General features: G+C 41.0%; 53 protein-coding genes (2 of these 53 cut by a window edge). 29 read left to right on the top strand and 24 right to left on the bottom strand.

The features are described 5' to 3' along the window. Positions 1-695: the 3' portion of a cation:proton antiporter gene (locus tag U3A58_RS08450; protein WP_323822978.1), read on the top strand. The gene continues 202 nt to the left of window position 1, outside the view; only the last 695 of its 897 coding nucleotides appear in the window; its start codon lies off the left edge, out of view; it ends in the stop codon at positions 693-695. Between the two features lie 101 nt (positions 696-796). Continuing rightward, complete coding sequence (hemH, locus tag U3A58_RS08445) at positions 797-1,825, top strand: ferrochelatase (protein WP_323822977.1); 1,029 nt, start codon at positions 797-799, stop codon at positions 1,823-1,825. 162 nt (positions 1,826-1,987) lie between these two features. On the opposite strand, the gene vapC is transcribed toward hemH, so the two are convergent. Continuing rightward, positions 1,988-2,380, bottom strand: coding sequence for a type II toxin-antitoxin system VapC family toxin (gene vapC, locus U3A58_RS08440; protein ID WP_323822976.1), 393 nt, complete (start codon positions 2,378-2,380; stop codon positions 1,988-1,990). Further along, positions 2,377-2,571, bottom strand: coding sequence for a type II toxin-antitoxin system VapB family antitoxin (locus U3A58_RS08435; RefSeq protein WP_146916524.1), 195 nt, complete (start codon positions 2,569-2,571; stop codon positions 2,377-2,379). Before U3A58_RS08435 ends, vapC begins: the two co-directional genes overlap by 4 nt. 321 nt (positions 2,572-2,892) lie before the next feature. On the opposite strand from U3A58_RS08435, the gene U3A58_RS08430 reads away from it, so the two are divergent. Continuing rightward, on the top strand, positions 2,893-4,056 hold the full coding sequence (locus U3A58_RS08430) for an AIR synthase related protein (RefSeq protein WP_323822975.1): 1,164 nt from the start codon (positions 2,893-2,895) through the stop codon (positions 4,054-4,056). 5 nt (positions 4,057-4,061) lie between these two features. Beyond that, positions 4,062-5,411 carry a neutral/alkaline non-lysosomal ceramidase N-terminal domain-containing protein gene (locus U3A58_RS08425; RefSeq protein WP_323822974.1) on the top strand — a complete coding sequence of 450 codons (1,350 nt, stop codon included), beginning with the start codon at positions 4,062-4,064 and terminating at the stop codon, positions 5,409-5,411. Here U3A58_RS08425 and U3A58_RS08420 read toward each other — a convergent pair. Continuing rightward, positions 5,392-6,006, bottom strand: coding sequence for a class I SAM-dependent methyltransferase (locus tag U3A58_RS08420; RefSeq protein WP_323822973.1), 615 nt, complete (start codon positions 6,004-6,006; stop codon positions 5,392-5,394). The two genes, U3A58_RS08425 and U3A58_RS08420, sit on opposite strands and share 20 nt — an antisense overlap. A gap of 185 nt (positions 6,007-6,191) precedes the next feature. Between U3A58_RS08420 and U3A58_RS08415 the strand changes: the two genes are divergently transcribed. Next, a complete protein-coding gene (locus U3A58_RS08415; protein ID WP_323822972.1) occupies positions 6,192-7,550 on the top strand; it encodes an acyl-CoA dehydrogenase family protein in 1,359 nt (452 codons plus the stop codon). Here U3A58_RS08415 and U3A58_RS08410 read toward each other — a convergent pair. Further along, positions 7,547-8,386 carry a hypothetical protein gene (locus U3A58_RS08410; RefSeq protein ID WP_323822971.1) on the bottom strand — a complete coding sequence of 280 codons (840 nt, stop codon included), beginning with the start codon at positions 8,384-8,386 and terminating at the stop codon, positions 7,547-7,549. The genes U3A58_RS08415 and U3A58_RS08410 overlap by 4 nt on opposite strands. A gap of 262 nt (positions 8,387-8,648) precedes the next feature. On the opposite strand from U3A58_RS08410, the gene U3A58_RS08405 reads away from it, so the two are divergent. The 6 genes from U3A58_RS08405 (at position 8,649) to U3A58_RS08380 (ending at position 16,217) form a co-directional block, all read left to right on the top strand. Further along, on the top strand, positions 8,649-9,287 hold the full coding sequence (locus U3A58_RS08405; protein ID WP_323822970.1) for a GDSL-type esterase/lipase family protein: 639 nt from the start codon (positions 8,649-8,651) through the stop codon (positions 9,285-9,287). 261 nt (positions 9,288-9,548) lie between these two features. Next, a complete protein-coding gene (locus U3A58_RS08400) occupies positions 9,549-9,701 on the top strand; it encodes a hypothetical protein (protein ID WP_323822969.1) in 153 nt (50 codons plus the stop codon). Beyond that, positions 9,698-10,828 (top strand): AAA family ATPase, encoded by a 1,131-nt coding sequence (locus tag U3A58_RS08395; protein WP_323822968.1) that lies wholly within the window; start codon positions 9,698-9,700, stop codon positions 10,826-10,828. The genes U3A58_RS08400 and U3A58_RS08395 overlap by 4 nt, the downstream gene beginning before the upstream one ends. Before the next feature lie 326 nt (positions 10,829-11,154). After that, the gene (locus tag U3A58_RS08390; protein WP_323822967.1) at positions 11,155-14,460 is read left to right on the top strand and encodes a type ISP restriction/modification enzyme; all 3,306 of its coding nucleotides are present in this window, start codon (positions 11,155-11,157) and stop codon (positions 14,458-14,460) included. Between the two features lie 53 nt (positions 14,461-14,513). Beyond that, the gene (locus tag U3A58_RS08385) at positions 14,514-15,107 is read left to right on the top strand and encodes a hypothetical protein (RefSeq protein ID WP_323822966.1); all 594 of its coding nucleotides are present in this window, start codon (positions 14,514-14,516) and stop codon (positions 15,105-15,107) included. Positions 15,108-15,317: 210 nt separating this feature from the next. Next, complete coding sequence (locus U3A58_RS08380; RefSeq protein ID WP_323822965.1) at positions 15,318-16,217, top strand: hypothetical protein; 900 nt, start codon at positions 15,318-15,320, stop codon at positions 16,215-16,217. A 416-nt stretch (positions 16,218-16,633) separates the two neighbouring features. On the opposite strand, the gene U3A58_RS08375 is transcribed toward U3A58_RS08380, so the two are convergent. The 10 genes from U3A58_RS08375 to U3A58_RS08330 form a co-directional block, all read right to left on the bottom strand. Continuing rightward, entirely contained in the window at positions 16,634-17,200 is a 567-nt protein-coding gene (locus U3A58_RS08375; protein ID WP_323822964.1) for a hypothetical protein, read from the bottom strand. A 734-nt stretch (positions 17,201-17,934) separates the two neighbouring features. Continuing rightward, a complete protein-coding gene (locus U3A58_RS08370; protein ID WP_323822963.1) occupies positions 17,935-18,684 on the bottom strand; it encodes a serine hydrolase domain-containing protein in 750 nt (249 codons plus the stop codon). A gap of 582 nt (positions 18,685-19,266) precedes the next feature. Then, positions 19,267-20,139, bottom strand: coding sequence for an ATP synthase F1 subunit gamma (gene atpG, locus U3A58_RS08365; protein WP_323822962.1), 873 nt, complete (start codon positions 20,137-20,139; stop codon positions 19,267-19,269). Positions 20,140-20,202: 63 nt separating this feature from the next. Next, on the bottom strand, positions 20,203-21,780 hold the full coding sequence (gene atpA, locus U3A58_RS08360) for a F0F1 ATP synthase subunit alpha (RefSeq protein WP_323822961.1): 1,578 nt from the start codon (positions 21,778-21,780) through the stop codon (positions 20,203-20,205). Between the two features lie 25 nt (positions 21,781-21,805). Further along, the gene (gene atpH / locus U3A58_RS08355) at positions 21,806-22,366 is read right to left on the bottom strand and encodes an ATP synthase F1 subunit delta (protein ID WP_323822960.1); all 561 of its coding nucleotides are present in this window, start codon (positions 22,364-22,366) and stop codon (positions 21,806-21,808) included. A 9-nt stretch (positions 22,367-22,375) separates the two neighbouring features. Further along, positions 22,376-22,870: a F0F1 ATP synthase subunit B gene (locus U3A58_RS08350; RefSeq protein WP_323822959.1), complete on the bottom strand. Its 495-nt coding sequence runs from the start codon at positions 22,868-22,870 to the stop codon at positions 22,376-22,378. 79 nt (positions 22,871-22,949) lie between these two features. Further along, positions 22,950-23,207 carry an ATP synthase F0 subunit C gene (gene atpE, locus U3A58_RS08345; protein ID WP_057939158.1) on the bottom strand — a complete coding sequence of 86 codons (258 nt, stop codon included), beginning with the start codon at positions 23,205-23,207 and terminating at the stop codon, positions 22,950-22,952. A 39-nt stretch (positions 23,208-23,246) separates the two neighbouring features. Further along, on the bottom strand, positions 23,247-24,272 hold the full coding sequence (gene atpB / locus U3A58_RS08340; protein ID WP_323822958.1) for a F0F1 ATP synthase subunit A: 1,026 nt from the start codon (positions 24,270-24,272) through the stop codon (positions 23,247-23,249). Positions 24,273-24,291: 19 nt separating this feature from the next. Beyond that, positions 24,292-24,675, bottom strand: coding sequence for a hypothetical protein (locus U3A58_RS08335; RefSeq protein ID WP_323822957.1), 384 nt, complete (start codon positions 24,673-24,675; stop codon positions 24,292-24,294). A 47-nt stretch (positions 24,676-24,722) separates the two neighbouring features. Continuing rightward, entirely contained in the window at positions 24,723-24,950 is a 228-nt protein-coding gene (locus U3A58_RS08330) for an AtpZ/AtpI family protein (RefSeq protein WP_323822956.1), read from the bottom strand. A 144-nt stretch (positions 24,951-25,094) separates the two neighbouring features. On the opposite strand from U3A58_RS08330, the gene porW reads away from it, so the two are divergent. The 3 genes from porW to uvrC all read left to right on the top strand — a co-directional run bounded on the left by porW (position 25,095) and on the right by uvrC (position 31,894). After that, entirely contained in the window at positions 25,095-27,716 is a 2,622-nt protein-coding gene (gene porW / locus U3A58_RS21930) for a type IX secretion system periplasmic lipoprotein PorW/SprE (RefSeq protein ID WP_323822955.1), read from the top strand. Positions 27,717-27,719: 3 nt separating this feature from the next. Continuing rightward, on the top strand, positions 27,720-30,026 hold the full coding sequence (locus U3A58_RS08320; RefSeq protein WP_323822954.1) for a penicillin-binding protein 1A: 2,307 nt from the start codon (positions 27,720-27,722) through the stop codon (positions 30,024-30,026). A 62-nt stretch (positions 30,027-30,088) separates the two neighbouring features. Then, the gene (gene uvrC, locus U3A58_RS08315; protein WP_323822953.1) at positions 30,089-31,894 is read left to right on the top strand and encodes an excinuclease ABC subunit UvrC; all 1,806 of its coding nucleotides are present in this window, start codon (positions 30,089-30,091) and stop codon (positions 31,892-31,894) included. A 16-nt stretch (positions 31,895-31,910) separates the two neighbouring features. Here uvrC and porN read toward each other — a convergent pair whose 3' ends face one another. The 8 genes from porN to U3A58_RS08275 all read right to left on the bottom strand — a co-directional run bounded on the left by porN (position 31,911) and on the right by U3A58_RS08275 (position 41,232). Further along, positions 31,911-32,729 carry a type IX secretion system ring subunit PorN/GldN gene (porN, locus tag U3A58_RS08310; RefSeq protein ID WP_323822952.1) on the bottom strand — a complete coding sequence of 273 codons (819 nt, stop codon included), beginning with the start codon at positions 32,727-32,729 and terminating at the stop codon, positions 31,911-31,913. Between the two features lie 33 nt (positions 32,730-32,762). Next, positions 32,763-34,376 (bottom strand): type IX secretion system motor protein PorM/GldM, encoded by a 1,614-nt coding sequence (gene porM / locus U3A58_RS08305; protein ID WP_323822951.1) that lies wholly within the window; start codon positions 34,374-34,376, stop codon positions 32,763-32,765. A 40-nt stretch (positions 34,377-34,416) separates the two neighbouring features. Then, on the bottom strand, positions 34,417-35,220 hold the full coding sequence (gene porL, locus U3A58_RS08300; RefSeq protein WP_323822950.1) for a type IX secretion system motor protein PorL/GldL: 804 nt from the start codon (positions 35,218-35,220) through the stop codon (positions 34,417-34,419). Between the two features lie 58 nt (positions 35,221-35,278). Beyond that, positions 35,279-36,373 (bottom strand): T9SS ring complex lipoprotein PorK/GldK, encoded by a 1,095-nt coding sequence (gene porK / locus U3A58_RS08295; RefSeq protein WP_323822949.1) that lies wholly within the window; start codon positions 36,371-36,373, stop codon positions 35,279-35,281. 168 nt (positions 36,374-36,541) lie between these two features. After that, on the bottom strand, positions 36,542-37,522 hold the full coding sequence (locus U3A58_RS08290; protein WP_323822948.1) for a PorP/SprF family type IX secretion system membrane protein: 981 nt from the start codon (positions 37,520-37,522) through the stop codon (positions 36,542-36,544). Between the two features lie 76 nt (positions 37,523-37,598). Beyond that, positions 37,599-38,372 (bottom strand): uroporphyrinogen-III synthase, encoded by a 774-nt coding sequence (locus U3A58_RS08285; protein ID WP_323822947.1) that lies wholly within the window; start codon positions 38,370-38,372, stop codon positions 37,599-37,601. A gap of 32 nt (positions 38,373-38,404) precedes the next feature. Continuing rightward, entirely contained in the window at positions 38,405-39,526 is a 1,122-nt protein-coding gene (locus tag U3A58_RS08280) for a DUF4271 domain-containing protein (RefSeq protein ID WP_323822946.1), read from the bottom strand. A 2-nt stretch (positions 39,527-39,528) separates the two neighbouring features. Next, positions 39,529-41,232 carry a BamA/TamA family outer membrane protein gene (locus U3A58_RS08275; RefSeq protein WP_323822945.1) on the bottom strand — a complete coding sequence of 568 codons (1,704 nt, stop codon included), beginning with the start codon at positions 41,230-41,232 and terminating at the stop codon, positions 39,529-39,531. 46 nt (positions 41,233-41,278) lie between these two features. On the opposite strand from U3A58_RS08275, the gene hemW reads away from it, so the two are divergent. The 7 genes from hemW to U3A58_RS08240 all read left to right on the top strand — a co-directional run bounded on the left by hemW (position 41,279) and on the right by U3A58_RS08240 (position 49,178). Continuing rightward, complete coding sequence (gene hemW, locus U3A58_RS08270) at positions 41,279-42,400, top strand: radical SAM family heme chaperone HemW (protein ID WP_323822944.1); 1,122 nt, start codon at positions 41,279-41,281, stop codon at positions 42,398-42,400. Between the two features lie 10 nt (positions 42,401-42,410). After that, positions 42,411-42,722, top strand: coding sequence for a DciA family protein (locus U3A58_RS08265; RefSeq protein ID WP_323822943.1), 312 nt, complete (start codon positions 42,411-42,413; stop codon positions 42,720-42,722). Between the two features lie 121 nt (positions 42,723-42,843). Beyond that, the gene (locus tag U3A58_RS08260; RefSeq protein ID WP_323822942.1) at positions 42,844-44,922 is read left to right on the top strand and encodes a SpoIIE family protein phosphatase; all 2,079 of its coding nucleotides are present in this window, start codon (positions 42,844-42,846) and stop codon (positions 44,920-44,922) included. Positions 44,923-44,925: 3 nt separating this feature from the next. After that, the gene (locus tag U3A58_RS08255) at positions 44,926-45,258 is read left to right on the top strand and encodes an STAS domain-containing protein (protein ID WP_323822941.1); all 333 of its coding nucleotides are present in this window, start codon (positions 44,926-44,928) and stop codon (positions 45,256-45,258) included. A 13-nt stretch (positions 45,259-45,271) separates the two neighbouring features. Further along, a complete protein-coding gene (locus U3A58_RS08250) occupies positions 45,272-45,673 on the top strand; it encodes an ATP-binding protein (protein WP_323822940.1) in 402 nt (133 codons plus the stop codon). Between the two features lie 87 nt (positions 45,674-45,760). After that, on the top strand, positions 45,761-47,761 hold the full coding sequence (locus U3A58_RS21925; protein ID WP_323822939.1) for a peptidylprolyl isomerase: 2,001 nt from the start codon (positions 45,761-45,763) through the stop codon (positions 47,759-47,761). A gap of 52 nt (positions 47,762-47,813) precedes the next feature. Continuing rightward, entirely contained in the window at positions 47,814-49,178 is a 1,365-nt protein-coding gene (locus U3A58_RS08240; protein WP_323822938.1) for a peptidylprolyl isomerase, read from the top strand. A gap of 107 nt (positions 49,179-49,285) precedes the next feature. Here U3A58_RS08240 and U3A58_RS08235 read toward each other — a convergent pair whose 3' ends face one another. Together U3A58_RS08235 and U3A58_RS08230 are read right to left on the bottom strand one after the other, a co-directional pair. Then, entirely contained in the window at positions 49,286-49,603 is a 318-nt protein-coding gene (locus U3A58_RS08235) for a hypothetical protein (RefSeq protein WP_323822937.1), read from the bottom strand. Between the two features lie 91 nt (positions 49,604-49,694). Continuing rightward, positions 49,695-51,485 carry an ABC transporter ATP-binding protein gene (locus U3A58_RS08230; protein WP_323822936.1) on the bottom strand — a complete coding sequence of 597 codons (1,791 nt, stop codon included), beginning with the start codon at positions 51,483-51,485 and terminating at the stop codon, positions 49,695-49,697. A gap of 145 nt (positions 51,486-51,630) precedes the next feature. Between U3A58_RS08230 and U3A58_RS08225 the strand changes: the two genes are divergently transcribed. The 8 genes from U3A58_RS08225 to U3A58_RS08190 all read left to right on the top strand — a co-directional run. Further along, a complete protein-coding gene (locus U3A58_RS08225) occupies positions 51,631-52,731 on the top strand; it encodes a Glu/Leu/Phe/Val dehydrogenase dimerization domain-containing protein (RefSeq protein ID WP_323822935.1) in 1,101 nt (366 codons plus the stop codon). Between the two features lie 115 nt (positions 52,732-52,846). After that, positions 52,847-54,031 (top strand): transcription antitermination factor NusB, encoded by a 1,185-nt coding sequence (gene nusB, locus U3A58_RS08220; protein WP_323822934.1) that lies wholly within the window; start codon positions 52,847-52,849, stop codon positions 54,029-54,031. Positions 54,032-54,038: 7 nt separating this feature from the next. Then, positions 54,039-54,341 carry a YtxH domain-containing protein gene (locus U3A58_RS08215; protein WP_323822933.1) on the top strand — a complete coding sequence of 101 codons (303 nt, stop codon included), beginning with the start codon at positions 54,039-54,041 and terminating at the stop codon, positions 54,339-54,341. A 5-nt stretch (positions 54,342-54,346) separates the two neighbouring features. Next, on the top strand, positions 54,347-54,889 hold the full coding sequence (locus U3A58_RS08210; RefSeq protein ID WP_323822932.1) for a DUF1573 domain-containing protein: 543 nt from the start codon (positions 54,347-54,349) through the stop codon (positions 54,887-54,889). 2 nt (positions 54,890-54,891) lie between these two features. Beyond that, entirely contained in the window at positions 54,892-55,209 is a 318-nt protein-coding gene (gene yajC / locus U3A58_RS08205) for a preprotein translocase subunit YajC (RefSeq protein ID WP_323822931.1), read from the top strand. Positions 55,210-55,217: 8 nt separating this feature from the next. Next, entirely contained in the window at positions 55,218-56,180 is a 963-nt protein-coding gene (locus U3A58_RS08200; protein ID WP_323822930.1) for a CdaR family protein, read from the top strand. Further along, complete coding sequence (gene coaE, locus U3A58_RS08195; RefSeq protein ID WP_323822929.1) at positions 56,173-56,778, top strand: dephospho-CoA kinase; 606 nt, start codon at positions 56,173-56,175, stop codon at positions 56,776-56,778. The genes U3A58_RS08200 and coaE overlap by 8 nt, the downstream gene beginning before the upstream one ends. Positions 56,779-56,855: 77 nt before the next feature. Then, a protein-coding gene (locus U3A58_RS08190; RefSeq protein WP_323822928.1) for a bestrophin family protein crosses the window boundary here: on the top strand, positions 56,856-57,671 show its 5' portion. It continues 66 nt past the right edge of the window; 816 of the gene's 882 nt are visible here — the first part of the coding sequence; the start codon lies at positions 56,856-56,858; its stop codon lies off the right edge, out of view.

Below are 57,671 nucleotides of genomic sequence, written 5' to 3'. Positions count from 1 at the left end.
TGATCGTTGATGTACTTGGATGGCTTATATTCTCAGTGATTTTATCGCTATCAGAGTCTGGAAGTGAAGGCTTTGGGGTTTGGCCCACGATCGGTCTAACCTTACTATTCACGCTAGTTATGTTGACTATTGGGAAAGGATTGATCAATAGAGTACTGCCATGGATCAACAAAAAATTAGCATGGCCAGGAGGCTTACTTTCGCTTTCGCTAGCCTTGTGTTTTCTAGCTGCTTCTTTCACTGAATTCATTGGAATCCACGCCATATTTGGTGCTTTCATCATCGGAGTAGCGCTTGGAGATTCGGAGTATTTGACAGAAAAAGCTAAGGAAATTTTACACCAGTTTATCAATAATATTTTCGCTCCTATCTTCTTTGTTTCGATTGGACTGAAGGTCAATTTTATCACAGGATTTGACCCAGGAATCGTCGGAGTTGTCATTATTGTTGGGTTAGTGACCAAATATTATGGGGCCTATTTTGGAGGTAGACTTGCCGGAGTTCCACGTAAAGAATCTATCGTTGCCGGCTTTGGAATGAGTACACGTGGAAGTATGGATATCGTACTGGGATTGATCGCTTTAGAGAATGGATTGGTGACTGAACCCCTCTTTATAGGTTTAGTAATTTTGGCGATAATCGCCAGCATGAGTGCGGGTCCTTTGATAGGCTGGGCGAGAAATCTGAAAATCTAACTGTATTTTTCAATCGTTGATTCTCAAGATCAATTGGCGAATTCTAACAATCGGACGTATTTTTGGGTTCTCATTCAAATATTCTCTCAATAAGAGCACACATGACTAAAACCGGAAAAACCGGCGTTTTGCTGGTGAACCTGGGAACTCCAGACAGTACCGCTACCGGCGACGTAAGAAAATACCTTCGCGAATTTCTAATGGATGCACGTGTGATCGATATCCCATTTATCTCAAGGTGGATGCTGATCAACCTCATTATAGCACCTTTTCGAGCACCCAAATCAGCTCACGAATACCGCAAACTTTGGACAGATAGAGGCTCTCCCTTACTTTTTCATACAGAGGATCTTAGAGACCGATTGATAGAAAAACTTGATTCTAAGCAGTACAAAGTGGCTATAGCGATGCGCTATCAAACGCCTTCCATAGAAGCTGGATTGCAGGAATTGCGAAAAGCACATGTCACCAAAATCATCGTACTTCCACTCTTTCCGCAATATGCTTCTGCCTCCACAGGCTCCGTACAGGACAAAGTGATGGAAATTGCCAGAGGCTGGCAAATCATTCCTGACATTTCATTTATCAGTAATTTCATAGAGCAACCTCTATTTCTAGAGGCTTGGGCGGAGCGAGGAAGAGCAATGCTGGAAGGAAAAGAATACGATAAAATCCTCTTCTCTTACCACGGACTTCCTGAGCGACACATACTCAAAGGTTCCGTGGATGGCTATTGCCAGCTTGGTGCTTGCTGTAATAAATATGGCGCAAAAAACCATTATTGCTATCGTGCTCAATGCTTCAAAACGACTCGATTGATAGCCGAGAAACTAGGAATCCCAGAAGAAAAAACTGTGAATTGCTTTCAATCCAGATTAGGTAAAGATCCTTGGGTGAAGCCCTATACGGATGATGTAATTGATGAGTTGAATAAGCAAGGAGTGAAGAAAGTCTTGGCATTCTCCCCGGCTTTTGTGGCTGATTGCCTTGAAACTACCGTGGAAGTAGCCGGAGAATACAGAGACAAATTCCTCGAAGGGGGCGGTGAAGAATGGGACTTGGTTCCTAGCTTGAATTCTGAAAATACCTGGGTGGAATGCGTGAAAGAGATGGTACTGGAACATTCTTGAGTTACTACTCAGGAAATGCTTTAACTGCAGTAAAAGCAGTGATTTCGCGATGATTTAATTTGACCGTTCGTGAAAATCCATTTCCACTTTATAATTAAAAAACAGAATAAGTCGATGGCTGGAAAGTCTTCGGCTTTTTTTGTGACACTTTCAGGAATTCATTTAAATCACAGACTTCAACCCCAAATGAATCACAATTGGATCAAAGTCTTTATCACTGTGAAGAAGATACACTTCATTTTTGATGCAAAACGTAGCTATAACAACATCAATTGTTTTGCGGATCGTGATTCCTTTTTTCCTTAAAAACCTGAAATTCTGAGCTGATGCAACTGCTAATTCTTTTCCACCAAGGCTAAAAAAGTGTAAATCCTCGAAAAAACTTAGAGCATCTGAAAAGCTCTTGTCTGAATTAAAACCTTGAAGAACTTCAGTCATTATCAAATCACCTGTGCAGACTATTTCCTGACCAAGTGCTTCATGCAAAAAATCAGTTTGCAAATTCTTCCTTCCATTAAAATAATCTATCCAAACAGAAGAATCTACCAGAATCATGAATCTGTCCTCATTTTTTCCAAATCACCTTCCCATTTTAATTTACCTCGATATTCTTTAATCCGCTTTTGTTTTTTCAAGGTTAGAATCAATCTCAAACCCTCCTCTACTGTAGCTTTCTTTGTAGTCAATCCAGAAGCTTTCATTGCTTCCTCCATTAGGTTTTCATCAATTTCAATATTCGTCCTCATGATGTGTATAGTTTTACACAATATACACATTTTACAATTTCACAAAAACACCATACATATTTCTTCCGACAAACCAACTCTAAATTGGAAATCAGGTTTCTCACCATATTCCTAATGAAGATTACAATAATTTAGGACTAAGTGATGAGGGCTGTCCGACGCTAGGCGGATTTGAACCACGTTAAGTGTGCTTGCTCTAAGTAATCATCCAAACATTTAATCTGTGCTCTTTTTGCGAACTTTGTGGTTATTGATTTCACCACCGCCAACTTTACACCTCTTATTCATCCATTTTGCGGAGAACCTATTAACTTTGCCTTCATGAACGAGCGATACATGCAGCGCGGAGTTTCCGCCTCCAAAGAAGATGTGCATCAGGCCATTTCAAAACTTGATAAGGGTCTATATCCTAAGGCATTTTGTAAGATCGTGGAAGACACACTTGGAAACGATCCTGACTTCTGCAATATCATGCATGCTGATGGGGCCGGAACCAAATCTTCCTTGGCATATTCCTACTGGAGAGAGACTGGCGATGTGAGCGTGTGGAAAGGTATCGCCCAAGATGCGATCATCATGAACACCGATGATTTGCTTTGTGTGGGTGCTATCAACAATATCCTCGTTTCCTCTACGATTGGCCGAAATAAAAACCTAATTCCTGGAGAAGTGATTTCCGCGATCATCGAAGGCACCGAAGAGGTTCTTCAAATGCTTCGTGACAATGGTGTCAACGCTGTTCTCACCGGTGGAGAAACCGCCGATGTGGGAGACTTAGTTCGTACGATCATCGTGGATAGCACGGTTACCTGCAGAATGCGTCGTGATGAAGTAATCTCCAATGACCAGATTCAAGGCGGTGATGTGATCGTAGGTTTGGCTTCTTTTGGTCAGGCAAAATATGAAACAGCATACAACGGTGGCATGGGAAGTAACGGACTTACTTCTGCCCGTCACGATGTGTTCAACAAAGTATTGAAAACAAAATACCCTGAGAGCTTTGATTCGGCAGTTCCAGAAGATCTGGTTTACTCAGGAAAATATAATCTAACAGACCCTGCTCCAGGAGCTCCTGTGAATATTGGCAAGCTAGTCCTTTCACCGACCAGAACTTATGCGCCTATTATGGTGGATGTGTTGAATTACATGAGACCTAGAATCCATGGTTTGGTGCATTGTAGCGGTGGAGCGCAGACAAAGGTGCTTCACTTTGTGGACGATGTGCATGTGATCAAAGACAATCTTTTTGAGACTCCTCCCCTTTTCCAAATCATCCAAGAAGAAAGTGGAACGGACTGGAAAGAGATGTACAAAGTCTTCAACATGGGCCACAGAATGGAAGTCTATCTTGACGAGCGCTACGCGGAGGAGATCATCGACATCGCAGAATCTTATGGTGTAGAAGCACAGATCATAGGTCGGGTAGAGCCTTACCAAGGCAAAAAAGTAACAATCAACAGCCCGCACGGTACTTTTGAATACTAAGCAGAATGAGCGCTAAGAGCATCTTTTTAAAAACAACGAAAGTCCTATGTTGGACTTTCGTTGTTTTGGTGGCAATTGCCTTGATCGTATTAACCAAAGTAGATCGCTCACCGATTCAGGATCAGGATTTTTATACGGAAACTTTCGAGAGATTAGATCAAACTACTCTTTCAAATTCTCAGAGTGACACTTGGATAGCTGGCTGGTCTAGCGTCAACATGACACCAGCTGAACCCGCAGCTCTGGTTGGCTATGCACCTAGAGGAAAATATGAGTTTGTGCAAGACAGTAGCTATGTCAAAGCATTGGCTCTTTCCAATGGAAAAACCCGGATTGCCTGGCTCAATTATGAATTGCTGATCGTACACCCTTCTCTTGCGGAGCAACTACAGGCAGCAATAAAAGAAGCAAAACTGCCAGTGGATCAGGTGATTTTTACTGCTACGCATACGCACTCTGGAATGGGCGGCTACATGCCTGGTCTGATGGGAGAAATTGCTTTTGGCGGATACGACCAGAGCATAGTGGACTTGATGGTTACTAGCAGTATTTCTGCTTTAGAAAATGCCATTGCTACCCAAGACACTGTTTCTATTATCTATCGCAAATCTGATGCAGGGGATTTGGTTGCCAATAGATTTGTCAAAGACGGTCCTACAGATCCTTATGTCCGCCAACTTATTTTCACCAAAAAGTCTGGCAAAAAAGCCACTTTCCTTACCTACTCGGCCCATGCTACCACGATGAGAACCAAGTTTATGGGACTATCTGGGGACTATCCTTATTACTTGACAAGGGACTTGGAAGCTGGCGAGTTTGAATTTGCCATGTATGCTGCTGGCACTGTAGGAAGCCAGAGGCCATTAAGACCAGGAAACACACCAGAAATGGTCGAGTTGTATGCTCATAAACTGGATTCGACTTTGAATCTTCGGATGACTTATCTTGATTCAGTTAAAAATCACCGGATCAGAACAGGCTACTTGCCGATTTCATTGCGAGCTCCGCAACTTAGGATTACAGATAACATTCGACTACGTCCCTGGCTGTTCAATTACTTGCTTGGCGAGACCAATGCTCATCTTGACATTACCCAAATAGGCAACACACTGATGATCGCATCAAGCGGAGAACTGTCAGGAGTGTTTTATGAAAAGTGGGAGAGATTGGCGCAAAGCAAAGGTTTAAATCTCATAATCACTACGTTTAATGGTGGTTACATTGGCTATATCACACCTGATGAGCTGTATGATGAAAACTTCCACGAAGTCCGGGAAATGAACTGGTATGGGCCCGGAAACGGAAAATACTTTAACGAGATGATTATGACAATTATTAATAAGTCAACGCCTTAGTTTTTACCCATAACTGAGCTTTTACCCAGCCTTCAAGGAATTCCTTTTCCGAATTTTTCTTCCAATCCTCTCCAAACAAAATCTCCTCATAATCAGGAATAGTTGCCCGCTTATGCTTCGTGACTATCCTAAAGAAGGTAATCATGCTCCTATTCAAAAATCTTTGATAGCTGTTTTTGGGAGCAAAAAAATCAGCTAGGTAAATCTTCCCTTCTGGCTTAACACTTTTTCTAATTTCACCCAAAAGACTGACGATCTCCTCATCCTGCATTGTATCCAGCACAAAATGAAGCCAGACTTCATCAAATACCTTTCTCTTTTCGGCTTGGAAAAAGTCCAAATTAAAGTTCAAACTGCTTTTTGCCAGATTTACTTTAGCCTTGCTGAGCATCGCTTGGGAGATTTCCCAGTATTCACCTGATAGCTGAGCTTGGAATTGTTGGTAGTCAAGACCATCCCCACCACCGATAATTAAGATTCTTTTTCTCGATAGATTTTCTGCAAAACTGGTTTTTGCCAGCATCAATTGCTCGCCAAAAACCAGTTTGGTCAGGAGATTGTAAAATGGAGCGAGGAAACTGTAATGATCTTTCACTAGTTTAAAGGAATGTAATAATATGGTAACCAGCAATTATGCCGGTGGCCTTATTTCTTTGCTGACCTGGTTGGAAGACCGAAGACGGGTGACCGATGTAGCGCCAATTTAAGTGTTTACCACATGTTAAGACCTTTTTAACCTTAACTGATACTGATTTAGAATAAACTCCAAAATAACCTAAAATGAAAAATGTTTTTAAAACCCTAGGTGGATTACGCAAACTTTTGTCAAGCGTCGATCTGGACCAAATCTCGAAACTTTCACAAAAAGTAGATATATCTAAAATGGTTGGCTTGGTCTCACAAATGAGCGAAGAAGATCTATCAAAAATGATGGGAATGATGAAAGGTGGCAGCAAACCTAAGACCATCCCTCCCATCAATGGAGACTTTTACGAGTTGGGCCAAACCCTACAGCCCCATGAGCGGGAAATCCAACTGCGGGTTCGGGAATTTATGGAGAGGGAAATTAAGCCCATCGCCAATGACTATTGGAATCGAGGGGAATTTCCCATGCAGATCATTCCGAAAATGGCCGAATTGGACATCGCCGGACTCACCTATCAGGGCTACGGCTGCCCGGGTCACTCTGCTTTGCTGGAAGGATTTATAGCTATGGAAATGGCAAGAGTAGATACGTCAATCTCTACATTTTTCGGGGTGCAAAGTGGGCTGGCAATGGGATCAATTTATCTATGCGGATCAGAGGCGCAAAAAAAGGAATGGTTGCCAGCTATGCAAAAACTCGAAAAAATCGGTGCATTTGGCTTGACGGAACCTGAAGTGGGATCTGGCGTAGCAGGAGGATTGACCACCACCTGCAAGCGAGAAGGCGATGCCTGGGTTCTCAATGGGCAGAAAAAATGGATAGGAAATGCCACCTTCTCAGACATGACGATCATCTGGGCGCGAGACTTGGAAGATCAGCAGGTCAAGGGATTTATCGTAAGAAAAGGCAATCCGGGATTTCTCGCAGAAAAACTAGAAGATAAGATGGCGCTGCGAACGGTGCAGAATGCTTTGATCACGCTGACGAATTGTGAAGTCCCAGAGACAGATCGACTTCAGGAAGCCAATTCTTTTAAGGATACTGCAAAAGTACTTCGCATGACTCGTGCGGGAGTAGCTTGGCAAGCAGTGGGTTGTTCACGTGGGGCGTATGAATTGGCTTTGGCTTATACCAATGAGCGCAAGCAATTCGGAAGACCAATTGCATCTTTCCAGCTTGTTCAGGATCTTTTGGTCACTATGCTCGGTGATTTGACAGCCATGCAAACGATGGTTTTCCGCCTTTCGGAAATGCAGGATGCTGATATTCTAAAAGACGAGCACGCCTCTTTGGCTAAGGTGTTCTGCACACTGAGAATGCGCTCAATTGTAGATCATTCCCGGGAGCTCTTTGGAGGAAATGGCATTCTGCTGCGTCATGACATTGCGAGATTTGTGGCTGATGCCGAGGCAGTTTATAGCTATGAAGGCACCAAGGAAATCAACTCTCTGATCGTAGGTCGTGCGATTACAGGACATAGTGCTTTTGTCTAAAGCAAAACCAAAATCGCTGGCAGCAGAAATGCAACTTCCATCCGCATTCTGATTTGTTCTGGATTTAAGCCTGAACTGAAAAAGCTCAGATAATGTAAAAACAACATAATCACTAATAAACTCGGGAAGATTCTGTACAAAGAATTCACCAGTAGTAATCCCAGTAAAGCAACGAGAATTAATCCGATTGCCAATTGGCGAATTCTAGGATTGAGTTTCTCCTGAGGGATAATAGTGGCGATGGACGAAAACCCTGCTTCGCTGTCCGATTCGGTATCCAAACTGGAAAGCATGATTAAATTCAAATAGGCCAAGCCCATATATAAAATGGTCAGGCCAAAAGCTGTCCAAGTATAGTCGATTTCAGGCGTTTCGTACCAAGGCAGCCATGCAATCCCCACCACGTAGAATACCGCTGAGCTGAGTTCTTTCAGGCGAACCTGCTTTGTTGCCAATTTTCTGACCCCAAGCATAATTGCCAAAATCAATACCCCAAGTCCAGCTCCAACATACAACTCCTGGGAAAACCCAAAGAATTGTACTGCCCAAACCAATCCCAAACATCCTACTATCCCAAGAGTGACTAGCAAGGGTTTTTGATAAATCAGGTGAAAATGATGCCTGTCTTTTCCATGATCTGGATCCAACTTTCTGGCGTCCATCAAATGGTCTGCGGTATAAATACACCAAACAGCCATCCCCAATAAGACATACTCCTGCCAGTCCTGCTCAACTTGCAGTACTCGCGCAAAAAAAAGCATTCCCGCCATAGCGCCGAGAACTACATCAAGAGAAAGCCAGGTAATGCGCTGATAGATTTTAAAAAGAAACTGCATGGATTAAAGATAGCTGGAATAGGCAAAAGCGCCTAGTTAGCATTAGAATGAGGGTTAATATTGTTCACTCTTCATACTAGTCTTCTTTTCGATAATTAAATGTTCCTATAAAGAATAAGGAAAAGTCCTTAATTTCGGCTACTTCGGTCATCCGTCATCGGTCTTCCAGCCTATCAAACAAAGAGATTAAGGTATCTGGCAACATTTCGGAGTATCACGGAGGTATTTTACCAATCAATCTCAACCCCAAAAACCTAAACACATGCAAAAATTTAATTCACTTTTAGTAGCACTTTTCGCTTTGGCAACGGTCTCTTTTGCGCAAGCTCCCATCAAAGTAGCCTGTGTAGGCAACAGCATTACGCAAGGCCCAGGCAGAGACAATCCTGACAGTTACCCACTTCAGATGCAGGCAATTTTGGGCGATGCATACGAAGTACTCAATTTCGGTGTCAGCGGTAGAACTTTATTACGCAAGGGAGACTACCCATATTGGAACGAGCCACAGTTTCAACAAGTGAAAGACTTTCAGGCGGATATTCTAGTGATCATGCTGGGAACGAATGACTCCAAGCCGCAGAACTGGCAATACGCTTCAGAATTCAAACAGGATTACCTGGATATGATCGCTGAGTTCAAGAAGACTATGCCAGCAGATGGAAAAGTCTATGTGATTTTACCTGTTCCGGTGACTCGGGTAAATTTTGGAATTACGCCTGATGTAATGAACAACGAACAGCGCTTGATGCTAATCAATATCGCGAAGCAAAGCGGATCGGAGCTATTGGATCTTTATACCCCATTTATGGGTCATGAAGACCTCCTTCCTGACGGAGTACATCCTAATACTGAAGGATTGGGAATTATGGCGAAGGTGGTGGCGAGGGCGATTAGGTTGTAGGAGAACTCGTCATTGCGAGCAGAGCGAAGCAATCTCTTTATAGAGCACACAACCCCTTCTAGGAGTAGAATGAGCGTTGACCGAAGCGGAGTTTGCAACTCCGCTTTTCTGTCTTTTGGAATTTGTAATTCCATTTGTAAGAAGTTCAACCCGTCCTGGGTTGCCATTTCTATCTTCAATCCTCTTTTACCCTACCTCCGATAATTTACTTTTTATAAATTACTTTTAGTAAATTACCTTTGGTGAATTAGATGCAGCACCATGAAATCTAGCTTGACGAGTATGGCACAAACTGGGATGATTATCTATGATGCGAGATTCTCCCGATCCGCCGCGGCGGCCGGGACAGGCTATCCCGTTTCCTTCGTCACGGGAAAGGTTATGACCATTGAAAAACAAATTATAATCACATGAAATTAAAAACCCCAAATAATCCCTTTCCAACTAGTGGCTACTATGGCCCTCAATACTTTTGCGATAGGGAAGAGGAAAGTAAGCACATCACTAAGCTTCTTCAAAACGGAAATTCCTGTCTCCTGATAGGCAATCGTCGGCTCGGAAAAACTGCGTTAATCTTTCACATTCGACATTTAATCCCTAAGACCACAGCTTTTGTTTACCTCGACATTCTTGCTACGGAAAATGAACAGCAATTTCTAGATGTACTAGGTTCAGCGCTACTACAAGCCTTTCCTGAGAAAAGTACATTAGGAAAGAAAGTTTGGGAATTTGTCAAAACATTACGCCCCCTTATCAGCTTCGATCCACTTAGTGGTATTCCTAATGTCTCTTTTCAGCTAGAAAAAGTAGAAAATCCCGTCACAGATATTTTTCTGTTCTTAGAAAATCTCAACCAACCTATCATCGTAGCAATTGATGAGTTTCAACAAATCAGATTCTACCCAGAACAAAACACGGATGCTTGGCTTAGAGCCACAATGCAACAGCTTCAAAATGTCCAATTCCTGTTTTCAGGAAGTAGACAATCCCTGCTTTCCGAACTTTTCTCAGATCCCAAGCGACCTTTTTTCAAAAGTGTAAGTCCATTCAAACTTGAAAAAATCAATCAAAATGACTATCGGGATTTTATAATTAAAATTTTTGCAAGTCACGGAAAACAACTTTCAGAAGAATTGGCAGAGGAACTATTAGAATGGACCAAATGCCATACTTATTATGTGCAGCACCTTTGCAATAGAATTTTCCAGGTGCCTGAAAAAAAATTAAGCCGAGCAGATTGGCAGGGCTGTGCCCAAAATATCCTGAAAGAACAAGAGGTGTTTTTTTTCCACTATCGTTCCTTGCTGAGCCCCCAACAATGGAAACTATTGGTTGCTATAGCCAAGGCTGGAATCGTCTATTCCCCTACCTCCAAGGATTTTATTGCCAAGAACAACTTAGGAAGTTCCGCTACAGTCTTCAAATCCATAGACTCTCTCCTAGACAAAGAAATGATCTACAAGGAATATAATCAGGAAGGAAATCCATTCTATCAAGTCTATGATGTGTTTTTTGAAAGATGGATTCAGGGGGGATCTTAAAAATTTAAACTTGTAAACTATATTAAAATTCTCAATTGGATGAGGAAAGGAAACAATGGTTTAAATCATAGGTAAATGGCTAAATCTTTGAATTGCTCTTCATTAACGCGAGTTTAGGACTTTATTACGCAAGGACGATTAGGTTGTAGGAGAACTCGTCATTGCGAGCAGAGCGAAGCAATCTCTTTATAGAGCACACAACCCTCTAGTTTTTAGTGATCTGGAGGCTTTTTTTTCGAGAATATATCTTTCAAAGTATAAAAACTACTTTTCGTTTTCAGGGTAAATGATATCTTTAGGAAGTTGTTTTTCACCAACTCTTTTCCATGACTGTTTCCGAATACTTACAGAGTATCAACACCCGCTATAAATTAGGCCACGCCACCGAGCATACATTTCGCGGTGATCTACAAAACCTGATTGAATCGCTCGTTCCTAACATCTCCGCTACCAACGAACCCAAGCGCCAAGCCTGTGGAGCACCGGATTACATTCTGACGAATAAAAAAGAAATCCCCGTCGGCTACATCGAGGCCAAAGACATTGGAGATACGGATTTGCAAGGGCTGAAAAAGAACGGCAACAAAGAGCAATTTGACCGATACAAGGCTTCCCTGGACAATCTGATCTTTACCGATTACCTAAGCTTTTACTATTACAAAAACGGTGAACTCGTTACCTCCATTTGTATCGGCGTGGTGGATCATGGCAAGGTCCTTCCGCTTCCGCATAATTTCCCGGCATTCGAACTCCTCATTACCGAGTTTACCACGCACATCGGCCAATCCATCAAAAGCCCCAAAAAACTTGCTGAGATGATGGCTGGCAAAGCGCGACTTCTCGCCAACGTGATTCAAGCCGCACTCGAAAGCGACGAAATCAATCAGGACAATTCCACCTTGCAGGAGCAAATGTTCGCCTTCAAGGAAATCCTCATTCACGACATTACGCCCAAGCAGTTTTCAGATGTCTATGCGCAGACCATAGCCTACGGGATGTTTGCGGCGCGACTTTATGATACTTCCTTGGATACCTTCAGCCGACAGGAAGCGGCCGAATTGATCCCCAAGTCCAATCCTTTCCTGCGAAAGCTCTTCCAATACATTGCCGGCTATGACCTCGACGCGCGGATCACCTGGATCGTGGATGCGCTGGCGGACATCTTCCGTGCGGCGGATGTGCAGGCGATCCTCAAGAACTTCGGCAAGGCCACCAAAATGGAAGATCCCATCATCCACTTTTACGAGGACTTCCTGACCCAATACGATCCCAAGCTTCGCAAGCAGCGCGGAGTCTGGTACACGCCGCATCCCGTGGTGAACTTTATCATCCGGGCCGTGGATGAGATCTTGCAGACCGAGTTTGGCTTGCCTATGGGCTTGGCCGATACCTCCAAAACCAAGATCAAAATCCCCATTCCCACGCACGACAAGCGTTTCGCGGGAGGCATGCGGGAAGTCGAACAGGAAGTGCATCGGGTGCAATTCCTCGATCCGGCCACAGGCACGGGCACCTTTGTGGCGGAGGCGATCTCGCAGATCTATGACAAGATGAAAGGACAGCAAGGACTCTGGAACAGCTATGTAGAAAATCACCTGCTTCCCCGCATCAACGGCTTCGAACTCCTGATGGCTTCCTATGCCATGGCACATCTGAAACTTGACTTACTGCTGAAGCAAACAGGCTACACCGGAACCAAAAACCAGAGATTCCGCATCTACCTGACCAATTCCCTGGAGGAATACCACAAGGATACCGGAACCCTCTTTGCCAACTGGCTATCGGCAGAAGCTTCCGAAGCCAATCAGATCAAACGCGATGCGCCTGTGATGATTGTAGCTGGAAATCCGCCTTATTCGGTAAGTAGTACCAATAAAGGAGAGTGGATTCAAAATATGATTGCGGATTATAAAAAAAATCTAAATGAGCGAAAGATTAATCTTGACGATGATTATATTAAATTCATTCGATATGGTCAGCATTATATCGATAAAAATGGTAGTGGAATATTAGCCTACATTTCAAATAATAGTTTCATTGACGGTATTACTCATCGGCAGATGAGAAAATCACTTTTAAAAACCTTTGATAAAATTTATATTATTGATCTGCATGGTAGTGCAAAGAAGAATGAAAAAGCTTTAGATGGAGGCAAAGATGAAAACGTTTTTGATATCCAGCAGGGTGTTAGTATTAATATTTTCATTAAAAAATTTCAGAGTTCCAAAAATGATCTTGCTTCAGTCCACCATCTTGATGTCTATGGTGATAGGGAATTAAAGTATAATTTATTAGCAACATCAGAAATAAAAAATTTAGACTTTTCAAAAGTTGAATATACAAATCCTTACTACTTTTTTGTCCCTAAGAATTTTGAATTTGCTGAGGTTTATGAAAGTGGATTTCGAGTTGATGATTTATTAAAGATTTATTCTAATGGTATTGAAACTAAGTGCGACTCATTGTCAATTAAATTTAAAGAAGAGGATCTTACTCGTGTTATTAATAATTTTGCCACTTTATCTGTAAATGAATTAAAATTATTATATAATAATAGGAAAGAATCGAGTGGTTGGAATTTTTTAAGTGCAAAAGAAACTTTTGTAAATGATAAAATTCATAGATTAAAGATTAATTATCGTCCATTCGACTTAAGGTATTCTTTTTTAACGGAAAGTTCTGGTGGATTCATTGGCAGGTCAAGATTTGAAGTAATGAAGAATTTTTTACAACCTAACATTGGAATTCAAATTTGTAAACAACAAAGCACTTTTGATTTTCAACATGTCTTAGTATCATCGAATGTTGTTGACAGAAATTCTATTTCTATACAAACTAAAGAATCAACATATTTTTTCCCTCTTTACCTCTATCCCGAATCTTCCGGTCAGTTAAGTTTGGGTTCGGCCGAAACCCGCACGCCCAATCTGAATATGGAAATCGTGGATCAGATTGCGAAGGGTTTGGGATTGACTTTTGTGCCTGAGAAAAGAGATGGCTTCGTGCCTCGCCATGACGAAACTGGAGAGTTTGCGCCGATAGATTTGTTGGATTACATCTATGCCGTGCTCCATTCCCCGACTTATCGGGAGACGTACAAGGAGTTTTTGAAGATTGACTTCCCAAGAGTACTCTATCCAAGTGATGCGGATACCTTTTGGAAGTTGGTGGCCTTAGGCGGAGAACTCCGACAGCTTCACCTGATGGAAAGCCCCACACTCTCTCAGTTCATCACCCAATACCCCGCAGCCGGAGAGAATGAGGTGGAGAAACCTCGCTTCGCCATTGCGCCTGCCCGCAGTGGCGGGAGCGACGAATCCGCGTCATCGCGAGGGAGGAACGACCGAAGCGATCTTACTGATGAGACTGCTTCTCCGCCGCGGCGGCTCGCAGTGACGGGCCGTGTCTATATCAACGCCGAGCAATACTTCGACTCCGTCCCGGAAGTCGCCTGGAACTTCTACATCGGAGGCTACCAGCCCGCCCAAAAATGGCTCAAAGACCGCAAAGGCCGAGTCCTCGATTTCGAAGACATCATGCATTATCAAAGAATCATTAAAGCCTTGACCGAGACGGATCGGGTGATGGGGGAGATTGATGGGGTGGGGGTTATGGAAGGGGGTGAGGGGTGAAATCAAAAAGCTTATTATTTATAAAAGAGATTTTTAAATTTCACTTTAAAAAAGTGATGCCTAAAAAGTGGCACATTAAAAAATTTATTGAATACAATAACAATTCAATAAATATAATGATGGTTGAAACTGAAGGGTTTTGTGAGGCTGTGGAAAAAGCTGAATCAAAATTTGGAAAGCATGAAGAAGCTGAAAAAATTTCAACTATATTTGGTTTTATAAATTTAACATTAATAGATATTCTCACCTTATGGAATATGTTTATGTTAGCTAAAAATGATAATGAAAAAAAATTAATTTCTAAAACTGCATGCCACCACATGTATGAATTTATAAAAGATGGAGAAAAAATATTTGGAGTTGAATTAAAAACATATAATCAAATATTTAAAAATGCTGATATTGAAAATGAAATTAATGAACTTAGAAGATTATTTAACTCTGTTAAGAAAAGGAATGAAACTTTTTTAAAAGAAGTTAGACACAATGTTTCAGGTCATAAAGATAGAAATATTCGGAAGCAATTTGCAGTTATTAAATCAATTGACATTGAAAAATTTGATGTAATTTTCTTCGATTTTATGTGCATTGTTATGCCTTACACTGATCTTAAGAAAAAAATAAAATATCGAAAAAGACCTATCTGATTAGAGCAAGTATACCTTTCTAGGTGTATAAGTATGTTTGTCCAAATGTAGTTACTACACCTTTTTATTTTTCAGAATTCATAATTCCATACCCCAAAAGTTTAACCCACTTCGGGGTTCTGGTTTTACATTCTTGATATCTTTCCCCAAATTAGAAGGATATATTTAATGATTTACTGAGAATTAATAGGGAAATTTAGCAAAAAGCCTATGACAACTAGAGTCAATTTTCTTTTGATTTTTGGATTAATGCTGATTTTGGTATTCCATACCAAAGAAACCAAAGCGCAAATCGAGGGAAGTAAACTAAATGAAGAACTAAGTAAAATTGAAGGAAGGGTAACTGTATACTATCCTGATTTATTTGAAAGTGAAGCCTCCGAAATACAAAAACTAATTGAATTAGCTATTGAATATTACAATCATCATCTTAAAATAAATATCCCAATATCCGTTTTTCTTTTAGGCCCTGAAGAATTTGAAAAATATTCCAAAGAACGATGGGGTAGCGAGGCACCCTATAATACCTTTTTACCTTTTGTAGTACCAGGAACACCTGCATCAATGTACCTCCCTTTAAATGCTGGTAGTGCATTAGATTTTTTTACTTTAAAGGCGATTGAGGGAAGTCCATCTATAATTCCGATAGGATCAACCTCTCAAGAAATGTCGCAACGGTTTACTACATTAGTTGGACTTCACGAATTGGGCCACCAATACATGAGGGAGTTGAAAATTACTCAACCTGTCCATTGGTTTCAAGAAATGATGGCAAATTTCATCGCTGACGCTTTTTTACTAGAGGCTTCTCCCGCTGATGCAAAATTATGGATATCGCTAATGGAAGCTTATGAAAATAATCTTATTCCAACAAATAAAACATTCAGTGGAATACATAAAGGAGGTCAAGAAAATTATGTTTGGTGGCAAGGTAATACAGCTTTATTAGCTCGGGAATTGTATAACATCCATGGACTTGATTTTATTCAAAAAATGCAAGACTTCAATAATGAAAAGATCTTTCAAGAAGATGATCCCAATTTTATCATTGCACTTGATGTCATTTCACCTGGTTTTAAACAATGGGCATTGAAGTATGATCATTTTTAAGCAATAGACTAGGCGTAGACTATTGTCTTTCTGCTTTGAGGTTCCGGTGAGGCTAAGCATAGATTGCAACTCCGCTTTTCTGTCTTTTGGAATTAGTAATTCCATTTCATGCAAGTTCAACACCCTTCGGGGTTGTTCACCTCATTCCTATGTTCTTTTTTCCCTAGGTTTCACCTAGGGCTATTCAGAGGTTCGACCACTTCGTGGTCATTCTGCTTCCATCAAATGGACGACCATTAAACGACCCCTGATAAGGGGTCAAACTTCTCAATAGCCGCGGGTGAAACCCGTGGATCACAAAATAACGTGACCATCCCCACGACCTTGGAGCTGTGCACATAAAAAAACCAAAAAAATACTGCACCCATTTCTGGATGCAGTTTCTAAGTTGACCTACTTATCGAAATCGAATTTTTTTAGTTACAACCCTTGGATTGAAGTTTCACTTTATTGTTAGCAGAGAAGAAAGATGTAAAGCCATACCATTTCATTGACAAGCCACCATCACGGTGATACTTCGCTGTTTCGGGATCTACCGGATATCGAATATCACTTGTTTCATTGATATCTGATCCGTTGGCGATAACCGTCCAAACGGCATACAGTCCCAGGTAAGTAGGATCCGATCCTTTGGTGATAATTCCTGTAATTCGAGCAGTCTTGCAATCCCGTTCAAACACGATACTTTCAATATCTCCCTGAGCATCAGAGACGGGTTTTCCCTCAATATCGAAATTATAAACTTCAAATGTGCCTTCGACCACTTTGTCCTTGATTTTGGCATAGTAGGAATGAACTTCAGTGGAACTTTTCCATATTAATAAGCCATTAAAATCCAAAGAAACATTTGTTGCTGAAACAGTTCCTTCACCTTCAATCCAGGGAATGGGTTCCGAAAACTTATCTTCAAGACAACTCGAAGTCGCGCTAATTAAAATGATAAAGAAAACGAATCGCCAACTATTTAATATTAATTTTTTCATAATAAAAATGATTTATCTAGTTCAAGAGTATAAAATTTTGTGATTGAAAGTATGTTCTATTATTGATATGTAATTTTTTTTCAAATTATTTTTTTTTAATGAGACCAGTCTTTTGGATAGAAACTGAAATATTAAAAACAAGACTCTATGTAACTATTAAGTTTTTATAAGCATGATTTTCTAATTATCTAAAAATTAAATAGATTAGAAACAATAATCAGACTTTAAATTTCAAATATGCATTAAAATTCATTTAAATGGCGAAAATCAAGTTTTAAACTCAATTTTATTCAGTTAAATATAGGGGTTAAATTTTCCCGAAACGGGTATATTAAATAGATTATTGAGGTAAAATTTCTCCAAAAAAATTATCGTTAAATCACGTCGAAATTTTCTAAATAAAAAAATAATTGAATGTTTAAACTGTGTCAACAGAATCAAATTCTTAAGATCAAAACTTAAGTTTTTATAATCTTACGTTTTTAAGCAAACATATTTTTCCAGCTAATTCTTTGTGTCTGTATACCGAACAGACAAATACGACTAGCAAGTATTTCTCAACAATAAATGGAATCATTTCCACTATGCAGTCTTTGACTGGCAAGCAACTCTTCCTGAGGATAGCAAAGCGTAGCAGGGAATCAGGACAAAAGTCCGAATCCATTGGGATAAGATGCAGGTCCAAGCCCTCCTGCATCGGGCAGGTCTGAAGACTTTAAACCATTATCATTGGATCACTTCTTCAAACTCTCCAGGACTAATCTCACCAACTCAGCCTTATCACCATTTGGAATCCAACGTGCGACGATAACCAAGTCATTTTCCTGATCCACGTAGATCATATTCGTTCCTGCACCGATATGCATAAAAGAGGTTTTTGGTGCAGCAGGAGCCAACTTTAGATCGTGATTTAGAAAGTAATTCATAAATCCATAATCCAGCTGCGCGGGGGTAGGTGTTCGGGATTTTTCGATCCAGGAGGCAGGAATCAACTGTTCTCCGTTCCAGTTTCCATTTCTCAAGGTCAAATAGCCGAATCTTGCCTGATCCCAAGCCGACAGCATCATACCGCCGCCCCAGTGCGAACCACCGCTGATGGATTGCATGATTTGACCGTCAAGGATGACAAAAGAGTTTTCATATCCCGTCCATCTCCATGTATCGGAAGCGCCGATTGGATCCATGATTTTATCTTTTAGGATCACAGGAAGAGGCTTTCTCCAGACATTCATAAGTGCCAAAGCCAAGACATTGACTCGAGTGTCGTTGTATTCGTAGGCGGTTCCAGGAGCAAATCGAGGACGTGTTCTCCATTCTTTGGCTGTTCCGCTTGGTCGATCCGCCCAGTCAGGCTTTCCCCAAAGGCTTCCTTCCCAATCCGAAGTTTGACGAAGGAGATCGTCCCAGCGAATCTTTCGATTATGCTCGGTATCAAAAAGCTCAAAAACGTCCTCTTCATACAAATGATCTGATTTATTCATCATAGTCCGAATTGGATCATAAGGGTAGATCGGCCCCACCTAGGAGTAGAATCTTGCCCTAAGCGTACCCCTCTAAGCGTAGACTGTATCTACGCTTTTTTATTTTTCGGAATTTGTAATTCCATTCTCCAAAAAAGTTCAACCCTTTCAGGGTTGTGGTTTTCGACTTGATATCCATTCCCCCGGTTGCACCGGGGGTTATTGAAAAGTTCGATCCTTTCAGGATCGTTATCTCTTTTCACCAATCTTTTCTGATCCCAACTTTCAATCACTTCCAAATTCCCGACCCCGAATGGGGTCAAACTTCTCAATACTTGTGCGCCGTGGCGTAGCCGCGGGTGAAACCCGTGGATAACGAACCAACGACACAATTCCCACGACCCCGAAGCGACAGTCCCGATGAGCGTAGCGATATCGGGAGGTGTCGAACTCGTCAAGATTTAACCTCCTGATCCAGCCTCTGCAGAAGCAGGATAACATTGAAATGAACTGTGACCTTCGAGCTTTCTTCGCGTGCTTTACGGTTGAAAAGATAAAAACCACAACCCTTGCGAGCTGTGGTTTTGGAAAGTAGGTCTATCGTAATTAGTTATCCTCAAGTGCATTGGCACCGGAGACAATTTCTAGAATCTCATTGGTAATAGCTGCCTGTCTAGTTCTATTGTACATCAATCTTAGCTCTTTCAGCAATTCACCGGCATTTTCTGTGGCCTTATCCATCGCTGTCATTCTAGCGCCATGCTCTGAAGCGTTACTTTCTAGTATAGCCTTGTAGAATTGGATCTTCAATGAAGTAGGAACCAACTCTTCGATAATGTACTTTCTGGATGGCTCCAAAAGGTAATCTGTATCAGGAGTTTTCTCTTCAGTGGAATCTTCCTTAGCCATTGGCAGGAATTGCTCCACCTGAACTTCTTGAGTAGCGACGTTTTTGAATTCGTTGAAGACCAGTACAACCTGATCGTATTCTCCTGCAATAAATGAGTTCATCGCATATTCTGCTGCATTTTTCACATTCTCAAACGTAAGATCCTGGAATATCTGATAATAATCAGAAACCATAGCTAAATCACGCTTTTTGAATGCTTCAAATGACTTTTTCCCAATAGGAAGAATCGTGATATCTTTCCCTGCAAACCGCCGGGCTACAGCAAGATTTACTGCTTTGATAATATTTGAATTGAAAGCACCACAAAGTCCTTTGTCCGAAGTCACAGGAATGATCAAGACGTTTGTCACTTCTCGCTTTTGAGCAAAAACAATATCTGCAGCTCCGTGAGAAGATGCTGATACGTTGTTCAGGATTTGGGTCAACTTCTGAGAGTAAGGACGCATCTGTACGATTTTGTCCTGAGCTCTTCTAAGTTTGGCGGCGGACACCATTTTCATGGCCTTAGTAATCTGCTGGGTAGAGACTACTGAGGTTATCCGTTCCTTTACTTCCTTTAGGTTAGCCATCTTGCTTGCGTGGTGCTAGGGTATAAATAACCGGAAGGCTGTCGCCCCCGGAAATCAAATCGATTATTTTGCGAATTTTGGAGCTAATTCTGCAGCTGCCTTGGATAGAATTTTCCCGGCTCCATCCACGTCACCTTTCAGGATCAAATCAAGAGCTTCAGGATAAGATGTATCCAAAAGTGTGTAGAATTCCTTCTCAAATGCTCTGGCTTTTTCCACAGGAACTGTATCCATCAATCCTTTGGTAGATGCATAGATGATAGCTACCTGATGTGCCACAGGTACTGGAGAGTACTGCGCTTGTTTTAGGATCTCTTGGTTTCTTCTACCTCTCTCGATAGTACGCTTAGTAGTGGCATCTAGATCAGAACCAAACTTAGAGAATGCTTCCAATTCACGGAAGGCTGCCTGATCCAATTTCAAGGTACCGGCAATTTTCTTCATTGCTTTGATCTGTGCGTTACCACCAACTCTAGATACTGAGATACCTACGTTAATCGCAGGACGGATACCAGAGTTGAACAAGTTAGTCTCCAGGAAAATCTGACCGTCGGTAATAGAAATTACGTTAGTCGGGATGTAGGCAGAAACGTCACCAGCTTGAGTTTCGATAATTGGAAGTGCGGTCAATGACCCACCACCTTTTACCAAATGCCTGATAGATTCAGGCAGATCGTTCATTGCCTGAGCGATTTTATCAGACTTATTGATTTTCGCTGCTCTTTCAAGCAATCTTGAGTGAAGGTAGAAAACATCACCAGGATAAGCTTCACGTCCCGGAGGTCTTCTCAATAGTAGGGAAACTTCACGGTAAGCTACTGCTTGCTTAGAAAGATCATCATAGACAACCAAGGCTGGACGACCTGTATCCCGGAAGAATTCACCGATGGAAGCACCAGTGAATGGCGCAAAGAACTGCATAGGAGCTGGCTCAGATGCCGGAGCCGCAACTACTACTGTATAAGGAAGTGCACCGCCTTTTTCTAAAGCTGCTACTACACCAGCAACGGTAGATGCTTTCTGACCGATCGCAACATAGATACAGAAAACTGGCTCACCTTTATCGTAAAATTCTTTTTGGTTCAAAATAGCATCGATAACTACGGCTGTCTTACCAGTCTGACGGTCACCAATTACCAATTCTCTTTGTCCTCTACCGATTGGAATCATCGCATCGATAGATTTGATACCTGTCTGAAGAGGCTCAGTTACTGGCTGACGATAGATTACACCTGGAGCTTTACGCTCCAAAGGCATTTCGTACAAGTCACCGGTGATAGGGCCTTTTCCGTCAATAGGATTACCCAGGGTATCTACTACACGGCCAAGCATTCCTTCACCTACTTGAAGTGAAGCAATTCTCTTCGTTCTCTTTACAGTATCCCCTTCTTTCACTCCTTTGGAGTCGCCGAAAAGTACAGCTCCTACATTGTCTTCCTCTAGGTTAAGTACCATTGCTTTCAGACCATTGTCGAATTCGAGCAATTCACCGGACTGCGCCTTAGAAAGTCCATAGATACGAGCTACACCATCCCCCACTTGAAGGACTGTACCCACTTCTTCGAGTTCAGCTTCGGTTCTTGCTCCAGAGAGTTGCTCCCTTAAAATTGCCGAAACTTCATCAGGTCTTACTTCTGCCATGATATATTAAGATTAATGCTTTTGATTAGATTTTACTTTCGTAATGATTTTGGGTAAACTGAGTTTTCAACTGTCTCAGTTTGCTACTCAATGACTCGTCAAGTTGACGATCATCTACTTTCAAAATATATCCGCCTATTAAGTCTGGATTTATTTTCTCTACCAACTGCACCGTCTGCTTACCAGAAATCTCTTTCACCACCTCTGAAAACTCCTTTCGAAGCTTGTCATCAATAGGGAAAGTGGTGGTAACTTTAGCTACCTGAATAGACTTATGTAGATTATATTGGTTTTCAAATTCCTTTGCTACATCAAGAAGAATCCCCTCTCTATTCTTGCGAGAAACGATCTCAAAGAACGTCATCGTAAGTGGATCTGATTCTTTAGCAAAAAGTGCTTTGAGAATATTTAGTTTTTTATCAGAATTGATGACTGGATTCCTAAGAACCACTTCCAATTCGTAATCACTATCTGCCAAAGCAGTCAGCCTTTGAAAATCTCTATACACCGCCTCGAGTCTTCCTTTTTCCAAAGAAAGTTCCATGATTGACTTGGCATAGCGGGATGCTACTCTCTGGTTTGACATGGAGGTGTATTAGTTAAGCTTAAGTTCTTTGATGAATCCTTCTACCAAATCCTTTTGAGACTTGTCATTAGATAGATTTGCTCTCAATAATTTGTCAGTAATATCCAAAGAAAGTGAGGCAACCTGATTTTTCACATCTGCCAAAGCAGCTTTCTTCTCCGTTTCAATGACTACCTTTGCATTCTCGATCATTTGAGCCCCTACTTTTACAGCATCTGCTTTTGCATCATCGATCATTCTCACAGAGGCATCTTGAGCTTTCTTCAAGATAGTATCTCTTTCCAATCTGGCTTCAGCAAGAAGTTTCTCATTCTCAGCTTTCAAGTTCGACATTTCATTTCTGGCAGTCTCCGCAGCTTTCAAAGCATTATTGATACTGCCCTCTCTCTCATCCAAAGCAGCTAGCATAGGCTTCCATGCAAACTTGATCAGAATAAAAAGTAGGCCTAAGAAGCCGAATAATTGCCAGAAAATAAGACCGGTACCTGGTGTAATTAAATCCATGGGGAATGTATTATTTCAAATTGTTCAATAGAAGAAAGAAAAGAGAAAGGCCTAACGCCAATCCCTTTTCATAATTTGATTAACTGATGCCCGCGATGTTTAGAGCAATCAAAAGACAGATTACCGCTGCGAACAGGGAAACCACCTCAATCAAGGCTGCAATAATCAACATTGCACCCTGGATTTTACCAGCAGCCTCAGGCTGACGAGCAATAGCTTCCATAGCCTGACCACCAATACGACCGATACCTAGGCCTGCGCCAATCGCAACAATACCTGCACCGATACCAGCTCCCATTAGAGCGTAACCAGCAGTCAACAAGATAATAGTTAACATAAGTTTAAATTTATAAATTGAACAAAGAAATTACTAAAATTAATGATCTGCATGAGCATGCTCCGCTACCGCCGAACCAATGTACATCGCTGAAAACAATGTAAATACATAAGCCTGTATAGTAGCAACTAACAACTCAATTAGATTTATAAAGGTAACCATCAGGGTACTTGCCACACCGATGGTGTACGATTCGAAGATAAAGGCCAAAGCAATAAAGCCTAAGATTACAATGTGCCCTGCTGTAATGGCCACGAAAAGTCGAACCATCAATGCGAAAGGCTTGGTAAACAAACCGATAATCTCTACAGGCACGATAATCAACAGCATCAATGGCGGTACACCCGGCGTCATAAAGACGTGCTTCCAGTAATCTTTATTACCATTCACATTCGTGATGATAAATGTCAATACTGCCAACACCATAGTGACTGCAATATTCCCGGTCATGTTTGCAGCTCCTGGGATAAGCCCAAGTAAGTTACCAAACCACACAAAAAGGAACAGCGTAATCAAGTAAGGCACAAAACGCTTGTACTGCGGACCTATAGCCTCTTTGGCAATGTCATCTCGTACGAAAATAACAATTGGCTCGATGATCGCAGCGGCACCTTTTGGAGCAACAGCACCGTTTTTCTTGTAGAATGAAGCCGCAGAAAGAGCAAACCAACCAACTACGATTAATACTATAAATAGCATAACCACATTTTTGGTGATGGAGAATTCAATGAAGCTTGCTCCATCCGCTCTACCCAAATGGTCATGCTCATCGATGAAGTATCTCTCATAAGCGTATTCTTCACCAAATTCATGAGTTTCATGATTTTGAAAATCCGAAGATTTAAAAAACTCCAGTCCTCTATCGCCAGAATAGACGATCACAGGTAGCGGAAGCGTAACATGAGTGTCTCCTAAAGTCACCAAATGCCATTCATGTGAATCCTTCACGTGATGCATGATGAAGCTAGTCTTGTCTTCTTCTTGTCCTGCGGCAAAAGTGCTGCTATTAAAACCAAGCAAAAATGCTGAAATTAAAAGACTTAGGGCCAGTATTTTACGCTTCATTAACTCTTTTTTTTGAGGGCTACTTTGAAATCGGGCGCAAGTTAGACAGAAAGGTGTAGATATCAAAAACTAAGTAGAACAAAAAAACTACGAAGAAATTCGCTATAAACAGAATAATATTCTCCATTCCTGGCCAAACAGCCAATCCTATAAAGACAATTGTGGCTATAAATCTAAGAATCATAGCTAAAACCATGATATTGAAGAAACTTTCAGCAAATGATTTCAATAAAAACCCATTCAATACACTGATCAAAAATGACATAATCAGCATGAAAAAATAAATGTCCCAGATCTTCTCGTGTACAATATCCGGCAATAACATACAAAATAAACCGACCACCCCCGCGACTGCTGCAGAGAAAAGAAAGAATTGAAGGTGTGTATTCTTAGGCAAACGCATAGTTTTCGACAGTTGACCACAAAATTAACCCAAATAATCTAAGCCCCTTAGTTATCCTGTTTCATTGACATCCAAAGTTGGTAGAAAGCAAGGATAATTGACAGGAAACAGAACAACAGCAACCAAGCTGGAAACCTCATATCACTTTTTTGCTGAAGCCACCAGCCAAACCAGGTTCCTGCCCCTATTATCGCAAAAAGCTGAAAAGAAAGCCCCATGTATTTCACATAACTGGGTGTACTTTTGGGTGCATTGTTTTTTGATTTTCGACTCATGTCCATGATTTTAATCCTTAAAACTATTAAATATCTCAAGCGAATAGCCTGCTAAATACAAATACAGAAATAATAGAGGGGCAGATTCGTTCACTAAGTAAGGCAAAAAACCTATTTTGCTACTTGAATTGGGCAAAACAACTCATGAGGATAATTTCCAGACTATCAGTAGTCATTTTAATTTTTTGCGGAGCGTGTTCTTCTGAGCGCAACACCTTTATTAACAGGACATTTCATAATGTCACTGCGCACTTCAATGCGTATTACCTAGCTGATGTAAAATTGAAAGAGGTAGAGACTGAAGTTTTTCAGAAGTACAAAGAAGACTATACGCAGATCCTTCCAGTATTTATTCCATTTGATTCTGCGACTATACAAGCTAACGCGGAGAAACTTCAATCTTCCAGAGAGCTGGCTTCTAAAGCTATTGAATGGCATAAAATCAGCAGCTGGGTAGATGATAGCTATTACCTACTTGGCAAGCTTGATTATTATCAATCGCACGTTGACGACGCCCAAAACACCTTTAAATATGTCAATGTAAATTCAAAAAGTCCGGATCTGAGGCATCAGACGCTGATTACCCTGCTTCGGCTTTATGTGGATCAGGGAGAATTTGAAAATGCCAACTTCACAATCGATTATCTCTCCAAGGAAAATCGGATCTCAGAAGCAAATCGCTACGAACTCTACAGAACGCTCGCCTATTATTACGAAAAAAGAGGAGACAAAAGTGGCGTAATTGGAGCGTTGGACAAAGCCATAGAATATTCTCAGAGTAATAAAGAGAAGTCTAGAATCAACTTTATTCTTGCCCAGCGCTATCAGCGCGAAGGCTTTGATGCTTTGGCTCATGAATATTATGAAATGTCCCTTGCAGGAAATCCTCCCTATGAGCGCAGCTTTTACGCACAACTATACGCACAACAGGTAGCAGAACTCAACGCCTCCAAAGACCTACGGAAAGTGCGGAAATACTATAACGATCTCTATGAAGACCCAAAAAATAGAGATTTAAAAGATGTGGTGATCTACGAAAGGGCACTGTTCGAAGAGAAACAGAGGGACATAGACCTTACCCTAGAGTTACTTCATCAAGCAGCCAAAGAACCTGGAAGTAATCCGCGTGTGAAAGGCTATATCTATCAGAAACTTGCAGAAATAAATCTTGCCGAATTCAAGGATTATAGAGCTACCAAATATTACCTAGATTCTGCGCTCATCTATATTAATGAAAGTGACCCAGTCGCTATAGCAATCACAAGTCAGAAAGAGTCTCTTGATCAGTATGTATTCCACTACGAAAGAATCCAAAGTAATGACAGCTTACTGAAGTTAGCGAAATTAACTCCAGATGAGCAAAAACTAGTCGCTGAAAATTATATCAAATCAGAGGAGGAGCGGCTGATGCAGGAGGCAGTGGCACTTCAAAAACCGCAAAGCACTAGTCTTTTCGACAATCTCTTAGCTTTCAGTGATAGAGGTTCTGGTTCTTCCTTTTACTTCGATAATAGCGTTGCGATGCAGCAAGGTGCTATAGATTTCAGAAGAACTTGGGGAAACCGACCATTGCAAGATAACTGGAGGAGAAGTGCTGTGAGCTTCCAAAGTGCCGCCCCCGCTGCTCCAGAGCCGACAGCTCCCGACTCCACGGTCACAGAAACAGAAAGCCTGGTCAGTCAATTACCAACTTTAGATCAGCTGATAGCAGAGATTCCTAATTCTCCGACGCAAATTGAAACGCTCAATCTTGAACTGGAGGAATCATATTTTGAATTAGGTAAACTCTTATATTTCGATCTGAAGGAAATTGAACAAAGTGTTGCCAACCTAGTAACTCTGGTGCGTGTATATCCCAATTCATCCAGAAAGCCAGAAGCCTATTATTTACTGTACTTGGCACAAAAAGATTTGAAGGGAAATTCTGCGCAATATGTCAGTCGTCTGAACCAAGAGTTTCCCGATTCTCAGTACACTTTTTCTGTAAATAACCCAGATGCAGCTTCGGGAAATCTGGCTTATGTAGAATCGTCGAAAAGATACGAGCAAGCCTATCATGCATATTATGCCGGGCAATATCAGTCCAGTAAGACTATAATAAAATCTGCCTTAGAAGAATATCCACTGACTCGCAATACGGAGCGGCTGCTACTTCTTGATATTATGGTCTCCGGCAAAACTGAAAGCCGTGCTCGGTACAGAGAACGCCTGGAAAATTATATTCAAAACACCCAAGATCTGAATTTGGTAGAATTGGCAAGGAATATGCTAAAACCATTGCTATCTCAGGCAGAGTTGGCCGAGCTAAATCCTAAAGAAAAAGAAGCTAACGATTCCACCCAAGTTGAGAACAAGGAATTGACAGGCAAAGGAGAGAATGAAACATTATCCGAGTCACCCTATGAGTACAGTGAAACCTCCACTCACATCTTTGTAATAGCGATGGAACCAAGGCAGGCCGAAGCTGCAACTAGTCTTTTACCAGATTTAGATAATTTCCATTCCGCAAATTTCTCAAAAGAAAGACTAAGAACAGGTGAAATGAATATGAACAGGGAGCATGCGATTTTCATCATCAGCCCTTTTTCAAATGCAGAAAAAGCAAAAGAGTATTTCAGTAAATTTCAACAAGAATTCAAATCGGAAGGACTTCCTGATGAAGCAAAATCCAATGCATTCGTGATTACACTTGCCAACTTTCAGGTACTGAACCAGAGCAAAAATTTAGAAGAATACAGGGCTTTCTTCAAGTCCGCTTATAAGTAAACTATGAGTAACAAAACAAAACTGCAGACGTCCACTTGGGTATCCAAGACCATAAAGTTCCTTTGGATCGCCTTTATAGTAGGATTTTTTGGATTCATTCTGTTCGTTTGGATGATTAGCATCAATTTTCTCGGGCTCTTTGGATCACTTCCGGACTTCAAAGCTTTGGAAAATCCTGACTCTCAGATTGCATCAGAATTATATTCTTCGGATGGCTTACTTTTGGGACGCTATATTCGAGAAAACCGAAGCCCTGTTAGTTACGAAGAACTTTCTCCTACGCTAGTCAAGGCATTGATAGCTACTGAGGATGTCCGATTCGAAGATCATTCGGGAATCGACATGAAAGCAATGATGAGAGTGTTTGTGAAGTCTATACTGTTGGGACAAGATGCTGGCGGTGGTTCTACCCTTAGCCAACAAACAGCCAAAAACCTTTTTAAGACCAGAACCGACGCAAGCAATGGTCTACTCAGTTCAGTACCCGGGCTTCGTATGCTTATCATTAAAACCAAGGAATGGATTGTAGCCACACAACTGGAAAAATCCTATACTAAAAATGAGATACTTACACTTTATCTCAATACCTCAGATTTCGGATCAAATGCCTTTGGAATTAAGACCGCTTCAGAGACTTTTTTCAATAAGAAACCTTCTGAATTAGCCACACAGGAAGCAGCAGTACTAGTAGGTCTATTCAAAGCCCCTTCTTACTATAGTCCTGTGTACAACCCAGATAATTCATTGAGAAGAAGAAATACAGTTTTAGCCCAGATGATGCGAAATGACTACCTGAGCAGGGAGGAGTTTGATTCATTATCCGCTTTACCTATTGAGCTGGACTACAGTGTGGCTAATCAAAACAAAGGTTTGGCAACCTACTTTAGAGAAATAGTGAAAGCCGACCTGTTAAAATGGACTAAAGAAAACCTAAAATCTGATGGATCTTCCTATGATCTTTATGGTGATGGTCTTCGCATATATACGACCATCGACAGCCGAATGCAGCGCTATGCAGAAGAAGCAGTAGCAGATCATATGAAAGCTCTACAAGGAAAGTTCTATAAGGAAATGGGTACACGAGATCCATGGGTAGATGGAGACAACCGAGTCATCCCAAACTTCATTGAAGATGCAGTAAGAAGGACAGAAGCATACAGGCTGCTGAAGATCAGATATGGAAACGACAGTGATTCCATCAATCTCAAGCTGAATGAAAAGAAGAAAATGAAAGTGTTTTCTTGGGAAAAAGGGGAAATAGACACACTCATGAGTTCCATGGATTCCCTCAGATATTACAAAAAATTCCTTCAGACAGGATTTATGAGCATGGATCCACATACCGGCCAAATCAAAGCCTGGGTAGGCGGTTTGGATCACAAATATTTTAAGTTTGATCACGTCATGAGAGGCAAGCGACAGCCAGGCTCTACGTTCAAACCTTTTGTATATGCAGCGGCTATTGAAAATGGATACAGCCCATGCTATAGCGTTATCGATCAACCAGTGGAGGTCTATATTCCTGGTCAGCCTGCATGGAGCCCTTCCAATGCTGATAGTAAATTTACCTATGAGAAAATGACTATTCGAAAGGCAATGGCTAGATCAGTCAATTCCATCACTGCTTATATGATGAAGAAGCTGAGTCCAAAAATAGTGGTGGAAACAGCCCGCAGGCTAGGTATAACCAGTGACTTGGAAGAAGTACCGGCATTAGCTTTAGGAGTAAATGATGTGTCTATTTTCGAAATGGTGGGAGCTTTTGGCACCTTTGTCAACAAAGGTGAGCATACCACACCTTTCTATATAGACAGAATTGAAGATAAAAATGGAAATGTAATCCAACAATTCACCGCTAAGAAAAGACCAGCGATGAGTGAAGAACATGCTTACCTGATGACCTATATGCTTCGAGGTGGATTTGAAGAATCATCTGGAACTAGCCAGGGCGTTCCTTATTCGCTGCGCGAAGGAAATGAACTTGGAGGAAAGACTGGCACAACCCAAAATGCCTCCGACGGATGGTATATGGGTATTAGTAAAGATCTCGTAAGTGGGACTTGGGTAGGCGGAGATGATCGCGCTATCCACTTTAGAAGCTGGATAGATGGACAAGGTGGTAGAACCGCACGACCTATTTGGGTGGAATATATGACAAAAGTATATGCGGATAAAAGCTTAGGATATACCAAAGGGCCTTTTCCAAGACCCGATCGGCCGCTAAGCATAGAGATAGACTGTGATGTCTATGAAAAAGAAAGCCAACGATTTGCTGATTTTGATTACGATGTGAAGAAAAACGATTTCTAGAAAAATATAAATCCACTTTCAAAAACAGCCTTAATCCAAGGCTGTTTTTTTAATTTTAGACCATGCAGTCATCCTCCTTTTTGCCTATTGATCACCTTACCCTCCCAGATCATCCGGGGGTGTACAAGTATTTCAATGAGGAAAATGAATTAATCTATGTAGGCAAAGCAAAAAGCCTGAAAAAGCGAGTAAGCAGCTACTTCAATAAGAATACTGGTGTAAATCTCAAAACCAGAAAAATGGTCAATGAGATTCGTAGAATAGAAATCACATTAGTGGACAGTGAATTTGATGCGCTCCTACTTGAGAATAACCTGATAAAAAAATCTCAGCCAAAGTATAACATTCTACTCCGCGACGATAAAACATATCCATATCTGCTGTTGACAAAGGAGAACTTTCCCCAAATTTTCCCAACAAGGAAAATGATTCCAAGAAAAGGAACCTACTATGGCCCCTTTGCAAGTGTAAAGGCAATGAATAATGTGCTAGACTTGATCCGGGAGTTATTTACCATACGAACCTGTAAGCTTGATTTATCTCCTTATAAAATCGCTGAAGGAAAATATAAAGTTTGCTTAGAATACCACATAGGCAATTGTCAGGGGCCTTGTGTAGGATTACAAAATGAAGCAGATTACTTAAGGGAATTGGAGCATGCCAAGCATATTCTAAAAGGAAATCTAGGAGTGGCTAAAATTTATTTCAAGCAGGAAATGCAACAGCATGCAGAGAACCTGGAATTTGAAAAAGCACATAAGCTAAAGGGAAAGCTAGAATTGCTTGAGAAGTATCAGGCCAAATCATTGATTGCGAGCCCTTCCATAAATAACCTTGACGTATGTACCATTGTTTCCGATGAGAAGAATGCATATGTAAATTTCATGCGTGTGAAAAATGGCGCTCTGATCACGTCTAAAAATGTAGAGCTTAAGAAGAAACTCGATGAATCAGATGAGCAATTGCTCCTAACCGCCTTAATCCGACTTCAAGACCAATTCCAAAGTGACGCTGAAGAAGTTTTGTTAAATCTTGAAATGACAGAACCCATCGAGGGCTTGAATGTATTCATGCCAAAAATCGGCGACAAGAAAAAACTAATTGAGCTCTCTTTGAAAAATGCGCTATACTACAAAAAAGAAAAAGCACTATTAATTGGTCTCAATCAGGACAAAAAAGACCGCGTGATCCGCCAACTTCAACAAGATTTAAGCTTAGCAGAAATCCCGGATCACATCGAATGCTTTGATAATTCAAATATCCAAGGCACAAATCCTGTGGCCAGCATGGTGTGCTTCCTAAACGGTAAACCCGCTGTAAAAGAATATCGGCACTATCATATAAAAACCGTAGTAGGGCCAGATGACTTTGCAAGCATGAAAGAGGTGGTTGGGCGTAGGTATAAGCGCTTATTAGATGAAGACAAGCCTTTGCCAAAACTTATAGTAATCGACGGCGGAAAAGGGCAGCTTTCCTCAGCGGTAGAAGCCCTAAAAGAACTAGGAGTCTATGGACAAATGCCAATTATCGGTATAGCAAAACGACTGGAGGAAATCTACTTTCCAGGTGATTCCTATCCTGTTCACATTGACAAGAAATCTGAAAGCTTAAGACTACTGCAAAGAATTCGTGATGAGGCTCACCGCTTTGCAATTACTTTCCACAGAAATGTGAGAAGCAAGAATGCATTTGGTACTCAGCTCACTGCAATACCCGGTATTGGGGAAACCACGTCCGCCAACTTATTAAGCCATTTCAAATCAGTAAAGAAAATAAGTGAAGCCAGTGAACAGGAAATAGCTGAGGTCATTGGTACTAGTCGAGCAAGGACTTTGATAGAATGGAAAGAAAAAAATAAAGGGGCTTAAAAAGCCCCTTTTAATTTTACCACTCCCAGAGGGAGTTTTCATATTCTAATAACTTGTACTCAAATTCGAGAGCATCAACATAAGCCTGCATATCTGGATTTGGATGATCTACAGCCACGAGATCCGCAATCAATGCCTCCTCCGAATTAGTAAACCTCCTTACCACAGATCGGAATAACCTAGTTTCGAAAGCTTGGTCATATGTCAAGCTTTTAGAAACGTTCTGGAAATTCATCCATCTTGCTTCCGGATGATCTTTAAAGTAGTTATAGAAATCTTTGTAACGAATAAAAGCTATGGTTTTTTGACCAGCATTAGAATTAGTTTCTGAAGGCATAACCAATTCAAGATACTTGATATCAAATACCATATCAGAATGATGCTTGTCAAAGACAAAATCTTCTTTAAAATCTAAGTAATAAAGCTGCTTTGAAAAGATACTGTCACCAGTAGCATTCAACCAGAAATTGTCCTGAAATTCAGCAATAGATAATGGCTGGGTAAATTCTTCATCACCAAATACTTCTAAGGCATTCTCCTCTACAATAGCTTTGTAAATGTGATTTACGATTCCATTTGCCTTGGTATCTCCAGACCCATACAACGGTTTATTGTACTTTTCACGAAGGTCAATTCTTCTCCATACCCCAATTTGGTACATTTTATCATCTTCTCTGATCCTTTTGGCAGAGTAGACTGTGTCCATATTAAACTGACGATCACCATAGCCTGAAGGACTCACGCTTGTGGCTGGAATCTGAGCCTCACTAGCAAGTGGCGCAATGCCTACTGCTATCAGCAGAGATAGGATTAATTTTAAAAGAAGCTTTTTCATAATCATTCGTTTATCATAATCCCCAATATCGCTTTACTTAACACGAATAGGGACAACTTGTCTTAATTCTGAAGGAATTTTATTTCCCCTAAAGTTTGTTCTAGTTACCTGTCTAATCTCGAAAACTACAACATCACCAGTTCTAGCACTTTCTAGTAAGGAACGCATTGCTAGACTATTACCATTTGAGATTTGGACTGTCTGTCTTGGCACTTCATTTCTCAATAATCTCATTTCACCACCTGTCACATCGAAACTAGCATCTTTGGACATGGTTCTTGCGAAAGTAGGTTCTGCCTTCGCCAGCATTTTAAGCCCCATCAGAGAAGCTATTGCTTGAGCTTGGCTCAAGTCAATCTCAGATCCATTGGATGTAACTGGAACTAAAGAAGGTAAAGGAACCGGCTTAATTTCATAATCAACGTTACCAATTTTATTACCTCCACTACTCACTCCAATATCAACTTTGCCAGATGCTCCTGGCACAATGGTCAATTGCCCTGGCTTACTTCCTTTGATAGACTGTCCATTGGTAACAGTAAACTCTGGGGAATAGGTATTCCCTAAGGCCGGTACTTCAATCAAAAGCTCATTGGCACAATCTGCATAGAGCTGATTAACTACTTCAGAGGAAACCTTAATAACCGGTTGGGCTACGAAATATTCATACTCTACTGGGAGTACTTTATCCTCACCGCCAATATTGGTGATAATTTCACCATTAATAATTCTTCTTGCCAATCCACGCTCATCATACTCAGTCGCAGGAGTTACAGTAAATTCAATCTTACCAAAGCCTTTCGGATCTACTGTGACAGCACGGCCATCGATAGTCATCGTCGGAGCTGCTGATGTAGAACTTGATGCGATAAACATATCTGCTTCAAATTTGGTACCTGCTGCTACTACATTAGACAACGCTGCAATCCTAGCTTCAGTCACATCCGCTTTGAAAAAGAATGAACCAATCGTATTCTGCACGGCGGTTAATGATTCGCTTTCTATATTCAAAACTTCGTTTTGATATTGGGAGATTAATGCGATAACAGCACCCACTGGAGATTTTACAAAGTTAAGTTTCTCAAAACTCATGTTCCTTGCCTCACGATCGTTTGCAAATAATTCAATGTCTTTGGCATCTTTTGCAATAGCATCAAACGTTAAGTCTCCAAGACCCACACTGGACAATATTTCAGTGATTTTGGTAGGATAAGCATTCAGCCTGGCCTTCATCTCCTCACCTTTGCCCTTATTTACGAAGATATTACCTGTAATTTCTGTATTCTTTAGATTTGCATTAACAAAGTTGCCTTCGTCATTCTTAGCGTTAGATTGTAGAATCAAATCCTTTTTGATCGCTTCCAAATAATCAGTGACCTCAGCTGTTGCAGTTCTGATTTGCTGGGCTGCAGCCACTTTAGGTACATCTACTTCCTTATTTCCTTGCTGTTCTACCGTATATGCGATAGACTCAACTGTTTTTTCATTCTTATTGATAAAATTCCGAGATGTTCTTTCCATCCCATCATTAATCAATACAAATTTCTGGAGGATTTGGTTACTTACCTGGAGGGCCAATAGGGCCGTTAAAACCAGGTACATCATACCAATCATCCGCTGTCTAGGTGTCTCTTTAGCTCCTGCCATTTTTAAGTTTTACTGGAATTTAAAATGAATTGAAGAGAAATTAACCTTTCATAGCGGATAGCATTCCACCATAGATCTTATTCAACGAACTCACGTTCTGATTCAATTTTGATAATTCTGTTTTGAAAGCCTGTGTTTCCTTGCCTGCCTCTGAGAGGCCTTCCATAGCCGCAGTCATATTGGCATAGAACTTATTCAATGTCTTCACATGACTGTTTGCATCTTGAAGCTCCATTTCATAGACAGAATTCAATGCAGAAAGATTTTTTGTAACTGTAACCACCTGATTATGGTATGCTTTTGCATCTTGAGATGCAGCAGACATTTCCGTAAGTGCCGCTGCTGTTTTACTATACGATGCGTTCATATCCACCAAAGTTTTGGCAGCAGACTTTACGTTAGTTGCATATTCATTAGTGGCGACTGCTGCATCGGATAGGTTACCCATCTTCTGAGCAGAAGTAGCTAGATTTTGCATTCCTTTGCCTAGGCTTTCGATCAATTCCGGGCCTACTTTGGCGTTAGCTAGCATTTCATCTAGCTTCTGAGAAACCTGATCTCCACCAGCCGCACCTTTTTTGGCTTTTGGAGCTCCTAGTGCATCGCCTGCTAATTCCGGATATACTTTAGACCAATCTAAATCTTCATGGCGTGGCTCAAATGCAGAAAGGAAAAATATAAATGCCTCTGTAGTAAGTCCAATACCAATCATCCAATTGGCTCCAGTCCAATCTAAGATTTTGAACATCGCACCAAGAATAACGACCGCAGCACCAATACCATAAACCTTTGGCATTATGCTGGAATAAAATTTTGCTGAAAACGAGTTACTGTTGCTAGCCATGTGTTAAAATGTAATTAAGGTTTTAAGGTAATTTTCGTATATGTAAGAATAGGGTGATCTATCTTCTTCTTCTTGTTGAATTTTTCACATCCATAGATCCTGAGCGACCAATAAATGTCATTTTTGTCCTGAATCCAATGTGCGCTTGAGCTACGTCTTCGTACTCATAGGTTCTTGTACTTGTCTCGAGGTAATGAGCAATATCTTTCCAGCTCCCGCCTCTGACAACTTTTCTAGGTTCATTAGGGTCTTCATATACTGGATTCAAATCCCATGTAATAGAGCTGGAGGTTGTAGCATAGGCATCGAGTACCCATTCGGCAACATTTCCGGACATATTGTAGAGACCATAACCATTTGGTGCAAAAACATCCACAGGTGCAGTATAGGCAAAACCATCATCTATGTAATTTCCCCTTCCGGGTTTAAAGTTTGCCATTAAGCACCCTCTTTTATTCTTCAAGTAAGGACCGCCCCAAGGATATTTGGCTACTTCTTTACCGCCTTTGGCTGCGTATTCCCACTCTGCCTCTGAAGGAAGTTCAAATGCAGGCCCATCAAAATCGCTTTCATCATTTGCTCTCATGTGATAGGTTCTCCATTCACAATATTTTTTAGCCTGATCCCAACTGACGCCGACCACGGGATAATTATCAAAAGCTGGATGATCAAAGTAAAACTCCATCAATGGATCACCATAGTGGTATGCAAAGCTCGTCGACCAAACTGTGGTATCTGGTCTGAGCTCTTCATAATTCAATTGAGGAGGATCTTTAAGAGTAGTAGGAGTACCTGTTTCATAGGTTCCGCTTTTCACAGATTCTAAAAATTGACGGTACTTGTTGTTGGACACTTCGTATTTGTCCATAAAAAACTCCGAAATGGTGATTTGCTTGTTCAGGGCAGATTGCGTGTATGCGATATCTTCATCTGCCTGCCCCATCCAAAATGTCCCAGCTTTAACTGGAACCATATCGTATGGAAGGCTCTGTTGCCAGTTGGCTCGTTTCGGAACACCTGTCACCTCACCTCTTCTATTCATCTTTTCGCTAGCTGAACCTTTCTTATTAAAAAGACCGCAACTCGGCAAAAGCGTCACTATTGCCAAACCTAGGGTCATGGACATTAAGCGAACATTAATTTTTCTATACATAAATGACGTTTTTTCGTTCATCAAATAATTACGCTGTGTAAAGTATTCTCAAGAGTCGAAATTTAGCTGAATTTGGCTCAATAATGCAAATAACCTGCCAAAATATAAGACAATGATAACACCTGGGTAAATCTCGTATTTATTAAAACCACAAAAATTTGGATAAATTCAGAACCTAAATCTTGGTGTCCTTTGAATTACACGCTGTACTTCACTGCTCACATTTGACAGCGTATAGCGGAGCATTAGTTCATGACTTGTAGGCGATTTAGCCTCAATTCCACTAAATACTAAGTCAAATGCATACCCCAATTTAAGGGAATTGTCTTTTAACAAACTGTAACCTAGAATAAAGGATACTGATTCTTCTCCTCTAAATCCTATCCCTCCACTTATCTTATTCTGATGCGTAGCAATAACGCTCGCTTCATAAGAAAAATTATTAAAGGACACTGATTTTAATAAAAAACTAGGCTCAATTGAGAGCTGACCCACTGGCCGAAATCTATAGCCAACAAGTAAATATGAGTGATTTTTTAATTGATTTGCATATGAACCATCACCAAAATCAAAGTTTGGTTCATTGATATGTCTGGTACTTAGACCTATATAATAGTTGCGCGAATCTAATAACAACCCTGCTCCAAAATTTACATTTACTTGGCTCTCCTTGCCTACTACTGGGAGATTTGGCTCAGGATTCACTACAATGAGCTCACCATAATCTAACGAACTGGAATACATGCCTAAATATGCACCAAAACTTAGGATTGAATTAGTGAGCTTTTTATGATAGGCTCCCTGTAGATTGATTTCCAAATTTCCAGTGGCGCCTAGTTGATCATTGAGAATCGTAAGACCATATCCAAAGTTTTTGCCTTCTAGCCTTCCTTGTGCTGTTACCAATTGCGTAACCGGTGCTCCTCCTTGGCCAGTATTTGTAGTATAATTCAACCACTGGGAGCGATGTAAAGCTGAAAATCTAAATCCTCCTTCTTTTCCTGTAAATGCCGGATTGTAGTACATGCCATTGTACATGTATTGAGTAAATTGAGAATCTTGCTGGGCCATCAGCGAAGAAATCTCAAAAAAGAACACTAAGAGAAGTGAATATCTCAAAAAGTATTTGCCATGGCCTCTTTGGATCATTGTATCGTGGTTTCGTCTAACATTTTAACTAGTGTAAGAATTTAAACTGAAAAACCACAGAATTAGGTTCTATGTTTTACAAATTATTCGCCTTTTTAATATAAAGCTCTAATGCGCCTGTCATACTTGGGGCATTTGGCATAGGCGCTTCAATATCCAAAAACAAATCCAAATCTCTAACTGCTTGAGCTGTGGTAGGTCCAAATGCAGCTATTCGCGTATTGCCCTGTTCGAAATCCGGGAAATTGATTTTCAATGACTTGATTCCAGACGGACTGAAAAAAGCTAAAATATCATATTTAACATCCGCCAAATCAGATAAATCTGCCTCTAGGGTATGGTAAATGATAGCTTCTGTAAATGCAATCCCATTTTTCTCCATATATTCAGGGATGTCGTCTTTACGAATATCCGAGCACGGAAACAGGTACTTCTCTGATTTATGCTTTTTGAAGTAATCAAATAAATCCTGAGCAGTCTTCTGACCTACGAATAATTTACGCTTTCGGATTACAATATACTTCTGAAGATAATGGGCGGTTTGATCAGATATACAAAAATACTTCATGTCTGCCGGCATTTCAATTTTGAAATCCTTACAGATCGCAAAGAAATGATCAATCGCGTTACGGCTTGTGAAAATCACGGCTGTATGCTTCAAGATATCAATCTTCTGCTTGCGGAATTCCTTTGGCACCACTGGCTCAACCTTTATAAATTGACGAAAGTCAATCTTCAGGTTATATTTCTCCGCCAACTGTACATAGGGAGAATTTGCACCCGCTGGGGCTGGTTGAGATACTAGAATACTTTTTACTGGTCTAAACCTGTCTTTGGTAACTGCGCTCATGCTTCTATTATTCCTTTTGGTGATTTCCCAGATTAATAACCCAAATCAAGAACCAATTTGGCCATGATCAAAAACGGCACTAATTCTGCGATGCAAAGGTAAGTAAATAAATGGTATTTCTTAAAGCCCAGTCTATTCACCATAATAATAAATAGTCCCAGTATACCCAAGAGGTAAAGCCAGAAAAACCCTGTAAATGAGAGTTCCAAAGCTATTTTTAAGGATGAAAATGCATTCAGTAAATAAAATGTACATATCATTATCAAACTGATAGTAGCGATGACAACTAGGCGGAATAAATAAAAGAAATGTGGAAATTCTAATTTCCCCAAATCAAATAAATAAGATAAAATCCTAATAGCCGTAAACTTGAGAATAGTCAGTACTAAGAGAAAAAAAGCACCTCCAATCCAAAGTACAGATAGGCTGATAAAATTCAATTCAACTCTCACTAAAAGCCATTCTTGACGAAAAACCACCAGACTAATCACCATCGCAAGCGACAAAAGCATATTCACTATAAACACATATAAGAGAATATCTGCAGAAAAAAACTTCTGCAAACTCCCACTTTCAGAAAAATCTTCTGCATTTAATAAGGATATAGGTTTGATCATCATTGCGAAAATAAAAGGGTAAGCCAACTTGTAAAGCGTAACCAATAATAAGGAGGTCAGCAGACCCATCACAAAAAAGTCACGAATGCTTTGCCTATCATAATTTCTTTTTTCTGAAAGCAACTCCACTTCTTTTACCTTGGATTCTAAGGGCTCAGCCTTTAATATTTTCTTTACACTCGCCTGATCTGAAGAAATCCCATTTTTAAAAACAGTTAGGCTCACTGGATCCCCAACAAATTCTTTTTTGAGGTCTGCCACTTGCGTAGTGAATGCAGTATCCTGATCGGTAAAAAACCATAGTTTCTCCCCAATAAAAACTACGGAATGATCCGGAAATTCAAATGAGAAATAGGACAAGGGAAATGCCTCTAAATCCATCTCCAACACCAATCTATCATTTGAACTAAACCAGGTCTCTCGTTCACCTGCTTGCCACTTTGGGTTGTAATCTTCCAATACCTGTGAAAATGCCTGCTCCCCAACTGCAAAAAGCAGCGAAAACAAAAGTATTGACTTACTGATCAATTTTTTCATACTCAAAATCTGGCTAGATAGCCAAAATGTATCCTAGAATAGGAGAATTGTAAGGGTTGTAAATTGGACTTTCCGACTCCATAGATAAATCGAAAGACACCCGTGCCAGTATCTAAGTTGATGCCTGCACCAAATGAAACAGGTGTATCTACTGAAGGTGCAAAGTACGGGTTTTCCAGAATCCCAAAGTCAGCAAAAACGAGAAGAAATGAGTTTTCTCCAAAAAAAAGTCTTTGCTCCATATTTATGTAACCATAGGAGCCCGCGAAAAAGAAATTCTCGTTAAAGCCTCGGATACTCTTCAATCCACCCACTCGGAATAAATCATTCAAAAGCAACTTTTGATTTTGCGTAAAACCTCCACTTCCTCTAATCCACATCCCCCAGTGAGCGCTGATAAAAATATGTTGTTCTATTTCTGCACTTCCCGCATACTGAGGGCTGTTCAAATCCAAATCCACATATACCTCTGGGGGAAATCCCGTGTTTTCCAGAATCCTCTTATTTCCCAAAGCAAATTCACCACTGATCAGGAAGCCCCTCCTAGGAAAATAAGGCGAATCCAACTTGTTCCAGTTCCAACCTACCCCATATTGATTCCAGCGGTAATCTGCCACGTCCGGCAGCTCAGTCACTGCATCAAACCCTTTGGTGCTCAATACATCGCTGGAATGACGCTGAGTAAAAAACCTCAGGTAACTATTCTGGCTCAGATGGTATCCAAAATCCAATCGCAAGAACCTAGTTAAAAAAGTAGAATCCTGCTTGAGCAAATTGAACCCCACATTGAAATCCAGTGGGGAATTAAATAAAAAAGACTCTTTTGCAGAAATAGCCAAAGACTGCGTTGCTATGTTGAGTCGCTGCCAATGAACAGACACATCTCTGCCCTTGCCTCCCAAATGATACAATTCCAAATCTAATTGTCCTGTGATAAGCATCTTCCCTGGCTCATTCTCATTGGGAAGCAGTCCAATTATTCCATCCAGCACATTGGTATTTCTATCCCGTAACGTAAAAGTTGGCCGTGCTTTTTGGATCTGAAAATCAACTGTGGGCGACAGGGCCTGCACAAAATAAGGAGAGCGGCTGAGCACTTGAGTTGCTTCCTCCAATTGTTTTTGAGAAAATGGCGTACCGGGTTGAATATCGGTCACATTTTGAATATATCTCGCTTGGGTTTTAGTGTCTCCTGCTACTTTGAGACTATCCCAAAGAATCAGCGGCCCAGAGGCATATACTAATGTCGCTGATAGTCCGCTACCATTTCGCTGGATACTATCGAGCTTTAGTTCTGCAAATGGATACCCACTATTTTCTGCCGTGGAAATTAATTGTAGCATCCACTGAGAGGCAGAAGCATATTCTCTTGATAAAGGACCAAGTTTTTTAAAATACTCCCCAGGCACATTCCCTTTAGAAATCGCTTCCCAGAAATATTTCTCTCCAAGTACAAATTTCACACGCAAAGAATCGCTGGTCACTTCTTCATCCTGCACATAAAGCCCAATATACCCCTCGTTTTGTAGCGAATGCTTAATGGAGTCTAGGTACTTCTTGCCATCTGCCATAGAGGAAAATGCTGTCCAATCAGCAGATTTCCGAGATTCATCACTTGTCCACCTTACCCAAAAGCCTGCTTGAGCCATACAAAGCTGTGCTCCGGCAATAAAAAAAATAAAGCATGCCAGGACGAGGGTTTTCAAAGGGCTGACGGGGAATGATTATATTCGCAAAATAACAGAATTCACATTGGCGGGCATATACATACACGTTCCTTTTTGCAGGCAGGCTTGCCATTATTGCGACTTTCACTTCAGTACCAATCTGGACAGAATGGATCAAATGGCTGAAATGATTTGTCGTGAACTAGTATTGAGAGCCGACTACCTGCCAAACAAAAATATAGAAAGCATCTACTTCGGAGGAGGGACACCTTCACTTTTGCCTCCAAATCTTATCGAAAAGATTCTAGACCAAACTGCCAGAACCTACACTTCTGTGTGGCAGGAAGTCACCCTAGAAGCAAATCCCGATGATTTGACTGGGCATAATTTAAATTCCTGGAAAAGCATAGGGATAGACAGACTTAGTCTGGGGATACAGAGTTTCGATGAAGAAGTCTTGAAATTCTACAATCGTGCACATTCTGCTGAAGAATCCAGATCAGCGATAGCCAAGGCAAGGAAAGTGGGGTTTGAAAAATTCAGCTTAGACTTGATCTATGGCTATCCACAGTCAAATCATACCCTGTGGAAGCGTGATTTATCTGAAGCTATCGCTCAGAATCCGGGACATATTTCCAGCTATGCACTGACAGTAGAACCCAAAACAGCACTGGGCAACTGGACTAAAAAGGGGAAGTTTCATCCCTCAGAGGAGGATTTTGTTGCGGAGCAATTTGAAATTCTTCAGGAACAAACCGAAAAGGCCGGATATATTCAATACGAGGTCTCTAACTTTGGCAAGCCTGATCAATTCGCCTTGCACAATACTAATTACTGGAAAGGTATTCCCTACTTAGGAGTAGGTCCAAGTGCTCATTCCTTTGACGGAAAAAACAGAGGAGCCAATCCTTCCAACAACGCACGCTATCTGAAAAAATTGGAAAATGAGACGATCCCATTTGTGGTGGATAACCTTACCGATGACGAGCGATTAAATGAATATATACTTACTGGACTAAGGACATACTGGGGAATTGATTTTGGAACTATTCACCGGGATTTTGGCCAAGATCTTTTGACTGCCAAAAAAGCCATACTATCCCAAATGGATTCGGAAGGCTGGCTCATTTGGAAGGATAAAAACCTATCTTTGAGCAAAAGCGGAAAGCTACTTGCTGATAGTATCGCAGCGGCACTTTTCGTGTAACAGTAACGATATGAGCAAAGACGGATATTTCAGTAGAAAAAAAGAAGTAGCACCTCTTGAAACTGCCTTCAATGATCTACTCAGAGCCTACCGCTTGGAGGGTAAATACAAAGAAAAGTCATTAATTCAGGATTGGCCTACACTGGTAGGTAAAACCATCGCAGACCGAACTACTTCCGTATTTATTCGTGATAAAAAGCTTATAGTGAAATTAAGTTCCGGCCCCATCAAGAAAGAAGTATTGATGAACAAAAGTAAAGTCCTCCTGCTGATCGAGGAGAAGTACGGTGCTGGAGTCATCGATGATCTGGTGTGCCTATGATCAGGTCAAGATCCTGCAGAGCGCCAGTGTATTTAGACTTTTTAACATCTGACCAGAGTCAGTAACCAACCCTCCACCACAATTTTCCAATCCGAATGAGTATTATTGTGGAAGCGCATCCATGATCAAACTACCACCAATCCATATCGGAAAGCTCAGCTTATTGCTCGCCATCCTGGTATGGCTCTCCCTGCTATTTGTGGATTTAGTAAGACTGGTAGGGATCCTCAATCAAATGGACTCTGGTATTGCTATAGAATTCACCTGGATTTTGCAAACCCTGTTTTTTATCACCATTTACAGTTTTTATAACTATTCCATCACAAAAAGTACCCAAAGCGACTTCCTCAATTTAATATGGAGAGGCGCATCTACCGGGATTTTCGCAGTGGCGATTTATATCATCATTGACCTGTTTTATAACTCACTTGGTGAAAGTAAGCTTGCCACAGAGCCATTTCTCAAAACATTCTTCTACCATATTCGCTTCGGGCTAGTGACGGTTTTTTTGGTGTCCACGGCACTATTATGGCAGCATCTTATCCTATATCAAAAGACAAAGCGGGTAGTAAAGCAGTGGCAGGCCTACGAAATCGCCATGCTAGTATCCATGTTTTTGGTGTTTTTTGACAGAGGCTCTAATGAATACAGCTTCTTTTTTGGCTTAGTCCTCTTAGGGATTTTGGCTGTGATACTTTCTACTAATCTGAAATGGATCCCTTACCTGACCTTCAGAGAAAAGTGGAAATCCTTACTCTTCCTTTCTATCATTATTTCATCTATCTGCTATTTCCTTTGGTACACTTTTTCTATCGAGAAAGAATACGACTATCCGGTCAATCTAACCTGGAATTTGTTTCTGATTTCGCTTTTTTGGTTTGTTTTGGTGTATGCTGTTCTCAGCTTTTTAGTTACCCTGTTTAACCTACCTACTTCATCGGTTTTTGAACAAAAGCTAACTGAAGCGATTAATTTCCAGCGCTTGAGTCAGTCCATTCAACCTGAAGAAAATGAGGAACAGGTGTTGGATATTCTAATGGACTCCTGCATGAGTGCCGCCTATGCAGATGCAGCTTGGCTGGCGATGACCAGCGAAGAATTCCCAAGCGGCTTTTTCCAAGAGCGATTTATAGACCGCAAGACTAGGGAAGAGATTTCGGATTTGATCGAACAAGAGAAAACTGCGCAAGAATGGGCTTCTGAAAAGCGTCCAGATAATCTAAGTCCTCTCAATATTAGACTTGCTCATCCAAAATATGAGTCTGTTCTCTTGGTTCCTTTGGTGATAAATAAATCTGTAATTGGCAAAATCGTGCTTTGCAAAGAAGTACGTGATGGCTTCAACAAGGAAATGCTGAACATCATCAGCACTTTTGGCAGGCAAGCCTGTATTGCAGTAGAAAATCACCGATTGCTCAATCAAGCTATCCTCAATGAACGCTACCAAGAGGAACTAAAAATTGCCCAGCGGGTACAGAAATCTCTGCTACCTACCAAATTAGATCACAATCAATGTTTTGATATTTGCGCCTTTTCGAACGCAGCCGATGAAGTGGGCGGGGATTACTACGATACCTATCAACTTGACCAAGATAGGTATGTATTAATAATTGGCGATGTGTCGGGTAAAGGTACTTCGGCAGCTTTTCACATGTCGCAAATGAAAGGAATTTTCCAAAGTCTTATCCAGCTGAATATCAGTCCATCAGACTTTATGATAAAGGCCAATTCAGCTCTGAGTAAATGCCTGGAACGAAACCACTTCATTACCGCATCGATTTTTATTATCAACACAGCAAAACAAACCATCTGTCATTCGCGTGCAGGTCATGTGCCGACTCTCTTCCATCAGAAAAAAATGAACCAATCAGACTATTTAGAGATTGATGGCTTGGGATTGGGTATTTTAAGAAACATGCAATATCAAAAGTACGTTGTGGAAAAGACATTTACCTACCAAGCAGGAGATGTATTAGTCCTCTTCACTGATGGTATAGTAGAAGCAAAAAATGACAAATCCCATCAATTCGGCTATGAGCGAGTCAGAACCCTATTAGAGGTATATCACGAACTAGATCCACGAGAAATTCAGACTAAAATCATTGATTCGCTGCATGACTTTGTAGGTGGGGACCGATTAATAGATGATGATTATTCCATGATGGTCGTGAAATTTTCCGACCAAAATAAAGAAAGCTAGAAGATGCTAACGATAGAAACCCAAGAAGAAAACGGACACAATATATTGCTATTGAAAGGGGAAGTAGATGCCAGCAACTCGGTGATACTGGATGAGGCGATTACCAAAATGGTTGCCGGGGGAAGTAATTCCATTTTAGTAGATGGCTCAGGTCTGGAATACATTTCTTCGGCAGGCCTAGGCGTATTCATGTCTTACTTGGAGGATTTTCAGGAAAAAGCAATTGATCTGAAAATTTATTCGCTTTCAGACCGTGTCTTCGAAGTGTTTAAAATCTTGGGCTTAGACCAGCTGATGCGTATTTACCCCGACAAAAAAACTGCCCTGCTTAGCTGAAATGAAACATCAGATGAAAATATCTTGTCAAACCACAGCACTCTCTGAGCTGCGTGTCTTTTTGAAAAAGACCCTGGGGGAGCTGCAGCTAACTGACATCGACCAACTCCAGATCACGCTGGCAGTGGAAGAGGTATGCGCCAATCTGATCATCCATTCTCATAAGTGCAACGCACTAGACTATATCCAGCTCAATATCAAACAAAATCCAGGTAAATTGATTTTTGAAATTACCGATGAAGGTAAAGCATTCAATATGCTCGATTATGAAGTCCCAGATCTTATAAAAGTGAAAGAAGAAAAGCGAAAAGGAGGTTTAGGCATAATTTTGGTCAAGAAGATAATGGATGAAATTGAATTTGAATCGAGCAAAGGCACAAATACCTGCCGATTGATCAAATGGTTTCAGTCCTAATTCTTGTTAAAAGCTTAGTATTCGGGACTTATGACTTTAAATCCTAATAAATTTGTAAAATTGCAATTCAATTCTGCCATTTAACACATGACAAACCGAACCATTTCGGCCTTTCTTTTCACCCTCCTCCTAGCATTTGAATCTACCGGTTCAGCGATGGCTTTCGTACAAGCATCAGGACAGGACGACCCTTTATTGACTATAGGAGGTAAGACTGTGGACAAGGATGAGTTAATTCACCTGCTTTCTAAGGGCAGCAAAACTGAACCCGGCACCCCGGGGATGTCCAGAGAAGAGTTTAACGAGAATCTTGACCTATTTATCAACTACAAACTCAAAATAAGAGAGGCAGAAGCTCAAGGACTAGATAAGTCTGAAGAATTCCTCCAGGAGTTCGAATCCTTTCGGGAAAACATCAAGGCACCATTTCTCATCCGCAATTCGTTGGAAGAAGGGGAATTAAGAAAAGCTTATTCCAGAATGCAGGAGATAATACGAGCCAGCCACATACTTCTCCAGTTTCCACCAAATGCCACTGAGGAAGACAGCCTCATCGTACTTCGAATGGCCTTGAAAATAGAGTCCGAAATAAAAAACGGCGGGAGCATAAATGACCTCGCTGTAGAATATTCTGATGACCCTTCAGCACAAGTGAATAAAGGCGATTTGGGCTATTTCTCTGCACTTCAAATGGTACAACCGTTCGAAGACGCAGCCTTCTCCCTTCAACCTGGACAAGTGTCCTCTCCTGTGTTGACCAATTTCGGCTATCACATTATTAATATAAAAGATCGTCAACCCAACCCTGGTCAAGTAAGGGTCTCTCACATATTAGTGAGAATAGATGAAAATAGTGCCACTGGGGAAGACCTTGCTAAACGCAAAGTGGCCGACATCTACAATGAGATCCAGAAAGAAAGCACGATCTGGGAAAATATAGTAAAAAATTATTCCGAAGACCCTGCAAGCAGTCAAAAAGGAGGAATGCTCCCCTGGTTTAGTGTGGGATCAATGATCCCGGAATTTGAAATGGCTGCCTTTTCATTGACTGAAATCGGTGAAGTATCCCCTCCTGTTCGAACTAGGTATGGTTATCATATTTTGAGATTAGAGAACAAAAAGCCTATAGAAAGTTTTGAAGCGATGGAAGAGAATATCCGCTCTAGGATTTTGAGAGATTCTCGCTCCACGATGATTCAGTCGCAAGTGATGGCTATTCAGAAATCTCGATACAATTTCGCCGAAAACGAAAAATATGTAGCCAAATTAAGATCGGAATTAAATACGTCCACCAAACATGATTTTGCCTTAGCTCTGGCCAACAAAGACCTAGCAAGCAATTATCTCTTTTCTCTTCGGGACAAAAGCTACTTCGCCCAGGATCTTCTTGATTATATGAATGACCAAGAGATCGACCTAAAGCGCACGAGCGGGATTTTCGATGCTTGGTATGAGCGCTTCTTAGCCTCAGAACTAAATACAGCCGAAGAAGCAGATTTGACAGCAAATAATAAAGATTACCGTATGCTCCTGAAAGAATATCGAGATGGTATTTTACTGTTTTCCCTGATGAACGAGGAGGTTTGGCAAAAAGGCCTCATGGATTCTGTAGCGCAAAAAGCATTTTACCAAGAAAACATTCAGAATTACCAGTGGAAAAGAAGGGTGAATGCCTTCATCGTAAAAATCCTCGAAATGAGTCAATTGGATGCTGCCAGGAAATTTCTCCAAGGCAAACCACTTTCAGATGAACTTATCACTTCTTTCAAGAATAGTTACGAAAGCACCAACCCCTTGGCTTACCAGACAGAAACTGGAAACCTAGAATACCGAGAACATCCTGTCCTATCCAAAGCAGATTTGAATACTGACTATCAAGAACTTGAAGCCAACGGACATTTGCATCTTGTGATCTTGGGGGAAAAAATGAATGCTGGACCTAAAAAATTCGAAGAAACACTGGGACTCGTCATACGAGACTATCAAGAGTTCTTGGACAAAAGTCTCTTGGAAACATTGCGCAAAAAGTATCCGATTAAAATCAATCCAAAAGTTAAAGAGGAAACTTTCATAGCTTTGAATCAATAATAATTCACCATAGAAAACCGTCTCTCTAGTATAGGCAGAAGGGAAAACATCCATGAAATTGCTAAACCGACTTACATTCACTCTACTTGTCACCTTGCTGATTACCGCATCATTTGCACAAGAATCCCCCCCAACAGGACAGGTTCTTGATAAAATCGTCGCTAAAGTGGATAATTATATCTTGCTTGAATCAGACGTACAGAAAGCCTATATGGAAGCTATATCCCAAAGTCAGCAGGGACAAGTAGCTCCTACTCGATGCCAAGTATTCGAATCCTTGATGATCAATAAATTGATGGTAGCCAAAGCTGAAGTCGATTCTGTGGTAGTCACAGATGCAGAAGTAATGCTTCAAACAGAACAACGATTCAACATGGTCATGCAGCAGTTTGGTGGTGATGAAAATACGCTCGTACAGGCCTATGGCAAAACCTCAGATCAGCTCAAATCTGAAATTGAAGATGTGATCCGGGAACAACTAATTGTACAACGTATGAGAAACCGGATTACTGAGGGGTTGACTGTTTCTCCAAATGACGTAAGGCTGTTTTTCAACAGTATCCCTACGGATTCTTTACCCTTATTCACATCCGAAGCTACCGTAGGCCAAATCGTAGTCAAGCCGCAAGTAAATCCTCAGACTAAACAGGATGTTTACGATCAGCTCGTTCAATTCAAAAAAGATATAGGAGAAGGAAAAGCGGAATTTGCAGATTTAGCCAGGAAATATTCTGAGGATCCCGGTTCAGCGACCAATGGTGGCGATTTGGGTTTTTCAACTAGAGGACAAATGGTCCCGGAATACGAAGGAGCTGCATTATCACTGAGACAAGGAGAAATTTCTGACCCAGTGGAAACTGAATATGGGTTTCATATGATACAATTACTGGAAAAAAAAGACAATACCTATAACTCTAGGCACATATTGATATCTCCTAAAGCCACAGAAGCGGATGTAAAAAAATCGGAGCAATACCTAGATAGTCTAAGAACAGAAATCAAAGCCGGAAGAATGGATTTTGCCAAAACGGCCAAAGATTTCTCTGACGACAGAAGCACATCCGATAACGGTGGATTCTTCACAGATCCTTCCAATAATTCTAATCGTCTATCCTTACGGACACTGGAAGACCCTTTGCTTTTCTTTATGATAGACACCATGCAGGTAGGAGACATCACGCTACCCATGCAATTTGAAGATCCTAGAGAGGGAACCAAAGTTCGGATCCTGTACTACAAAGCAAAGTACCCCGCTCACCGAGCGAATATGACGGATGACTACGAAAAGTTAAAAGCTGCTGCCTTACGCAAAAAAGAAGAGGAACTTCTTGGCAAATGGTTTATTACAGCCAAAGAGGATATTTTCATCGACTTGGATCCGGCCTACGACCGATGTGACGCACTCGCTGAGAAATAAAAAAAAACCGAGAAAATCCTCGGTTTTTTTTGTCCATATCTGATAATGTGCAGCGAGTTCACTATAATGGGATTTGCCTAAAACTGCAACAAGGTCATAAGACCTGATTATTTCTTCCCAAATAGTGCCTTAAATGCTAAGCCTATTTGTTTCAATCCCTCTTTAAACAATCCTTTGGATTCTGCCAGTTTCGGCTTGATATCCTCAGTCCGTTCCTTGATTTCCCGTTCTAGAATCTGCTTGCCCTTTTTAAACTCAGCTTCTAGCGAAGTTTTATTCTCTTTCAAGTCCTTGATCTTCTTATCGATATCTTCCTTCATCTCAGAACCTGCTTCAGATCCTTTTTTGACAAGTTCCTCAATTTTATCACCAATCTCTTTGAGTACTTTTTCTATGTCCTGCGTACTGGATTTCTTTTCTTCCATGACTAAAAATATTTAGATGAACTGTTATCCTTCAAGTTAATTACTTTTTTTTGAATGCCTCTTTTCTGATCAATAATATGAGGTGAAAACCCTAATTATCAACCGATTCACCGGCCTGAGTCTGCTTTTCATAAAGCTCAGCATACACTCCTTTTTGCTTCATCAGTGACTTGTGATTTCCTCGCTCGATCACTTTGCCATCATCCAACACTATGATCTGATCAGCTAGCTTGGCTGAGGATACTCGGTGGGAAATAATGATAGAAGTACGATTTTGCATAATATTCTTCAGAGCAGTCAAGATCACATTTTCCGTCTTGGTATCAACCGCCGAAAGACAATCATCCAAAATCAGAATTTTTGGCTCCTTTGCTATCGCTCGTGCTATAGATACACGCTGCTTCTGCCCACCGGACAGCGTAATCCCCCGCTCACCCAACATCGTTTCAAATCCTTTGGGAAATTCCACGATGTTCTGATAGACATCTGCATCTTTTGCCGCCTGCGCTATAATCTCAGGGTCCGATTTCTCTATGCCGAACGCAATGTTATTCCCTATGCTATCAGAGAATAAGAATACATCCTGAGGCACATAACCTATTTGCCTGCGAAGATCCGAGATGGAGAACGAGTCAATAGGTTTACCATCTACTTTGATCAATCCGGAGCTGGGATCATACATCCGCATCAATAAATTGGCAATTGTAGATTTCCCTGAACCTGTGGTACCGATGATTCCCAGCGTTTGTCCTTCTTTGATTTGGAAGCTGACATCCTGCAGCGCATGGGTACCCGAATCAGGATATACAAATGACACATGCTCCATTTCCACTGTTCCATGAATATCTGTCTTAATTTCATCTGTACTTTGGAGGTCATTCTTTTCATCCATAAACTCATTAATCCGCGTTTGGGAGGCCGCTGCACGCTGCACAATACTAGTCACCCAACCTAAAGAAGTGACTGGCCAAGTGAGCATATTGACATAAAGGATAAACTCAGCTATAACTCCATAGCCTATTTCCCCGCTGATGACCTGCAACCCTCCGGCATAGACGGTAATAATCGTAGAAACACCTACCAGTGCCATAATGATGGGGAAAAAAAGTGCATTAACCCGGGTCAGGCGAATGGATTTCACTTTGTAATCTTCACTTGCTGTCGCAAAATCATTGGCACTATCACTTTCTCTGACGAAAGCTTTGAGCACGCGAATACCAGAAAAAGCCTCCTGAACAAACGTGCTTAACTCACTCAGGCTGCGCTGGATCTTCTCAGATCGCTCATTGATCATATTATTCACATAATATATACTCAAAGAAAGTACTGGAAGCGGCAATAATGCATAGAGCGTCAGCATAGGGTTTACCGTGATCATATAAGTGATCACCAGCGGAAATAGGATCAGCAGATTTAGCCCATACATGATTGCTGGCCCAAGATACATGCGGACACGACTTACGTCCTCGGTGATTCTCGCCATCAAATCTCCTGTGCTATTCTTTCTGTAGAAACTAAGCGGAAGTTTTTGATAGTGTTCATAGATCTCGTTTTTCATGTCATATTCCACTTTCCTGGACATGATGATGAGCGTCTGACGTATAAAAAACAAGAAAATCCCGCGCAGTAAAGCCATCACTAAGATCAGCACGCCAAAGACTAAAACGAATTTTAGAAAAATATCCTGTGCCTGATTTCCCATTCCGCCCTGTGCCAGAGGCTGATAAATAGAAAAACTTTCAACCACATAATCTATTGCAAGTCGGACAAGCTGTGCAGGGATAATTACGAAAATGTTAGAAATCACCGTAAAAACAATCCCCAAAAGGATCAAGCCCTTGTATTTGTATAAATACTTATTGAGTCGCCAAAGTGGTTTCACCAAATAAAAATTTTAAAATGAAGGAAATAGATTAGTAAAACTGGGTACATTAATCCTTTGAAGGCCAATAAAAGTATTTAATTTTGTATCGGCTATTTTCACTAGGAGTCCCCAAATATAACACATTCTAAAAAGCTAAGTTCACATGTTAGAGATTAAAGCTACCGAAACAGTACGTGAAGGTTCAATCTTTGGCCAAATCACTACGATGGATCACGAGCAATTGGTGATCTGCCACGATGAAGCAACCGGCCTAAAGGCATTGATCGGAATTCACAACACCACCTTGGGACCCGCACTGGGTGGAACCCGCATGTGGCCGTATGCTTCTGAGGAGGAGGCGATTACAGATGTTCTTCGACTTTCCAGAGGGATGACTTTCAAAAATGCCCTCGCCGGATTGAACTTCGGAGGTGGCAAAGCCGTGATTTTGGGAGATCCAAAATTGAAAAATGAGGCATTCCTTCGACGATTCGGGAGATTTGTTCAAAGTCTTGGAGGCAGATATGTGACCGCGGAAGATGTCAACATGAACACTGCTGACATGGAATTCATTGGGCTAGAAACGCGCCATGTCACCGGACTTCCAGAGATCAAGGGGGGCGGAGGTGACCCATCTCCAGTCACGGCCTATGGCGTATATATGGGAATGAAGGCCGCAGCAAAAAAAGCCTTTGGCTCAGCATCATTGGAAGGAAAGAGAATCGGCGTACAGGGTGTAGGGCAAGTGGGCACGCACCTGATTGAGTTTTTGATCAAAGAAGGAGCCAATGTGTTGATTACAGATATTTTCGAAGACAAACTTCAGGCTGTAGCCAAGTCTACTGGAGCTCAGGTAGTCGATCCACATGTGCTTTACGATTTGGAAATGGATATCTACTCTCCATGTGCCCTAGGTGCTACGATCAATGATCAGACCATCGATCGCCTGAAATGTGCAGTGATCGCTGGTGCCGCGAACAATCAATTGCAAGACGAGGCCAAACATGGCCGAATCTTAGTGGACAAAGGAATTGTGTATGCACCTGACTTCCTGATCAATGCAGGTGGGGTGATCAAGGTAGGAGCGGAATACCTCGGCGGATACAATAGAGATACCGTGTACAAGCAAACAGAGAAAATCTACGATACCTGTTTGGGGATTTTGAATAAATCTGAAAAAGAAAATATCCCTGCACAGCAAGCGGCTAAGGAAACAGCAAAAGCTAGAATAGAAGCAATTGGAAGAGTGAAGTTATCTTTCTAAGTAACTAAATATCCCTATCTAAACCACCGGGAATGGCTTCCGGTGGTTTTTTTGTCTTATCCATCTAGGTGATAGCCACCTCAAATTACCTATATTTGCAACTCATTTCGAAGACATGCTAAACAGAAGAATACTCAGAGTAAAGGCTTTTCAAAATCTATATGCGTACGAGCAGTGCAAGGGTTCCAACCTCAGCCTGTCAAAAGATTTTATCCGGGCCTCATTTATGCCAGATCTGAACAGCATGGAAGTGCAAGATAAAACCGCACTGAACAAAGAAGCCGAGGAAGCAATCAAGCTTTTTGATCAAAACCTTACTTCAAAGGACCTACTCAAATCAAGTGAAGCAAACCGAAAAATCAAGCAGGTGGTTTTGGATGCTTTGAAAAAATATCATGAGTCAAACGATAAAGACCACCAATTTCTCTTGAAAAACATGGTGGTATCAGCCGAACGCATACCTCAGTTGTACTTATTGGCTATAGAGCTCCTACAGGCATTTGCAAAACATGTAGAAAAAGAAATTGAAAAGAAGAAGAAATTCGCCGGAAACAACCCTATTGGCTTTGGGAACGAACTCAACTTTCCAAACAACCAAGTGCTGGCTTCTCTGCGTGAATCTGATTCATATAAGGCAGCCGTAGCGAGAAATAACGTCAATCTCCACGATGTGGAGCTAGAAATCAGAGAATGGTTTAGAGACTACATAAAGCCCTCTGAGCAATATCAATCTTATCTTCAGCTAGAGAACCCTACTATTAAGCAGGATTTTGACCTAGTAGATGATTTGCTGAAAAAAGTCCTTTTCAAAAATGAAGTGATCCTGAATTATTTCTCCGAAAAAGACCTCAACTGGACCGAAGACAAATCAGTGGTGAGAAGCTTAGCATCCAAAGTATTGAAAAATGCTGCTAACCTTAATGAGGAAAATGAAAGTCAAATGCCGGAGATTGCAATGAACTGGGACGAGGATAAGGAGTTTTTTCAAAATATCTTTAACTTCACGATTGAAAATGATATAAACAGTAAGGCTCTTATCTCTCAAAAAACTAAAAACTGGGATATTGACAGACTCGCTTTCACAGATAAAGTAATAATCTCGATGGCGATAGCAGAAATGAAAAATTTTCCCAGCATCCCAGTCAAAGTAAGTATAAATGAGTATATCGATATCTCGAAAACTTACAGCACCCCCAAAAGCAAGCAATTTGTCAACGGTTTGCTGGATGTGATGGCGAAAGAGTTAACCGATAGCGGAGAAATCCGTAAGAGTGGTAGAGGACTTTTGGACAATAAATAATATAACTATGAGCAAGAGCAGTAATTCACTCATCGCATTTCTAATCGGTGCTAGCGCGGGCGCAGCACTTGGAGTACTTTTTGCACCAGATACGGGGACCAATACCCGAGATCGCCTTTCTTTCAAACTTTCTAAATACAAGAAAGAGCTGGAAGAATTGATTGACGATCTAGTAGATGGAAAAGAAATGCACCTCAATGAGGCAAAATCCGAAGGTAAGCGGGTAATCTCCGAAGCTAAAAACAAAGCAGAGAACCTGCTTAGCGACGTGAACAAGTTAATAGATCAAATCAACCAAGGAAATAATTAAGCAATATGAGAATCAACGTAATAACTATGACGGCCTTTTCCGTCATGCTTGCATTGGGAGCTTCATGTAACCAAAAAAGTGATCAAGATGCCAAGATCAAGGCGCTTGAAGATAAAATCGCAAAACTAGAGACAAGCAACACTACAGCTACCCCAGTGAATGCCCAGGCTACTTCAGTAGCTGATCCTGCCACTTTGGGTTCATTTGAATTCCAAGAAATGGAATATGACTTCGGCGGCATCAACGAAGGCAAGGTCGTAGAGCACATCTTTAAGTTCACAAATAACGGACAAGCCCCACTGGTAATCTCCAACATTACCGCTTCGTGTGGATGTACTACTCCTGACTGGTCAAAAGCTCCAATAAAACCAGGAGATGAAGGATATGTGAAAGTAGTATTTAACTCAACTTCTAAGTCAGGAGCACAAGCTCCTACAGTAAGCATCCAAGCAAACACCAATCCAGCTGTAACCCGATTGAGATTGAAAGGTACAGTTACTCCAAAAATTGCAGGCGCCGCAGCAGCAGTAGGCCCGGTTAAACGATAATTATGATTTCTACAGTATTAGCTCAAGCTGCCGCAGGTGGCAGTGGAATATTAGGACAGGTTTTCCTCTTTGGTTCTATTATTTTGATCATGTATTTCTTCATGATCAGACCTCAGCAAAAGAAACAAAAGGAAAGCAAGAAATTTATTGAAGAAATAAAAAAAGGAGATGAAGTAGTTACCATCGGCGGTCTTCATGGTAAAGTAAGTTCAGTAGAAGGCGATGTCGTAATGCTTGAACTTGATAGAGGCCTGAAAGTCAAAGTTGAGAAATCTGCGATCTCTTTAGATTTCTCCAAGAAAACGGACACAAAAAAATAAATTGAATTTTGCCGGAAACTAAAAAATCCTCCAACAGGATTTCTCCCAAAAGACTCTCTAATCTAAAAGTGGTAGTTCTCTGCATCGCAGCAGCTACCACTTTTTGGATTTTAAACGCCCTCAATAAGGACGATTACAATACTATTGTCGATTTCCCGGTAGATATCATTTACGACAAGAGTCAGTTTGTTGCTGTGTCTGGGCTGCCAAAAACACTGGAAATAGAAATATCCGGAAATGGCTGGGATCTACTCAGAAAGTATTTTAATTTCAACAACGACTCTTATCCTATAGAGCTTAATAACCCCTCCACTAAAAATTACATTCTTACCGCAGACCTCAAAAGATCTCTTGGAGATTTCCTTTCTCCCACACAGCTAGTCTCGGTAATTAAAGATTCGCTGAAGTTTAACATTGACAAAATAAAAACCATCAAAATCAAGCCAGTCCTAGACTCGACAAGTTTCTCACTGGGCAAGAATTATAGGGTTCTCAAGCAAATTACTTTTAGCCCAGAAACTATTACCCTCATAGGTCCTAGTTCAGTGCTTGATAGCCTCAAGAGCTTCCCGGTTTTCCTGGAGGAAAACCGCATAAACAAATCTATAGATAAGGAAATCAGTCTTATTGTACCTGAAAATCTGGGTAATCATGTGACGATTGAAGAGGATAAAATCCGGGTAAAACTAGAAGTGGTTGAATTCCTTGAAGGGAATAAACGACTGAAAATTAAAAAATTAAACTTTCCTAAATCTGTCACATTAGCGGAAGAAGATGTAGTAATCATGATCTCCTACTTGGTGGATGAGCGAAAATCAGCTGAATTAAAAGATTTAGAGTTTGAAGCGGTCTTGGATTACTACAAAAGAAATAAAGAAGACAGCACACTCACTGTCCAAGTGAAACCAGTGCCGGATTACCTTGAACAAGTGGTGACAGTACCGGCAATCCTAAAACTCAAATATGAGTAAACTCAATCCCGTCTTAGTAGGTATTACCGGTGGAATCGGATCTGGTAAAACAACTGTGGCAAAGATTTTTTCTATACTGGGCATTCCCATTTATGCTGCAGATGATAGAGCCAAGTGGCTTATGGAGAATGATGAGGTTCTCAAGACTCAAATAAAGGAATTCTTCGGGGATGAATCTTACCTTGCCGATGGCAATCTCAACAGAAGTTTTCTAGCCAATACAGTATTCTCCGATCCTAAGAAGGTCAAGACTATTAACACACTGGTTCATCCTGCCGTTGGAAAGGATTTTTCGGATTGGTCATCTCAGCAAACCTCTCCCTATGTACTAAAAGAAGCCGCTCTGATCTTTGAGACAGGAGGAAATAAAACACTGGACTTTGTAATCAACGTAAGCTCACCTCTTAAAGTACGGGTGGCTAGGACGCTGATGAGAGATCCATTTCGTTCTGAGGAGCAAGTGAATCAAATTATCGATCAGCAACTTCCAGATGAACAGAAAAATGAATTAGCTGATTTTGTGATTAGGAATACAGATAACAAACTATTGATTCCACAGGTTTTGCATATTCATCAGCAATTGATTTCTGAGATTTAGGACACTCTTGTTTGTGATAAAAGCAGCTTAATTCTTATTTTTCTTCCTTCATCCCAAACACACTTTTCAATCATCTTATGAAAGGATATAATCCTAAAGACTGGTTTACAATTCTATTTTTAGTCCAAAAATCTGACACCTTAGTTAAGCTAGGCCCCCTAATGGTCATTATTTTCATCTACACACTGGGCATAGCCTATCTGGAAATGGACTACCTGAAGATCGGCGAGAATAGCTGGGTACAGAATATCCCGATCATGCACAGCTTACTGAGTTTTGTCATTTCCCTCCTATTGGTGTTCCGAACTAATACTGCCTACGACAGATGGTGGGAAGGAAGAAAGCTTTGGGGACAATTGGTCAATACCAGCAGAAACTTGGCCCTCAAATTAGCTGGAATTCTAGACAATTCTGATGAAGGATGCAGACGGTTTTTTAGAAGAACTATACCGATTTATGCATTTGCCCTGAAAGAACATTTACAGAATACTGTGACTATGTATATGCTGGATGATGAGAAAGATGAAGAAATAAAACCTGAGATCGACCCCGAAAAGCACGTCCCAAATCAAGTAGCCAAATTGATGTTTGCCAAGGTAAATGACCTTTATAAATCAAAAAAAATCACTGGAGATCAATTAATCATTTTGAACCAAGAGCTGATCTCCTTCACAGATATCTGCGGAGCCTGCGAACGCATTAAGAACACACCGATTCCCTATTCTTACAGCTCCTTTATCAAGAAATTCATTCTGGCATACACCCTCACTTTACCGCTGGGCTACGTGTTTTCACTCGGTTATTATGCTGCGCCTATTGTCACCTTCATTTTTTACGTTTTAGCTAGTTTGGAAATAGTGGCAGAAGAAATTGAAGAGCCTTTTGGCTCCGAT

This window comes from Algoriphagus persicinus, from assembly GCF_035156415.1.
Classification (GTDB): Bacteria; Bacteroidota; Bacteroidia; order Cytophagales; family Cyclobacteriaceae; genus Algoriphagus; species Algoriphagus persicinus.
The sequence above is the reverse complement of the archived record's forward strand: the minus strand, read 5'-3'. Positions and strand labels throughout refer to the sequence as shown.

What these genes read in the sequence shown, in the direction of transcription:
- coaE (WP_323822929.1), top strand. Translation starts at nt 56,173, where the DNA reads ATGAGTAAACTCAATCCCGTCTTAGTAGGTATTACCGGTGGAATCGGA.
- porW (WP_323822955.1), top strand. Translation starts at nt 25,095, where the DNA reads ATGAGGATAATTTCCAGACTATCAGTAGTCATTTTAATTTTTTGCGGA.
- atpH (WP_323822960.1), bottom strand. Translation starts at nt 22,366, where the DNA reads ATGTCAAACCAGAGAGTAGCATCCCGCTATGCCAAGTCAATCATGGAA.
- porM (WP_323822951.1), bottom strand. Translation starts at nt 34,376, where the DNA reads ATGGCAGGAGCTAAAGAGACACCTAGACAGCGGATGATTGGTATGATG.
- porK (WP_323822949.1), bottom strand. Translation starts at nt 36,373, where the DNA reads ATGTATAGAAAAATTAATGTTCGCTTAATGTCCATGACCCTAGGTTTG.
- U3A58_RS08395 (WP_323822968.1), top strand. Translation starts at nt 9,698, where the DNA reads ATGAAATTAAAAACCCCAAATAATCCCTTTCCAACTAGTGGCTACTAT.
- hemH (WP_323822977.1), top strand. Translation starts at nt 797, where the DNA reads ATGACTAAAACCGGAAAAACCGGCGTTTTGCTGGTGAACCTGGGAACT.
- yajC (WP_323822931.1), top strand. Translation starts at nt 54,892, where the DNA reads ATGATTTCTACAGTATTAGCTCAAGCTGCCGCAGGTGGCAGTGGAATA.
- U3A58_RS08370 (WP_323822963.1), bottom strand. Translation starts at nt 18,684, where the DNA reads ATGATGAATAAATCAGATCATTTGTATGAAGAGGACGTTTTTGAGCTT.
- nusB (WP_323822934.1), top strand. Translation starts at nt 52,847, where the DNA reads ATGCTAAACAGAAGAATACTCAGAGTAAAGGCTTTTCAAAATCTATAT.
- U3A58_RS08265 (WP_323822943.1), top strand. Translation starts at nt 42,411, where the DNA reads ATGAGCAAAGACGGATATTTCAGTAGAAAAAAAGAAGTAGCACCTCTT.
- atpB (WP_323822958.1), bottom strand. Translation starts at nt 24,272, where the DNA reads ATGAAGCGTAAAATACTGGCCCTAAGTCTTTTAATTTCAGCATTTTTG.
- porN (WP_323822952.1), bottom strand. Translation starts at nt 32,729, where the DNA reads ATGAAAAAGCTTCTTTTAAAATTAATCCTATCTCTGCTGATAGCAGTA.
- U3A58_RS08240 (WP_323822938.1), top strand. Translation starts at nt 47,814, where the DNA reads ATGAAATTGCTAAACCGACTTACATTCACTCTACTTGTCACCTTGCTG.
- U3A58_RS08210 (WP_323822932.1), top strand. Translation starts at nt 54,347, where the DNA reads ATGAGAATCAACGTAATAACTATGACGGCCTTTTCCGTCATGCTTGCA.
- U3A58_RS08320 (WP_323822954.1), top strand. Translation starts at nt 27,720, where the DNA reads ATGAGTAACAAAACAAAACTGCAGACGTCCACTTGGGTATCCAAGACC.
- U3A58_RS08250 (WP_323822940.1), top strand. Translation starts at nt 45,272, where the DNA reads ATGAAAATATCTTGTCAAACCACAGCACTCTCTGAGCTGCGTGTCTTT.
- uvrC (WP_323822953.1), top strand. Translation starts at nt 30,089, where the DNA reads ATGCAGTCATCCTCCTTTTTGCCTATTGATCACCTTACCCTCCCAGAT.
- U3A58_RS21925 (WP_323822939.1), top strand. Translation starts at nt 45,761, where the DNA reads ATGACAAACCGAACCATTTCGGCCTTTCTTTTCACCCTCCTCCTAGCA.
- U3A58_RS08350 (WP_323822959.1), bottom strand. Translation starts at nt 22,870, where the DNA reads ATGGATTTAATTACACCAGGTACCGGTCTTATTTTCTGGCAATTATTC.
- U3A58_RS08400 (WP_323822969.1), top strand. Translation starts at nt 9,549, where the DNA reads ATGAAATCTAGCTTGACGAGTATGGCACAAACTGGGATGATTATCTAT.
- U3A58_RS08290 (WP_323822948.1), bottom strand. Translation starts at nt 37,522, where the DNA reads ATGATCCAAAGAGGCCATGGCAAATACTTTTTGAGATATTCACTTCTC.
- U3A58_RS08330 (WP_323822956.1), bottom strand. Translation starts at nt 24,950, where the DNA reads ATGAGTCGAAAATCAAAAAACAATGCACCCAAAAGTACACCCAGTTAT.
- U3A58_RS08435 (WP_146916524.1), bottom strand. Translation starts at nt 2,571, where the DNA reads ATGAGGACGAATATTGAAATTGATGAAAACCTAATGGAGGAAGCAATG.
- U3A58_RS08225 (WP_323822935.1), top strand. Translation starts at nt 51,631, where the DNA reads ATGTTAGAGATTAAAGCTACCGAAACAGTACGTGAAGGTTCAATCTTT.
- U3A58_RS08405 (WP_323822970.1), top strand. Translation starts at nt 8,649, where the DNA reads ATGCAAAAATTTAATTCACTTTTAGTAGCACTTTTCGCTTTGGCAACG.
- atpE (WP_057939158.1), bottom strand. Translation starts at nt 23,207, where the DNA reads ATGTTAACTATTATCTTGTTGACTGCTGGTTACGCTCTAATGGGAGCT.
- U3A58_RS08235 (WP_323822937.1), bottom strand. Translation starts at nt 49,603, where the DNA reads ATGGAAGAAAAGAAATCCAGTACGCAGGACATAGAAAAAGTACTCAAA.
- U3A58_RS08260 (WP_323822942.1), top strand. Translation starts at nt 42,844, where the DNA reads ATGATCAAACTACCACCAATCCATATCGGAAAGCTCAGCTTATTGCTC.
- U3A58_RS08255 (WP_323822941.1), top strand. Translation starts at nt 44,926, where the DNA reads ATGCTAACGATAGAAACCCAAGAAGAAAACGGACACAATATATTGCTA.
- U3A58_RS08430 (WP_323822975.1), top strand. Translation starts at nt 2,893, where the DNA reads ATGAACGAGCGATACATGCAGCGCGGAGTTTCCGCCTCCAAAGAAGAT.
- atpA (WP_323822961.1), bottom strand. Translation starts at nt 21,780, where the DNA reads ATGGCAGAAGTAAGACCTGATGAAGTTTCGGCAATTTTAAGGGAGCAA.
- atpG (WP_323822962.1), bottom strand. Translation starts at nt 20,139, where the DNA reads ATGGCTAACCTAAAGGAAGTAAAGGAACGGATAACCTCAGTAGTCTCT.
- vapC (WP_323822976.1), bottom strand. Translation starts at nt 2,380, where the DNA reads ATGATTCTGGTAGATTCTTCTGTTTGGATAGATTATTTTAATGGAAGG.
- U3A58_RS08375 (WP_323822964.1), bottom strand. Translation starts at nt 17,200, where the DNA reads ATGAAAAAATTAATATTAAATAGTTGGCGATTCGTTTTCTTTATCATT.
- U3A58_RS08285 (WP_323822947.1), bottom strand. Translation starts at nt 38,372, where the DNA reads ATGAGCGCAGTTACCAAAGACAGGTTTAGACCAGTAAAAAGTATTCTA.
- U3A58_RS08425 (WP_323822974.1), top strand. Translation starts at nt 4,062, where the DNA reads ATGAGCGCTAAGAGCATCTTTTTAAAAACAACGAAAGTCCTATGTTGG.
- U3A58_RS08215 (WP_323822933.1), top strand. Translation starts at nt 54,039, where the DNA reads ATGAGCAAGAGCAGTAATTCACTCATCGCATTTCTAATCGGTGCTAGC.
- porL (WP_323822950.1), bottom strand. Translation starts at nt 35,220, where the DNA reads ATGGCTAGCAACAGTAACTCGTTTTCAGCAAAATTTTATTCCAGCATA.
- U3A58_RS08390 (WP_323822967.1), top strand. Translation starts at nt 11,155, where the DNA reads ATGACTGTTTCCGAATACTTACAGAGTATCAACACCCGCTATAAATTA.
- U3A58_RS08335 (WP_323822957.1), bottom strand. Translation starts at nt 24,675, where the DNA reads ATGCGTTTGCCTAAGAATACACACCTTCAATTCTTTCTTTTCTCTGCA.
- U3A58_RS08410 (WP_323822971.1), bottom strand. Translation starts at nt 8,386, where the DNA reads ATGCAGTTTCTTTTTAAAATCTATCAGCGCATTACCTGGCTTTCTCTT.
- U3A58_RS08380 (WP_323822965.1), top strand. Translation starts at nt 15,318, where the DNA reads ATGACAACTAGAGTCAATTTTCTTTTGATTTTTGGATTAATGCTGATT.
- U3A58_RS08280 (WP_323822946.1), bottom strand. Translation starts at nt 39,526, where the DNA reads ATGAAAAAATTGATCAGTAAGTCAATACTTTTGTTTTCGCTGCTTTTT.
- U3A58_RS08415 (WP_323822972.1), top strand. Translation starts at nt 6,192, where the DNA reads ATGAAAAATGTTTTTAAAACCCTAGGTGGATTACGCAAACTTTTGTCA.